Genomic DNA, 57671 nt, shown 5'->3' with positions numbered 1-57671 from the left:
TCGCCAAGTTTGGCGTCGTGCCGGTGAACATTCCCTACGAAGACGCAGAAGTCGCCGTACAGACCGGAGAGCTTGACGGGATGGCGTGGTCTGGCATTACCGAGGATTACACCGTTGGTTGGGCCGATGTGACGGACTATTTCCTGACCAACAACATATCGGGTGCGTGGATCGGCTCTTGGTTTGCAAACCAAGAGCGTTGGGCTGAGCTACCGGATCACCTCAAATCCATCGTGATGGCGGGTATCGAAGCAGGTCACACTTATCGCAATCAATGGTATTGGGGTGGAGAAGCGGCACTGCGCGCAAATGGCGATAAGCTGGAATTGCGATCAGTGCCAGCGTCCGAATGGGCCGAGGTCGAGAACGCAGCCAAAGAGTTCTGGGAAGAAATTGCCCAGGAAGGCGAAGTGCATGAGAAAATCGTTGGAATTTTCCGAGAATACAACAGCGTGATCAACCAAGCCGGTGCGCCGTACAACTTCGAGTGATATGCTTAGAAGTGGCCTCTGTCAGAGGCCACTTCTAATTCATTTTTTCAGTGTTTTGGCAGCCAAATTAAGCCTTAGAGCCTTTTCAAACTAAAAGTGTTGTCAGACAATTTCCAACCAGTGTCACGCAGGCCAGCAGAATGGATTTGAATGCCGCGCCGAGTATCGCCGCTCGTAGAGAGAGGAGTACGCCGCAGCTTTGGAAGATGTTTTCGCAAGATTGGAGGCTCTTGGCGCTCGGGATGAATTGCTCCGACTGTTTGTTGAGATGGCGCAATTGGGTATGGATCAAGGTCTTGAAGACAAGGTTCTCACCGCGATTTCTGCATTGGGCTCCTTGCCGACCTCGGAGCAAGCGCAGCGTCCTGGCAGCGAGCGGATCCGTCTCAGATGTGGGCGGCCCTTAGCTGCCCTTGACCCGGCCACCTGATGCGGCTGTGCGGCCCGTCAAAGGAGACATTCGCCGCGCGTGCTATATCCAATTCAACCCGAACTCTCGGATTGCGGGACTTTTGCCTGTCCTCGTATTGAGAACAGACACGCATTTTGCGACATCTCTAAATGAAACGATGACCTCTGCTGAACCCATATCTCAATCTCCGGATCGCACCCTTGTTGGCGTTGCGTTGATGCTGGGGTTTTGCCTAACCACTCCTTTGCTGGATGTGTCTGCGAAACTCGCGTCGACCAGTGTGCCGGTTGGGCAGATCACGGCTGCTCGGTTTGTGCTGCAATGCGCGCTAATGGCGCCTTTCATCTGGATAATGGGACTGTCGTTGCGCGTGGCGAAAGGTCAGTTGATGGTGCTGGTTTTTCGCTCATTGCTGCTGGTGTTCGCAACATTTTGCTTCATTGCCGCGATCCGGGTGATGCCCCTTGCCGATGCGCTGGCAATCGTGTTCGTTGCCCCTTTCATCGTCTTGTTGGTCGGCAAGTTCTATCTTGGTGAAGCCGTCGGCCCGCGTCGCGTTGGTGCGGCGCTTGTGGGGTTTGTCGGGGTGTTGTTCGTCATCCAGCCCAGTTTCGCGGCTTTCGGCGCAAATGTCCGCAGCGGGAATCCGTCCAAGCTTTGCAAAGGTTCCTATCTGCGCAGTCCTGCCGCTCGTGCGTGGCGCAGCGTTCGGTACTCAGGGCTCGATCCGAACCACCGCTGCGGAGCGGCTGTTGGTCCGATCTGGATTGGCGAACGGCATGTGCCGCCCGCCAACATTGTTCAGATGTCGATTTGTTCGGCGATACTCAGGGCGTCTTCAAGTTCGACGCCAAGGTATCGCACAGTGCTGTCGACATTGGTATGGCCGAGCAGAAGTTGAACCGCTCTGAGATTTCCGGTTTTCCGGTAAATCTCCGCTGCTTTGATACGGCGCAGTGAATGGGTGCCGTATCCATTCGGTTCCAACCCTATCGCGACCACCCAATCCCGCACAAGTCGGCCATATTGGCGGGTCGAGATATGCGGGCGGTCATGAAACCGGCTGGGAAACATGAAACGGCAGCCGAGCATCTCAGGCGACTTGATCCACGCGGCAACGGAATCCCGTGTGTTTTCAGATAGTTCAAACTGGACGGGGCGTTGGGTTTTGCTCTGAATCACGGAGACCCGTTCGCGAACGCGATCATCTCTCACCAGATCGGTGACGGACAGTTTCACCAAATCGCAACCGCGAAGCTTGCTATCAATTGCCACGTTGAACAGCGCAAGATCGCGCAGGCTGCGCGCCAGTTCGAGTCGCGCGCGGATCGCCCAGACCTGTTTCGGCAAGAGCGGCCTGTTCTGGCCTATTATCCGTCCCTTGTTCCAGGCTCTGTGTTTCGGGGTTACGGCGGGAAGTTGAACTCTTGGCATAGTATGCCCTCCAATCCTCCCCCCCAAACCCAGACATCAGCACTGCGCCAACGTCTTATTTTATTGGTTGTTTGAGTAGCCGATATCCTAAGGCACGCACTTTCTAGATCGCCGCAGATGCAGTGGGCCGGTCTGAGCCCATACCTCCAGAATGCTGCGCCACAACCGATGGCCGCTAGGCAGAAATGTCGTTGACTCTGCTGTCTTGGGTGCCTTATCGCTGGCTCCATGGTGAGATCGTTCTTCGCATCGCAGGACTATTATCCTCAGCTTCGATAGCTGCGGGTAATTCATCATTGGTTTTCCGCTGCCCCTGACAGCGGTCTACATACAATCGACCTTGTGCCGGGCGGCAAATTCATAGGTCGAAAAATGAACAACAACAGCAGAAGTCAAAACACGTCGCTAGGCATTGTGGGGTTTGGTGCATTCGGGCAACTTGCAGCCCTTCATCTTGGCCAGCATTTCGAAATAACAGCTTACGATCCGTCTGTGGAGGTTTCCAAGGTCGCAACTCAACTGGGAGTGCGCCTGTCATCCTTACACTCAGTATCGCAGGCCGATGTGATCCTCATTGCGGCACCGGTGTCCTTTTTTGAGCAGGTCGTCAGCGAGATCGCGGTTGCTTGTAAACCCGGCGCGCTAATTGTCGATGTTGGCTCAGTCAAAGTAGTTCCCTCGGAAATCATGCGACGGTTGCTGCCGCAGCATGTTGACATCGTGGCGTCTCACCCCTTGTTTGGTCCTCAGAGCGCCAGAAAGGGCATTGAGAGTCTGAAAATTGCGGTCTGCCCCATTCAGGGACGACGACATGCGAGGGTCGCTGCGTTTTTGCGCAAGACTCTGGGTCTGAGTGTCATCATGACGACCCCCGAAGATCACGACCGCGAAGCAGCAGTTGTCCAGGGGCTCACTCACCTAATAGCCAAAGTACTACAGAGAATGGGACCGCTACCAACGCGCATGACAACAAAGAGCTTTGACTTGCTGTCTGAAGCGATTTCCATGGTTCAGCATGATGCTCCAGAAGTATTTGAAGCGATTGAGAAGGCCAATCCCTACGCAGAGACCGTGCGACGACGGTTTTTTAATCTGGCCGCAAGTTTGAGTATCGAGCTAGAAACAACGTTGAGCACACAGCCAAACAACGAAAGCGGACATTGATGGAGCACCTTCCTAGGGCGGCTTCGTCCGCAATGCGTGAGTTCGACCAATTGGAATTCCGCGGCACCGCATTCTGGGTGCCGCAGAGAATTTTTGATTTAGAACGACCAGCGAAGTCCCGCCCGTAGGAAGGGCCCTTGGGCGTCGCTGCCGATTTCCTGCTCGGCATTCAGTTCTAGCTGAATGTCCTCAACAAGATTTTGCTCGTAGCCAACCGCGACACGAGCGCCGGTGAAGTCGGTAGATGCAAAGATCAGCGACTGAGTCGATGAGAACACGGTCACATCCGCATCTGTTGTCCCCAGATCGCGCCGCAGAACACCGCTGAGCTGACCACTCAGTATGCCGCCATTACCGAACTGCTTTTCAGCCTCTACACCCAGTTGGGCTTCGATGACTTCGGTGGTGACATCACCGACCGTGGCGTTGGCGCTTGAGCGTGTTTCGGTATAGCCATCGTCCTTCTGGTTGGTATAGCGCGCGTTTGCAAATCCGAGCAGCCCAAAATCACCGCTGACGTCGAACCCGCGTTCGACTGCGATATGCGCTGTCAACAGCCTGCTGTCGTAATCGGCATGGGCATCATCGCTGCCATTGATCTGACGGGTGCGGTCTGTTGAGAGCCAGCCATAGCCAAACCCAGCTTCAAGCGTATAGGCACCAATCTTCCGACCCAAAGCGGCATCGAGATAAAAGCCGGTCGTGTCAAAATCTGCGGACTCGTTGTCTCCGTCCGCCGAGAACACGCCCATGCCAACAGCCAACGCAAGGCCGTTGTCCATCTGACCGGTAATCCCGGCGCTGCCGCTGAAAAGCGAAACGTCCAGGTCGCTGCCGGTTTCAGGGTCGAACTCTCGATACTGTGCGTCGATCATCGCAAATGGCCTGAAGCCGGCAAAGGTGAACCCCTGCGCAACCTGCTCTGACGGTGCATAGTTCAGCGCGTTGCCACTGCTGCCTACGACGCTGCCGTAAAAGGCAACGACGTCGCCTGAAACCGCAAAATCATCAGCATCTACAGCGGCATATATCGGTGCTGCTCCACCCTCATCCTGCACGAACCAGGCTGAGCCCTCTTCGGACACGGTGGTCGTGAAAACACCTGCCCCGGGCGTGGCGTCTTCAAAGTTGAGCACAGCGCTGCCGCCCTGCGCGTCGAGATTTACGTTGTGCGCGTCGACCCGTATGACGCCGTCGACATCGTCTTTGGTGTCAGCGTTGAGCGTGCCCGAACCCGTCCCGAGGTATACGGCGTAAACTTCGTCATTGCCCGAAACCCGGATGGTTCCCAGATCATTGATCGTGCCGTCGAAGTTGTCGAATTGAATACCAGCTGCACGCGTCCCGGCAGAGCCAGTCGCATGGACGGTGATCTGACCTGTGTTCGAGAATGATCCCTGCATGTCGTTGGCGTAGACGCCGATTGCAGTTGACTGGTCCGGTGATAGTCCACCGCCATCCAGCCCGCCCTGGGCCGAAACCGTAATATTGCCCGAGTTCGAGATGTCTCCGGTTGCGATTTCGTCGACGTAAACACCGTAGGCTTCGGCCTCGGTATCCCGCGAGATGGCGGTGGCCGTGATATTGCCCGAGTTTGTGATGGTGCCGCTCAGGTTGTCTGTCAGATAAAAGCCTGCGGCAGTTGCAGAGTCTTCGGCAGCTTCGGCGCGCAAGGTCATGGTCCCCGAGTTGGTGACCGTGCCTGATACGTCATCGCCAATATAGATGCCCGAAGCTGTCGCCTCGTCGCCGGTATTAAGAGAAAGCGCAGTTCCGGTGATCGTGCCCGAGTTGATTACGGTGCCTTCAACCAGATCTTCGAGGTAAAAGCCGCCGGCATAGGCTTCATCATCGGTATCGGCGCTTGCGAATGCAGTGATTGTGCCGCTGTTGATGATGGTTGCGCCCTCCAGCATATCATCATCGACGAAGACACCATATGCCGAAGCGTCGGATTCAACCCCCAAGGCAGTTACTTTGATCGTACCGCTGTTTTCAATCCGACCGGACAGATCGCTATCGACGGCAATGCCATAGGCGATCGCCTCGTAGGTCGATGGAGCAGATGCGAAAATGTCCAACGTGCCCGTGTTCGCGATCACACCGGACGCATCGCCATCAACGAATATCCCGAATGCAGATGCAGTGCTGTCACTGGTGGTGATGGCGACCGATTTTATTGTGCCCGAGTTTACAATCTCACCAGTCTCTAGCAGGTCATCCTCGACATAGATGCCCCAAGCATAGGCGTAATCGTCGGCAAAGGATCTGGCGCGAACATCGATTGTGCCCGTGTTTCGGATGGAGCCGCCAACATCGCCATCAACGACGATACCATAGATTGATGCGGTGCTGCCTGCGGAGGTATTGATAAGCCCATCGACCCGTATCGTGCCGGTGTTCAGGATCTCGCCGGTCTCTGTAAGGTCTCCGTTGACATAGATACCCCAGGCTTCGATGTCCCCATCGGTCGATTCCACATCGACCTCTATGGTGCCGTTGTTCACAATCGAACCAGCGACATCGCCATTGACCTGCACTGCATAAATATCTTGAGGATCAGAACCCGTGATATCCAGCGAGATGGTGCCGTTATTCACCAGTTCGCCACCCTCAAGCAGGCCGCCGTCCAGGCGCAGGCCCGTCGCCGTATCCGTGTCGGTAGCAGTGACCGAAATCGACCCGTTATTGGTAAACGTGCTTGAGTAATCCGTAGTGATCGTCAGGGCGGCGGCCGTCGAAGATGTAATCTCAATCGCGCCGCTTGCCGTCACTTCGTGATCCGCATCGGTTGCGAAAACCTGAGGCGTCGTCACCACATTTGAGATCGTATCCGCATGTACGTCCCCGGCAGTCAGTGCAACCATCGATACCTGTGCCAGCAACGCAGCAGGAGCCGCACTGACAATTTGGCCTTTCCACTTGAAAAGACGCCCCCCACGGAGCTTGGGGGCGTTCACCCCCGACCCATTTTTAGACATTTACTATCCCGTCAGATTTTTTTTTGTCTTTTTTCTCGAAGCTCGCCGCGTATTCGCGATCAGCTCCGCTTGGGTACAGTTAAAAAGTCGTTAACATATATGCAATCTACCAATTTTGCATTGCATAAGATGATCTATTGCTGTTGGAAATTCGTAGGAAAACTGCAACACAATGTGGCAATTTGACGGCGCTTGGTATCAAGTTGCTATCAAGCGCCAGCCCGGAGCTACTTGAATGCCAAAAAACCAGACATTGTCCATCGGAGAAGCCTATAACCAAGGTGTTCAGGCATTTGAAACAGGGCAATTGAACAAAGCTGTCAAGGTTCTGAACCAAGTCCTCAAGGCTGCACCAGAATATGCCCCCGCGCATCAACTGCTTGGCGTAATTGCGTTTCAAACCGGTCAGACAGGGCCTGCCGAAAACGCCATGCGTGAAGCGATCCGATTGCAGCCGGACAATGCCGGGTTCTTGTCGAACTTTACCGAGGTATTGCGCACGAATGGAAAACCTGAAGAAGCACTCAAGGTCGGTAAACGCGCGGTTCAGTTGGCTCCGGGGGTTGCAAATGCGCATTCAAACCTCGGGTTGGCCTATTATGATATGGGTGAACTGTCCGAAGCCGAAGCCTGTCAGAAAAGAGCGTTGGCCCTAAACCCCGATCTGATTGCGGCGTTGAATAATCTGGGGTCAATCGCGCGCGACAACGAGGACAAGGAAGGGGCAATTTCGTTCTACCGCCGGGTGCTGGACCTGCGCCCCGGCTATCTTGAGAGTGTCAACAACCTCATTTCCGTATTGATAGAAGCTGAACAGTCGGAAGAGGCCAGAGAGCTGGCAGATGATTACCTTGGCAAGGGACATGTTTCCGCAGAGCTGCATCGCAATCGGGGACGGTTACACGTTTTGCAGTGCGAATGGGACGAAGCCGAACGCAGTTTTCGCAACGCAATTTCACTGGATGAGAAGAAGCCCGAATCCTATGTCGGGCTTGCACAGGTTCTGACCGAGAAAAACCTGCATGAACTTGCCCTTGTCGAGGCTGAAAAAGCGCAGCGCTTAGACCCCAGCCACGCACCTGCGTATCACTATATCGCCGTCTGCAAATCGCACCTTGGCGACCTTGAGGCCGGTTTTGCCAATTACGAAAAGACCCTTGAGCTAAAACCGGATTTCTCAGCCACAATGATCGCATTGGGCCATCTGGAGATGGAGCGCGGCAACTTTGACGCCGCCCGCAGCTGGTTCAACAAGGCGGCTGAAAGGGACAAGGCGCGTCTGAATGCGCAAATCGCGTTGGTCAGGCTGGACAAGGTTACCGAAGACAATCCCGATTTTCAGGCCCTTGTGGCCGCGTTGCCCGGGGTCGACAAGTTGCCGCCCGAACAATCGGTATCGTATCACTACGCGTTGGGCAAATGCTATGAGGACCTCAAACACTACGACAGCGCTTTTGAGCATTTTGCAAAAGGGGCCGCGCTAAAGCGCAGCATTATCGATTTTGATGCGGATCAGATCGAGGAAACCGCTGACGATCTGATCTCGGTGTTTACCCCAGAGCTGGTCCAAAAACTCCGTCAAAATTCTGTGGATAGCAGCCAGCCGATCTTTGTCGTTGGTATGCCCCGATCTGGAACCACGCTGACCGAGTCGATCCTCGCCAGTCATACCGATGTATTCGGGGCCGGAGAGTTGAGCTATATGCACAAGCTGTTTACCGATCAGCTGCGTGGTGGAAACAAGAAAACGGGCAGTCTGATCGCCGCTCTGCCGGGTTACGAGATCTCAAAACGCGCCCAACAATATATCCGGCAACTGGACGCGTACGCGCCTGGTAAACCATTTATTGTCGACAAGATGCCCGCGAATTTTCTGATGGTTGGTCTGATACATGCGATCATGCCCAACGCACGGATCGTGCATGTCGCGCGCAATCCAATGGATACGTGCCTGTCCTGTTTCACACGGGTTTTCCAGCGCAGCCAGTACCACAGCTATGACCAGGTCGAGCTGGGCCGGTACTTCAACGCCTATGTTCGCGTTATGCAACACTGGAATGATATCCTGCCGTCGGGCAGTTTTCACACCGTTCACTATGAGAATCTGGTTGAAAACATCGAGTTTGAAGCGCGTCGCCTGATCGCCTTTTGTGGTCTTGAATGGGATGATCGCTGCCTGGAATTTCACAAAGATGCGCGGCGTGTTCGTACCGCCAGTGTTCAGCAAGTGCGCCAGCCGCTGTACAAATCTTCAAAGGAAAAATGGCTAAACTACAAATCTCATCTAACCCCGCTTATTGAAACTATCGGAGAAGCAAGGATTTCTTTCTGAAAGATTTTGGCTGAAACCTAAAATTGAAGGTTGCCGGTGTGAAGAAGGGCGCTGTTTTCGATCCAAAATCACCAATGCCAGCTGGTTTAGACCGCCCGGAATGTGTTCTTCGCGACCTGCGAAAGGCGCAGAACCTAACCCTGGCAATACGAAGATGAAACGACTTGTTCCCGCCGCGCCATAACGTGATGCATGGCCGATTTCACCACTTCCACATCATCTTGATTAAATGTCCGATAGCGGAGCCGTACCGTTCCCCGGTCGGGCTTGGAACGAGACGGCGTAAGCACCTCAACCCCAATACGAGCGCAGAGCGTGTCGCCCGGGAACACAGGAGCAAGCCACCGGACCTCGTCCATGCCATGGCCGCCCAAGTTGGTGCCAGTGAGCACGCCGGTGTCACGAAATAGTCTGAAGGTGAGGGCTATGGATTGAAACCCACTCGCAATAATCCCGCCGGTTTCAATGGGGTCTCCTACTGACAGATTGTCAAAATATTTGCTGCTGATCATTGGAAAAGCATAGTTAAACGCAAAGTTCTCCGTCAACGGGCAACCTTATTCGCTGTCCTCTCACGATGCGTAGATAACAAGTGTAGCTTACATCTGGTTCGAGCCCGACGCGGTCCTCAAAAGATGTGAATGCCGCCATCAAAAACCGGGTAAGCGGCATCAAGACTGCATTGCTGGGTACATAAGCCGGTGCCGGGCCCCAGATCCCGTGCCCAATTGTGCGAATGGCTGCGAGCACGGACGGCATAGCTCTGGGGCCGTAATATCAAAAGCGAATAATCCGGTTATTCGCTTGCTGAGCCAGAAGCCTGTAACAGAGCGTCTGCATGGGCCTGCAAATCCGATGTGACCCGCAGAAACTCGGAAATATTGTTATAGGCCAGAAATGGGATGACGGCGACTGCCGAGGCCAGAAAGAAAATGCGGCCTTTTCCAAGCACAGAGAAGCCGGCCAGCAAAAACATCGCTGGGACGTAGCTCATGGAATACAGGAATGTCTCATCGCCGTAGACGAAATGTAGCACCCATTCGAATAAAAGGTACAACAGCAAGGCCTGCGCGATTGGCGCATTCCGCCCCGGATTCAAGATAGCCCGGGACAAACCCGCGATGAACACGATGGCCCATAGGATGAGACCAGCAAACCCAACCCAAGCGACTGTCTGAACGGGAGAAAACTGTACGGATAAGCGCATCCACTCGGGGAAGGTTGTATTGTCAAGAAACGGCACTTCGGGGATAGCGATGGAATAAGCAAAGAAAGCCCGGAACTTTTCAAGCGGCCCCCCAGCCAAGTCATGCAAGACATAGGTGAATTCTGTTTTGAGGCGCGGGACAAAGAATTCTGAGCGCGGAAAGGCAACCGTCTGTAGAGCGAAGACGATGGTTGCGATTGCGAATCCGTCAACAAGAATTCGAAAAGCGCGTTTGTAGGAGTTGGAGGCTAGCACAGTCAGAATGCCTGCCATCCAGTTGGTAATCGTCATCGAAAATGCGAACACACTTGAAATTGACTGCAATATCGGCGGTATCGTTCCACGCTGCATCATTGTCCCGAAGGCTAGGGCAATTGTGACCGTCAAACCGGCAAAGGCATGTACCTCTGGTACGGGCATCCAGAAAATAGCTGCACTGGATACTGCACCCAAAGCCGTGAACACAATCGCGTCAAAACGTGGCAGGCCGAGCCCGCGGAACCCGCCGAACAGGGCCGCACTCCAAAGGCCCGCTGTGGCGGAAAGCACCCCGAAGACGGCCAATCGTTCAGAGAGGCCCGCCACGATCAGCGCCTTGGTCGGCGTATACATGATTATGGCCTGCAGCGGGTGAACATTGGTTCGGTAATTGTTGGCGTAACGATCCAGCATTACTGGGTGGACCCGGATCAGATCGGCCTCGAACCAGACCCAGGCATCGCGGGTCGGATCGATCAACGCTTGGGGTATTTGGCTGGCGAGTAACCAGTACCCCGCTCCGACCAGAAGGCTGATCACAAAAGCAAGGCCCAGATCGGCCCTGCTGGCGGTAAGCCAGGCTTTGAAACGTCCAAGGTTTTGAAAAAGCTTCAGGCGCGTATCGGGAAGGTCATTGACAATTTCGCCCAGAATTCGCCGCAGCATTTGTAACCTCAAACCCGAAAATAACGCAAAACAGTTTTAGTTAGTCACCAATTAATCCGAAATCCTACCTCTTATGCGGTCATCAGCAAATGACGCGCGCTTATGTTTCGCGCGCGAAACACTTTCCGATTGGGCCGGTGTCATGGGCAATTCCATGCAGCTACATCCTCGACAGATATTGGGTATCTTGTCGCCTCCATCACCTCGGGCACCTGATTTGCATCATACCGGTCCATGACCCATTCCCAGACTGGTTCGCCCGTACTGGTCACTTCCAGCGCTCGTCCGGCGCGGGATTCAGTTAGCAGAAGATTGCCATTGGGCAGCTTTTGCCATTTCCCGGACCACTTGGTGTAGAACGGTTGGTCGGGCTGTTTGGGAAAGAGAATGGCGCGTTCTTGCGTATGGGGTTGCACTGCGACGACGCGCGATCCTCCCTGCAGGTTTCCGCCCTCGGTTCGGTCGTAGTTGTTGTCGAAGATGCCGATCCACCCGTTACCGATGAAATCCGGGTCGTGCTGAAACAGAGTGTCTGAATAGGTATGCCATTTCACCTTTAGCGTATCCGGGTCCAGCACCATGACCATATGTAGATCCCGCAGGGAAACAACGATGTCACCCGCATCGAACAACGGATATTCAGCGGCAATATCCGGTGACAGTTCTTCTATGTCGTTGAGGTGAAAGATATCGCCGTGATAATTCCTGCCTGTCCTCAGGTACACGTCGCTCAGGCCGTTTTTCTCAAACACTTCGATCGAGCTGATGGATTTCAGGATCTCTCCATCGGGACTGACTTTCATGAATACGTCTTCGTAGACGGGGAAGGACACGATATCGAAAAGCGCCTCATCCCGCCCGTCACGAGAGCGCAGTTCCTGATTGCCGGACACCCAGAAAGAGCCGTCATCATTCGCTGAGATGGAGTGATGCGCACTCGGTTCTGACAGGGCCCACAACACTTCGCCACAGGCCGACATACGCGCGATCCCGATGAATTCGAAGTTGAACAGAATGTCGCCATTGGGAAAAAGATGCGAGCCGTGAATATAGGGATAGTTATGCCGCCCGCCGAAAATCTCACCCGGATCGGGCGCCCAGGAATGCAGGACCTCACCGGATTCATCTATCAGCCGGACGCCTGCATGCCAGTCGAATTCGGGAAAATACGATGTGATAAGCGTTGTGCCGGGTGCAATGGCGTCGGCGTCGTGAATGCGAACCCCTTCAAAATCATATCGCACCGGCATCAGCCGGTCAGGTTCCTTCATGAAGGCTTTGACCTCATTCCATGCCTGAACGGCGATCCTGTAAGGGGCCAGATGCAGATAGGCAGACGCAAGACCCGCCAGAAAAGTGATTGCCAACAAACAAGCCAGCGACAGCAATGCAAGCAGGCGATCAGACATCGTTTCAAAGTCCTTAGCTACAATCTGTCCGGTAACGTTGGGATTTTGTCTGGTGGCGATCAAGCTTTAATCAGGTCACGCTTGCCGTTTTGTGGACTGCCTGTTTGATTTTACGGCTTTTTCGGGTGTTTGAGGGCATGGTGTCGCCTTGGAGCGTCTGAATTCACGGGTATCTGATTTGGCAACAATGCGACCGATCTTGCAACATAGTCACTAATTCTTTGCAACATAGACGCATGATGTTCCATTTTTTTTGCAAAAGAGGTTAGTCTTAGAGCGTGCTGCAGGAGTGTTACAGGGTATTAAGTCTAGTGTTATAAGGTGCAAGCGAACAGAATGGAGCGTTTCTTCGAAAAATTGCCCGAGAGGTTGTTCTGGGTTTGCCTTCTGCTTGCCATCATTTGCTTGTCCGTATTCTACGGAATACTCGCGCAGTTAAAAAAATGGCCTCCGGCACCTCAGCTTCGGCTCGCGTACGAGGTGTTGTTTATTGAGCGGTCTCTGACCAGAGCGGTTTATCGCGAGCACCTGCAGCCCTCACGCGGTCAAGGCGATGGTGTCATGATCAATGAACAACCGGATCGTCAGGACTCCATCTTGTTGATGGGTTTTTTTGACGGAGAGAATCAGGCCCGGCTTGTGAAACGCGACGGCAGTGTCCTTCGCAAATGGTCGCTGGACTATTTTGAACATTACCCAGATCCACAAGCGCGCCCCTGTGCATTTCTGGAGGATACACTCGCGGCAGATGTACACGGCGCGTTGCTGACTCCGAAGGGTGAACTGGTATTCAGCTATGAATATTGCGGAACGGTTAAGCTGGATCAGTGTTCCAATTTACTCTGGGCGCTTGATGAACCGTCGCATCATTCGATGGTAGCGTCTGAACGGGGCGGGTATCTTACACTTGGCCGCAACGAGTGGCCCGCTGCCGAGGTTGCCGATCGTTTCCCATCCTATTTTTCAGCGGCTCCAGATGAATGGATTTTGGAGGACGTGGTTATAAGGCTTAATAAGCAGGGCCAGGTTATCGAACGAGTATCGATCCCTGAATTGATCATGGAGAACGGACTGACTGCGTTGTTGACGACCAATAGTCAGGATTTCAAAGTGAAGGAGATAACCAGAAACGAAGTGCTTCACGCTAACAAGATTGATGAGCTGTCGACGGAAATGGCTGATAAGTTTCCACTTTTCAATGCGGGGGATTGGGTCATTTCGATACGGGGACTCAATCTTGTTATGGTTGTGGACCCTGCCACTCGAACGGTGAAGTGGCACCAGACTGGGCCCTGGATTCGACAGCACGATCCAGAGTTTCGCCCGGATGGTAAGATTTCGATTTTCAACAACAATACGTATGTGGCGGCGTATACATGGCATGACAAAACACGACTGGATGCGCCCTGGGATACGAACATCATGGTCATTGACCCGGTTACCCGCGAGACCGAGATTGTTTTTGGCAGCAAGCCCGGTCAAGAGATGCTGTCGGTCATTCGGGGACAACATGAGCTTTTGGACGACGATGGGGTTCTGATCACCGAATTCGACGCGGGGCGGGTGCTGGAAATAGATGGCACTGGCAATGTGATCTGGGAATATGTCAATAAATACGATGATGAATTTGTGGGTGAGGTCACCAATGCAAAACTCTACCCATTGAGTTATTTTGAAACTGATTGGAAGGAATGCGCGTAATGAAATGGTTTGCGAAAATTCGGGCCGGCGGAAGTTTTATACCGCTGTGGATTGTCGGAGCTGTGTTTTTAGTGATGCAAGCAAGCCAGGCTCACGCCTATATCGGCCCCGGCGCCGGGTTGGGCGCGATTGCGGTCACGATTGCCGTGGTGCTGGGCGGCCTCTTTCTTATTGTTGGGCTGGTCTGGTTTCCGTTGAAGAGATTGCTCCGCGGCAAGAAGGCCTCGGCCGAAGCAGGTAAAGAGACCGACGCGGCGCAATGATACAGGCTGTTGCCGTTTCGCTTTTGGCGGTGGCGGGGTTCATTCTTGCTTTGTGGTGGACGAATATCGCGGATATTGCCCGCGGGATTGTTGGTGCAAGCATGGCGGGTGTGGCCGCGCTGTTTGACAACCAGTTGTCTGACGATGCCAAAGAAGTTGCAGCGCGGCGGGCAGGGGGCCAGTTAATTTTAGGCGGCTTGAACCTGGCAGGGCGCATTGTTGTGGCGCTGGCTGCGGCGGGTCTTCCCATCTTGCTGGCGGATTTTGCGGGCCTGGTGCCCGGCAGCGTGGTTCTGGATGTCATGCTGCGGTTGGATTACATCGTCATCGTGTCCATCCTGGCCTTTGCAACGGTGAAGATCGTCAACCGTCTGCGTCGAACCGATGCGGCGGCAGAGAATGGCGGCCCTCAATATTCGCCTGTGGATCAGTTCGTTCACAACCTGGCCTTTTCCGGACCCGGGGTTCAGAAAATGGCCGCACGGGCCGAGGCGCGCCTGATACCGCGCCCTCCGATGTCCGACGTTGCGCAACCCATTTTTGTGACGTCTCTGGCGCGTGGTGGCACCACAGCGGTTCTCAACGCCCTGCATGATGCACCCGAAGTGGCGACGCACACGTATCGGGATATGCCTTTTGTGACGGCACCTGTGCTGTGGAACAAGCTGGCCGGCGGTCAGAGGCGCGGGGTGCGCAGACGGCAGCGCGCCCACGGCGACGGAATGGAGATTGACCTTGAAAGCGCAGAAGCGTTTGAGGAAGTGATATGGAAAATGTTCTGGCCAGAGAGGTACAAAGAAGCCTCGATCCCCCTGTGGCAGGCCGGGGATACAAATGAACAGGCCGACCGGTTTCTACGAAATCACATGAGCAGCATTATCCGGGCGCGCAATCTTCAGACCGGACCGCAGAGCGTTGAGAAGACGCGCTATTGTTCCAAGAACAATGCCAACATTGCCCGGATTCCCTATCTGCTCAAATCCTATCCTGATTGCAGAATCGTGGTTCCCGTACGACGTCCTGAAAGCCATGCCGAGTCCCTGCTGCGGCAGCACAACAACTTTAGCAAGCTGCAAACCCAGGACAGTTTCGTATCCCGCTATATGGCTGATATCGGCCACTTCGAGTTCGGAAATCTGCATAAGCCCTTTCGGTTTTCCGGGTTCGAGCCGACGCAAATGGATACACACACGCCTGATTACTGGCTGCAATACTGGACCTGCGCCTTTCGGGACCTTCTGGAGTACAAGGATAGGTGTATCTTTCTTCTGCAGGATGATTTGCGCGCCTCACCTCAGGCTACGATGGAAGGGCTGTATGACGCCCTTGGTCTGTCGCCCGGTGAGCAGGGTTTCGGGCGGTATTTTCATTCGAAGCCTGACGTGGCCGCAGCAGAGAATTTCGATCCCGATCACTTGCAAGAAGCGCTTGACGTCTATTTTGCGCTGAAAAAACACAGGGTGTGTCACAAGCTTTAGGTCGACGTTGTCAAACAAGCATTTTGGCGGGCTGTTGAAAAATTCCCGCCTTCGTATCAAGGTGGTAACTCTTAATCTAGGCAGTAATTTTTTGAATAGTTTAATGTACCAGTTCGCTACAGGGTAATGCAGATGAAGTTCACTCGTTTCTTTACGGAATATTTTCCTTTGGTTTTGTTCTGCCTTTCCGTTTTGAGTGCGGCATATGCTTATGGGGTCGTTAGCTATAAGTTTGAGTGGTTTCCTGTTCCAGTTCTGCAAAAAGCCAAAGCAGGATTTGACGCTTGGCGACAACTTGAAGCCAAAGAAACGATATATGGCAAGGTGGCAGACGTTTCTGAGCCGAAAGACGATCTGACAACTTGGCTTGTCGAACCCAAAAGCTTTGACGACTTGTTGCTGATTACAGGCGGTTTTGATGAACAGCCTGAACTTTGCCCCGAGCATGGTTGTATTGCTTGGATAATGGACCGCGAAGGGAACGTATACCATACTTGGAGTGTGTCGAGGGCGGATCTTTTTGAGGGACAAGACTTTGAAGGGTTTAGCGGCAAGCCAAATCGTAACAATGTGAACGTAACGGGCGTCGATTTAGACACCAATGGCGACCTCGTTGTGACGTTTCAGGGCCGAAACATTTTTCCCTATCATGTCGGCTCAATGCGGATTGATAGGGACAGTAATATTCTCTGGTCCTATTTGAACAACGGTCATCACTGGCCGCATGTTGCGAAAAACGGCGATGCCCTTTTGCCGTGGTCCCAAATCGAGCAGCCTCCAGAAAACAACATTGGGCCAACTCGGATTGATACCCGCTGTTCAGGACTTCCCGGAGCCGTTTACGAAGAAGGGTTTCAGATCATTGATCCATCTGGTCAAAGAATACGCGCAGTACGTTTTGAAGATCTATTTGTAAAAAACGGATTGATGGGATTGGCATATTCAGTGCGCGACGGGTGTGATCCATATCATATCAATGGGCTTGTGGAGCTAAACGAAGAAACCGCCTCGAAGATTGAAGGTGCAGAGGCGGGTGATATTGCCATGTCACTGCGATCCTCCAGTTCACTGGTTATTGTGGACCGATATGACGACATTGTTCATCGCGTAATAATGGGGCCGATGGCTGCGCAGCATTCACCAAATGTAACCAACCGTGGGACGTTCGTTTTGTTCGACAATCTTGGTGGTCTCGCTTCGCAAGGTGGCACTCGTATTATTGAAATTGATCCAATAACGGGTCTGGGCATATCGCTTTTCCCATTGGCGGATGATACCGAGTCCGTTCTATTTTCCGAGGAACAAGGTCTCGTGCGGTTAAGCGAAGATAACGAACGTGCTTTGGTATCGGTTTCGGAAACCGGACAGATTCTGGAGGTCGATTTGCGGAATGGAAAACCGATTTGGGAGTACCTTAATCAAACCAGTCTCTCTGGGTTTTATAGCCGCATTGGAGAGTCGCCTGATGTCGACTTTGTCATAATGGAAACACGAGGTGCAGATTTTGTTTCTCGGGATTTGGTCGAAACGGTGTTGGGTGTAACAGCGCCAATTGGATCGGTGCCGCCAAAAGCCAATTGAACGGTCAATCTGTGTTGGTATTGATATAAGGAGTTCCGCGCACGTTATTCATACGCGAAACTCTGTTCTGTGCCACCACTTCAACAATCGCACCGGCCAGCTTTTGATGACCCGTTTCCGACAGATGCCCATCCGGGAAAAGATAGTCCTCAGCCTCTAGTATGTCCGGCGTATGAAGGATTGTTACGTCAGATACCTTTGAACGCAAAAGATCGAGGCCCGGCGAGGTCGCAAGGACTTCGGTGAAACGCCCCCCCCGACCGCTTGTGTTCACATCAAATACAATCAGGTGCGGGGGGGTGGGCCCCCAATCCCAATCGGCCAAAACCTCGATCAACACATCGGGGCCACTCAGGTCTGCCATTTGCAGATCGTACTGCTCATCCTCGCCATCCTCGCCGCCAATGAAACGCCAGCGAAGCTCATTAAGGAAGGCGGGCAAGTAATGCCCAAACCCTCCGCCTGTCCCTTCGTTTCCGGCGACGAGTTTGGCATAGGTATCTTGTGACATGGCCGACAGCTTGCCGTCGTGAAGATAGCGTCGGTTTTCGTAGCCATCATTGTCGCTGTATTGGACAATAACTGTCTTCAGGTTGCTGCGGTCAAGCCGGTCCAGCGTCATAAGCTCTCGGACTGTGCCATAGGATGACACGCCGGTGTTAAGCGTTTTGCGCCCGGTCTCGGCCTCGATAACGTCGGCAAAGGTCATTCCTTGCCCGACACCCCAACCCATTGCCTGGCTATCGCCAAGAACCACGATTTCGGGCGCATCAAGAGACGCCTCATCATCGCGATAGCCTGCCGAATTCACGACAAGTTCGGTTGAAAAGCCAGTGTTTTCGAAAGTACAATTGCCGGGCTGCAACGTATAGGTCAGCTCAGAATCGTACCGCGCACAATCCGGGAGGTACTGTACATACGAAACATTCGCCCAGTATATTTTTCGCGCAAGCCGGTCCACTGCACGGATGCCCGTCGGAGAGTCACGCGCGACAAGCCAAGCAAGCATGGCTTCCAGACAAACAAGAAGAACTGCAAGGATCAGGGCATTGATAGCAATGACGCGCCACATCCGGTTTCAGTCCAACCCACAGCTGATTTTGTTGTCTATTGCCTTCGACTGGCCCTGACCTTTAATCCGCAACACGCCAAACCCTTTAACAAAGTAACATTTCGCTCATAGCACAAAATGCCGCGTCAAGGGAACGGTGTTGTCTGCCACTCAGAATGCTGGCCGCGTTGGTCTGTGGCATTTTTTGTCCCTTTGGCCCCGTTCCTCGTGCCTTTCATCTCTTGGCCTGAGAATGAGACAATGATGCTTGATTGGAAACAACGTCAGGATTCCATTGACTTGCTCAAAAATGCTATGAAACTGACAAATGGTGCCCATGTACACGGCCCGATCTGTGCTGAAACTTTTTGGTTTCAGTATCTGATGTTTTCCGGTGTCGGCACGCGGGAAAGGGTGAAAAGTATTCGGTTTTGAGTTTTAGTCCAGAGTGAAATGTTCATAGATCTTCTGTCTTGGGAATTCCTGTTGTTTTCGGCGTTTGCCATCATCTTGGTTTCGTCTTCGATAGGACTTGTGCGGACGGTCGGATTTCTTGGTGCCAATATCGCCTTCATTTTTGCGCTTCTCGGTCCTATCGGTTTGGCCTCAACCTTGTTCTTTTCAGGTTTGGGGTGGGGGCTGACCCGGGTGCATCTGACGGCGTTTAGATGGGCGGCAATTCTGTCGGCAACCCTGCTGATCCTCGTTTTTATCTACATGCTGGACTATGAATTTCTGGGATTGTTCCTGCCGGACGCTGCGCGCCTTTCATTCCTGCAAACAGTTGGTTTGAGTTTTCTGTTGTTCCGTATCCTGCATGTCATGATTGATGCCCGGTCGGATGTCATCGACCGTATCGACCCCGCTGTTTACCCCAACTACCTACTGGCGTTTACCACGTTCATGATGGGCCCGATCCAACGGTATCAGGATTTTCGCGACCAATGGGCAGATCGTACCCAAGCCATCGAGATGACATACGAAGCCCATCTTGATGCCGGGCTGAGAATTCTCTGGGGGCTTGTCAAAGTATACGTCATCGGAACATTCATCTTCCGTTTTGCGCTACAGCCCAATACCGATGTCCTTGCGCTGAGTTTGGGTGAATTCTGGCTTCAATTGGTGGCCTTCTATTTTTTTCTCTATATGAACTTTTCCGGCTACTGCGACGTCGTGATCGGTATCGGCAGTCTGATGGGCATTCGCCCACCCGAAAATTTCAACAACCCGTATTTCGCGCAGAACATTGCGGATTTCTGGCTCCGCCAGCACAGATCTCTTACGTTGTGGTTAACGGACTATGTGTTCAACCCGGTGTATAAAAAGGCCCTCAGTTCCGGTTCTTTTGCCAGTCTGCCACTCGCCGCCGGGATCATTGCGGCCATGCTGACCATGCTTGTTTCTGGCCTTTGGCACGGCACCACAATCGGTTTTTTGATCTTTGGTCTCGTGCATGGGACGTGGCTCGCGATTTATCGGATATGGGATCACGTTTTGGTGGCGCGTCTTGGGAAAAAACGACTGCGAAAAGTCCGGGCAAGCTGGCCCGGACGGGTTGTCGGAATGGCGATTACCTTGCACGCGGCTGCCTTTGCGTTCCTGTTCTTCCAGTTGGACACACCAAGCGTCGTTGCGCTTTTGAAAGGGCTTTTGTGATGTGGTCGACCCTTTTTCCCAATCGGTCTATTCGGATGACCATGAAGATTCTCGTCGCAGCCGGGCTTGTTGGTGTTCTTTTTGTCTTCTCCGCAACGGAGGTCGATTTTGTCTACACGGGTTTCTAGGAAACTGCGCCTTTCGCTTGCGGCCCTTGGGACAATTGGGGCCGTCGTTGTGTTGGTCTTTTCGGCGCTGACATGGTTGGCCATCAGCGCCGAGCGCAGCTTTTTCATGTTCCCGTATAAACAGGAAAGCTGGTACCGCTTTCTGCTGCCGTCGCAATTTGTGGTCCAGGACAAACCCGTCATCATGCTGGCTGGCCCCTCTACAGTGCGCGAGAACCTGCGATGGGAGCAGGTGCAGGAGGCGTTTCCCGATTACCACATCTACCAGGGGGGGATCAGTCTGGGCACGATTGAAGACGTGATAATCTCGCTGAAACTGATCGAGGCAGCCTATGGTGAAGACGCATTGCCGGACTATGTTATTCTTGGTCTCGGGCCTCGTTTCATTGCCAACCTGCCGCCCGAACGGCCCTTTAAAACAATTGTTGATACCTACAGCCCCTGGTCGGTGACAACTGGCCCAAACGGGGTTGAGCTGCACAAAAAATCGCTTTTTGGCGCTGCGCGGGCCAAAATCCGCTTTATTGGAAAGCAACCCGAGCGTTTCAGGTCTGCACTGCGTGCCTGGGCGGCCTATTGGGGTCGCTCGATCGAAGAATGGCCCTTTGGCGAGTCTGTCTTGCGCCAAACCGGGTTGCTGAATGTGTGGCAATCGCAAGTCGAAAGGCAGGGAAGGCTTGTTTCACCTTACAAATTTGCCAGAAACGCCGGCCTGAGCGAAGCTGATCTTGCTAATTTTATGTCAGGCGGCTGGTGGGAGTCTGTTTTCGACTGGGATGCGCGCAAGAATAGCGGTCCCGCAGCTGAACGTTTGCGCCAGCTTATGGAGTTCCTTGATGTGCATGGCATAGGCGTCGCGGTCGTAAACATGCCCGAGCGGTCCTATTCCCGCGACCGATTTACTTTCGAGTATGACGACTATCTCGGAGCGATCCAAGACGGCATTGGTCAAGCACCGTTCCTCGATCTGAGTGTTTTCGCGCATGATAGCGAATTTTTCGATGCCGAACATACCATACCAGAAGGGTCACAGCGTTTGACGGCCCACGTAACAGCTTGGATTCAGTCATTATTGAATTAATGTGAGGGGGTAAGAGAATAAATTATCGATGTGATTGAGTATAGTGTTACTAGTTAAGCAATTACCCTAAATTTTGGGGGAGGTTAAATGGTTTCAGGTGTAAAGACAGGGAGTGTTTCCCCTGACACAGATATGCCAGACGAAAAAGCGCGGGCCCAGATTCTGAGTGCTCTGCGAGCGACCGAGTCCATTCAGGACTATCTCTCGTTGTGCCGCAAATGGCGTAAGATCGACCGGACCGTCAGCGATGATGGGTGCACCAAACTGCGGGTCGCGCTTCTGAGCGGCGCGACGACGGATTTCCTTGAGCTTCCTCTGCGCGCCGAGCTTGACAGCTTTGGTCTTCGCGCCCTTATTCACCGCCCGGATTTCAACACTCACGTCGCCGAGCTTATGGACCCTGCAAGTGCGACGGCTGAGTTCTCTCCGCAGATTGCAGTTATTCTGCTCGGGGCATCGGATATCACTGAATGGCCAGCCGTAGGCGATACTGAGGCGGACGTGGCAAAGCTGGCCGACCGATTTGTTGATCTGTGGCTGAACAACATCTGCGCAACGTTCAATCGGGAAACCGGCGCTGAAATCATCCTTGGCAACCTGCATCTGCCGCCGACTTCATCAACCGGTCACCTTAGCCGTCGCCTGCCTTGGGATCGAACCAATTTCGTGCGTCGGATCAATCAACTTTTGGCGGAACGGGCGCCGAAATTTGTTCATACACTGGACCTAGAGCTTCTCTCGGCCCAATACGGGGTCCAGCAATGGTTCGATCCCCGCTTTTGGTATCACGCCAAACAACCTGTTTCATTCGATTGCATGATCCCGCTTGTGCGCGACATGGCGGGGATTATCGCGGCCATCTATGGCAAGACTTCGAAATGTATCGTGCTGGATCTGGACCATACCCTGTGGGGCGGAATTGTCGGTGACGATGGGGTGAATGGCATCAAGATTGGCCAGGGCAGCGCTGAAGGCGAGGCCTTCCTGGCCTTTCAAAACTATCTGCTTGAGCTGAAGGCGCGTGGCGTTTTGCTTGCTGTGGCCTCAAAAAACGAAGACGCCAACGCGCGCGCGCCATTCGATACGCTGGATGACATGGCGTTGAAACACGCCGACTTCGTGTCTTTCAAGGCAAACTGGGGACCCAAGCCCGATAGTATCGCCGCCATCGCGCAGGAACTGAACATCGGGCTCGACGCGATCATCTTTGTCGATGACAACCCGGCGGAGCGTGCTTTGGTACGGCAAAGCTTACCGGAAGTGCGTGTTCTGGAAGTGGGCGACGATCCTTCGGAATACCCATATCTTCTAAGCCGGTCCGGTTGGCTTGAAACAATCGAGATTACCAGTGAGGACCGCAAGAAATCCGATCAATACGCTGCTAATCGATCGCGTACCGAGCTTGCGGAAAGCGCAGTAGACTATGACAGCTATCTGCGCTCGTTGAATCAGAAAGCGGTGATCCGCCCGTTCGAGCCAGAGCATTTCGACCGGATTACGCAGCTTATCAATAAAACCAATCAGTTTAACCTGACCACCCAACGGATGACGCAATCCGAGGTAGAGGCGCTGGCAGCCAGTGACAGCACGCTTACGGCGTATATGAGGTTGAAGGACAGCTTTGGTGACAACGGCCTCATCAGCGTAGCTGCAGGATCTGTTGTGGGTGACACGCTGATACTTGATCTTTGGCTCATGAGCTGCCGCGTCTTCAAAAGGGGTGCCGAGTTCGCCATGGCGAATTACCTTTTGCAGGAAGCCGCGCGCCGGGGCATTTCCAATGTCAGGGGGCTCTACCGGCCAACGGCAAAGAACGGCCTGGTCGAAAACCTCTATGCCGACCTTAACTTTGAAAAGGACGGTCCTGCGGAAGATAATGGTACAAATTGGAGCCGAACACTTGCGGAGTTCGAACCGTTTCCAGTCAGCATTGAAATAGTGGAGGATTTTGCGTGACCGAAAGTGAGGTATGGCAGCGTTTAACATCGGTCTTTCAGGACGTCTTCGAGGATGACGAGATCTCCTTGAGCCCTGAGACCACGGCCGAAGCGATCGAGGATTGGGACTCCTTGACGAATATCCAGTTGCTGATCGCCATCGAGAAGGCTTTTCCTGGGCTTCAGTTCAGCACCGGAGAGGTTGCAAACCTCGAAAATGTGGGCGATTTGGTTTCGGCGATCATAAAGCGCGTTGCAACTTGACGCCTCAAGCAACAGGATTTGAGGCCATCGGCGACGGATTTTACTCGGCACGTTGCCGATGCGCGGTGATCGATCCACCTGTTTGATCAAAGTGTGGGCTGACTTTTGGGTGCAACACGATCTGCTCTATTCGCGCGCCCATTCATGACAGCCCTGTATTCAATTGCTAATAATATGTTGTGTTAACACGGGTTTTGAGTGCATGCAGATTGAAGATACTGCCTTATCTGGCGTCCTTATCCTGACGCCCAAGCGGTTCGGGGATGAGCGCGGTTTTTTCTCTGAATCCTGGAACCGAAAAACCTTGGGCGCACATGGGATCGTCCTTGATTTTGTGCAGGACAACCATTCGGTTTCTGCTGGTGTTGGCACCCTTCGTGGGTTTCATTTTCAATCGCCACCTTATGCGCAGGACAAGCTTGTACGTTGCGGGCAGGGGGCTTTGTTCGATGTGGTCGTCGATATCCGCAAAGGTTCTCCCACATACGGACGGTGGCTGGGTGTTGATCTGACGGCAGAGAACGGAAAACAGCTTTTGGTGCCCAGGGGGTTCTTGCATGGCTTTGTCACACGGGCCCCGGATACCGAAATTTGCTACAAATGCACCGACTATTACGCACCCGAGTGCGAGGCAGCAGTGCGCTGGGACAGTTGCGGTGTAGATTGGGGCCTGATCGGCGACCCGGTGCTGTCTGACAAGGACGCAGTGGCCCCCATATTTGCCGAGTTCAACAGCCCATTTGTCTGGGAGGGCAGGCCATGAAGCTGCTGGTGACAGGAGGTGCGGGGTTTATCGGGTCCGCCGTCGTGCGGCGGGCGGTTCGGGATGGGCATCAAGTGGTCAATCTGGATGCGCTGACCTATGCAGCCTGCCTCGACAACGTGGCCGAGGTGGCGGATGATCCTAACTACACCTTCATTGAGGCTGATATTCGGGATCGCACAGCCATGGACCGGGCGCTGGCGGAATATGCTCCGGACGTGATCATGCACCTGGCAGCTGAAAGCCATGTGGATCGCTCGATCGACGGGCCCGGTGCTTTTATCGAAACCAACGTGACCGGCACCTATACCCTACTTGAAGCCGCCCGAGCACATTGGGAAGAGCAGGGGAGGCCGGACAGCTTTCGGTTCCACCATATCTCTACCGATGAGGTCTATGGCTCGCTGGGTCCAACCGGTCAGTTCACCGAAGAGACGCCTTATGATCCGCGTTCACCCTATTCGGCCAGCAAGGCCGCCAGTGATCATCTGGTGCGGGCTTGGTTCGAAACCTATGGTTTGCCTGTGGTGTTGACAAATAGCTCGAACAATTACGGGCCGTATCATTTCCCCGAAAAGCTGATCCCTGTCACAATCCTGAACGCTTTGGCGGGTAATCCGCTACCGGTTTATGGCGACGGGTCCAATGTCAGAGACTGGTTATACGTCGAAGACCACGCCGAGGCGCTGCTGCTGGTAGTTCAAAAAGGTCAGATCGGACGCAACTACAACATCGGCGGTGAAAACGAGTGCACCAACCTGCAACTGGTGCAGATGCTGTGTGGTATTCTGGATCGTCTGCGCCCTGTGGCCACGCCTTATGCCGACCTGATTACCTTTGTCGCTGACCGTCCGGGTCACGATGCCCGCTATGCCATCGACCCAACCCGCATCCGGCGGGAGCTGGGCTGGCGCCCCTCGGTCAGCATCCAAGAGGGGCTGGAGCGCACCGTTCAGTGGTATCTGGACAATGAAAGCTGGTGGTGCGCGCTGCAAAACCGGGACGGCGTTGGTAAGCGATTGGGTATGAAATCATGACCATCCTTGTCTTTGGCCGAACCGGGCAGGTGGCGCGGGAACTGGCGACGTATGCGGGGGTGACATGCCTCGACCGTTCCGAGGTTGATCTGGAACAGCCCGCCTCCTGTGCGGCGGCAATCCGCGCGGCGGCTCCACAGGCAGTGATCAATGCGGCGGCCTTTACTGCCGTTGACCGGGCTGAGGAAGAAGAGGCGCTCGCAACCGTCATCAACGCAGATGCGCCCGCTGCGATGGCGCAGGAATGCGCTGCATTGGGCATCCCTTTCGTCTCTATTTCGACGGATTATGTGTTTGATGGATCAGGGGATGCCCCGTGGAGCCCTTCTGACTCGACCAAACCACTGGGGGCGTATGGGCGCTCGAAACTGATGGGGGAACAGGGGATTACTGCAGCGGGGGGCGCCTATGGCATCCTGCGCACCTCCTGGGTGGTGTCGGCCCACGGCAACAACTTCGTCAAGACGATGTGGCGGCTTGGGGCCGAGCGAGGCCAGCTGTCGATTGTGGCCGATCAGATTGGCGGCCCGACGCTCGCACGGGACATCGCGGCGGCTTGTCTATCAATGGCGCAGCAGCTGATCACGGATGCGGGCAAAACGGGTATCTACCACTTTGCGGGCACACCAGACACCAGTTGGGCCGGGTTTGCCCGGGCAATTTTTGCCGAATTAGAGATTGATTGTGATGTAACGAACATTCCGTCCGACGAATACCCCACCCCCGCCAGACGCCCATTGAATTCCCGCCTTGATTGTTCCTCACTGGAAACAACTTTTGGCATTACACGTCCTGATTGGCGGCAGGGGTTAAGGGATATTCTGCAAGATTTGGAAAACACGTCATGAGTACACGGAAAGGCATCATACTTGCGGGGGGATCGGGTACACGCCTCTATCCGATCACGATGGCTGTCTCGAAACAGCTGTTGCCACTTTATGACAAGCCGATGATCTATTACCCGCTGTCGGTGCTGATGCTGGCCGGTATTCGCGACATTTGTGTGATCACCACTCCGCAGGATCAGGACCAGTTCAAGCTCACGCTGGGGGATGGTAGCCAGTGGGGGGTTAGCCTGACCTATGTGGTGCAGCCCAGCCCTGACGGTCTTGCGCAGGCCTATATTCTGGCCGAAAAATATCTGGCCGGCGCGCCTTCGGCGTTGGTTCTGGGGGACAACATCTTTTTTGGCCACGGCTTGCCCAAATTGCTGGCCGCGGCGGATGGGCATGCCGAGGGTGGGACTGTGTTCGGCTATCACGTGGCCGACCCTCAGCGCTATGGCGTGGTTGCTTTTGACTCGGATGGACGTGCGCGCGAGATTATCGAGAAGCCTTCGGTCCCTCCGTCGAATTATGCTGTTACCGGCCTTTACTTCCTGGATGGCTCGGCACCACAGCGCGCCCGACAGGTCAAACCCTCGCAGCGGGGTGAGTTGGAGATCACCGACTTGCTGCAGATGTATCTGGAAAAAGGTCAACTTAGGGTCGAAACCATGGGGCGGGGCTATGCCTGGCTGGATACGGGCACCCATGCCAGCCTGTTGGATGCAGGCAATTTTGTGCGCACTCTTGAAGAACGTCAGGGGTTGCAAACGGGATGCCCCGAAGAGATCGCCTGGCAACTGGGTTGGATCAGTGACGAGCAATTGCGCCAGCGGGCCGAGATGTTCGCGAAGAATGAGTATGGGACCTATCTGGACGGTTTGTTGGAATAACAGACCGGCTGAGAGAAGCGATCATTGGGCAGGGGTTCGCAAGCCTTTCTGAATAAAGGCAAAAAATGCACGCTAGGATTTGGGTGAAATGAATTAGAAGTGGTGAAAATTTTCTGGGTTAAATAGTTTGTTTGAACGATGTGTCGAAAAGACCGGACATTGATGGGCTTCGCGCGGTCGCCGTAGTTCCTGTTGTCCTGCACCATGCTGGTTTTACCGCGGTTCCGCGCGGGTTCGTCGGTGTGGAAATATTTTTCGTCATCTCTGGCTTTTTGAACACCAGAATTCTCACGCGGGAAAACCGGGACGGGCAATTTTCGCTGCTATCTTTTTACGAACGCAGGGCCAGGCGCATCCTGCCCGCACTTTTTATGGTGCTTGTCGCATGCCTGGCCGTCGGGTGGTTTCTTTTGTTGCCCAGCCAGTATGACGCGCTTGCCAGGTCTACGGCTGCAACGCTGCTTTTTGTGTCTAACGCCTGGTTTTGGGATACGGCTGGTGACTATTTCGGCAGGGGGGTCGAATTGGCGCCGCTGCTTCATACCTGGTCTTTGGCGGTCGAAGAACAGTACTATCTTGGATTTCCAATATTATTGTTGGTAATGGCGAAACAATCGCGCCACTTTTGTGTTGGTCTGATTGCGCTGATTTCGCTCATCTCTCTGAGGCTTTCGATACGGGCGACGACCGCTGCGCCGATTGCCAACTTCTATCTTACCCCTATGCGGGTTTGGGGACTGGGGCTGGGTGCGTTGTTGGCGATCGGTGCGTTTCCGGCACTCCGTCGCCCGCTGGCGGCTGAGGTAATCGGGCTGATTGGATTGGCCATGATCCTAGGCAGCATCGTTCTGATCTCGGACAACACGCCGTTCCCCGGGATGATGGCAGTGCCGCCCTGTGCAGGTGCTGCATTTTTGATCTGGGCGGGAATGAATAACACAACGTCTGTCGGCCGGTTGTTGGCCTCGCGCCCGATAGTATGGATTGGGCTCATTTCCTATTCGCTATACCTGTGGCATTGGCCGGTATTGGTCGCGGCCAGAGTGCAAAACGGCAGTGCGGATCTGCCCGCTTTGACGGCGATGATCTGTGTGTTTCTGCCTGTTCTGCTTGCGACGGCAAGCTTGTACCTGATCGAGCGGCCCTTTCGCATTCCGGCCAGCAAAGGGGGCTTTTCGCGAGCCAGTATTTTTACGGGTGCAGGCACGAGTGCCACGCTTATATTGGGGCTCGCCGTCATACTTGTTGTGAAAGAGGGCGTTCCAAGCAGGGTTCCGGCCGAGTTGGCAGCCAAAATGAACAAGTTCAAGGGATCCCATTGTCTGATGGATGTGTGCAGACGGTGGGAAGACGGTAAAGAACCCTGCAAAATAGGCGCATCCAATCAGGCCGACGCAGAACCCCGTGTCGTCGTTTTGGGGGGATTCCCATGCAGGGTCTTTGTTGCCCGGCATAGATTCCTGGCTGAAAGATAACAAAATACCGGGCGAAGCCTTTGTAAAGTTTGGCTGCCCTGCGCTGTTGGGGGTCCGCCGCGCCGACATGGCACCTGTTCATGGGTGCGACACTCATAACGATATGGTGGTGCGCCATATCGAACAACTGCCCGAATTGGACGCGGTTGTCGTGGCGTCGCGTTGGGCTTTGGCGACAGAAGGTGTTCGGGTTTCGGGCGAAGAGGGGAGAACAGCCGTTCTGGCGGCGACCGATGAGCGTCCCACAGGGGTTGAGGATAATCCAAAACACGTGGAATAGGGTCTGAAACGGCTGCTTCAACGGCTGGAAAGTCGGGGCATCGAGGTTCTTATCGTAGGGTCGATACCAGAGATCGGGTTCAACGTCCCCGATGCCATCGCAGGCAGCGCTGCGTTCGGGACTCAGCTGCGCGTGCCCCCGTCACGGGAAGAGTTTGATTTACGTAATTCCCGCTCTTACGCAATTCCGGCGGATGCTGGCCGGGAATTCGACGCGGCGCTTGCCGTCCGGCTGATATTTTATGCGATGAGTTCTGCCGTATTCATCTGGACGGTCGCCCCCCTTTACCGGGATGACGATCATCTAAGCGAGTTTGGAGCAAATTGGGTTATGCCGGCCTTGCTGGATCAGCATTTCCTGCGAAAATAGTGCATTCCGTCTGCACACTGGGGCATATCCGCAAGGCCGGGTTGCTCAACCCTTCAACAAACCGGGCTATGTTGTGAAAATGTCTGCAATCAAGAGACAGTCCATATCAAAATACACCAGCGACGGTACATTCGTTTCGACGCGTGGCATGGAAAGGGGGATAATCGGACAAGTTTCAGCGGGCGGCTGTGTCTGGCCCGTGCAAGGTCAGGATTGGTTTGGTGCCCGGAGATGCGCGCGTGATCGGAGAAGCTGACAAGAAGCCGCCATCCCCCGCGATTGGCCGCAGTGATTTGGCAATTCTTCTGTTCATTCTGCTGCTCGCTGCCGTTTTGAGAATTGTAGGGCTGAACTCACCGCTTTGGTATGATGAAATCTGGACTGTCGACACGCATGTTCGTCTGCCCTGGGGCGGCATGATGCGCGAATATTCCATGAACCATCATTATTTCTTCAGCATGAAGGCAAAGCTGTTTTCTCAGATATTCGGAGAGGAAGCCTGGGTCTACCGTTTCCCAGCCGTAGTGTTTGGCGTTGGCATCGTCGCCGCGATCTGGTGGCTGGCCAAAGAGGTCGCAAACACTTGGATCGGGCATGTCTCTGCTTTGCTCGTGGCCTTGTCCTACCATCAGGTCTGGTTTTCACAGAATGCGCGCGGATATACCGAGCTTGCTTTCTGGAGCGTGCTTGGCCTCATTCTGTTTTTGCGGGGCGTGCGCCGACCGTCGATGAAAACCTGGATCGCCTTTGGGCTGACCGCCGCCGCCGCTGTTTTTACGCACCTGACCGGTGCATTTTTCTTTGTTGCCCTGGGGTTCGTCTGGCTGATCTCACTGGTGACCGGGTTCGGTCGTGAGGCCCCCCTGACCCGTGAATGGGTGTTGCAGCCGCTGATCGGCGTCGCCCTTGCGCTGGTTCTGACCTTTTTGGCCTATTTGCCGATTTTACCCAGTGTTCTGAATACCATGGGTGAGATATCGGCGACGTCCTCTGTCGACAAGATGCAGGTCTATCAAAACCCGATCTGGACCATGTTCGAAGGTTTGCGAACTGCAATTGGTAATACCGGGCCATTGACAGTGATCGTGGCCGTGGCAGGGCTGGTGACCATAGCTTTTGGCGCATTGGGGACGCATACGAAACAGCCTCTGTTTTTTGTCGCCATTGCTATGCATATCGTCGTGACGCTGGTTATTCTCATGTCGCTGGATATGCGGATCTGGCCGAGGTTTTTCTTTGTCGATATCGGTCCGGTCATCGTTCTTGTCGTTGTCGGTTGCGGCTATGGTGCTGGTCTGGTGGCGCGGCTGTTCAGACGGCCTCAGATTTTGCGGCCGTTGTTTATCGCAGGTGTTCTGGTGATGGTTGCCGTGTCCCTGTTTCTGGTAAAGCGCAACTATGATGCTCCCAAACAGAATCTGGCCGGGGCTTTTGCCTTTGTCGAAGAAACGCGCGGCCCTTCAGAACGGGTTTATGCCATCAATCCCGGAGGTCCTGTTTTTGAAAGTCACTTTGATGCTGACTGGACAACAATTGGCGATGCCGAGGGCTATGCCGAGGCGATGGAACAGCCCGGGCCTGTGGCGCTGGTGGTTTTGTTTCCGAACCGGATGCTGCGCGTCATTCCAGGGCTGGGGACGGATATCGATAAGGAACTGGAGCTTGAACGCGCCTTTGCAGGTACGCTTGGGGACGGGCACGTTCTTATCTATCGGCGCAAGTGAAGTCGTCCTAGAAACAACTGATTGAGGGCGCAGGACCCTATCGGCGCGTTGGGTAACTATTGACGAGCGTGGACCCAGCATTAAGGCGGTCGACCTCGCTGCCCGGACGAACCCCGTACTCATGAAACCCATTGGCGGCACCGGTCGCATAATAGATGAACTCTCGGTCGTAATAGCCGGGGCTCGAAGGGGACTGATCCTGAACAATGACGTTGTTGAGTACGGCCCAATCCCTTTGGTTCTGATACCCGTTGATCCCGCTGACGACGTTTTGCTCGATTACGACAGAAGTCGAATATGAGATATTTATGCGCGGGATCGATACCTTGCCGCCTTTCGGTTGGCGGACCCGGATGATCGAGTTTTTGCGAATCGAAAGATTGTCGGCCCCATGAACCGAAATGCCGTGCATATGCGCGTTGTAGATCACGTTGTTTTCAATCAGCACGTTCTTGTGACGCAAAAGAGGGTCACTTGTATTCTTGCCGCTTTTGCCCATGAAAATCGTTTGGGTATAATCTCCGGCTCCGATGTCAAAGACGTTGTCCCGGATCACGATATTCGAACTGCCTCGGTTCGTTGTCCGCATCAGTTGGATCATGTCCCGGTGATCGCGGCTGTTGCCGCCGCGGAAAGTGTGAAACCTGTTGAGTTCGATCGTCAGGTTGTCAATTCCGCTTAGGGCCATTCCATCGGCCCGAATGTCATAGAACTGATTTCGGCTCAGCGTCAGATGTGTGGTTTTGAACGCAGTCAGCGCTTTCCACCATTTGCGAAACAGGCTGTTCGAGATGGTTATTTTAGAACTGCCCGTGATCTGCAAGCCAAGGCCGTGCCCTATGCCGGTGTTGTAATCCCCGTCGAATACGGAATTGGTGATGGTGATGTTGTGACCGTTAGCAATGCCGAAATGGTTGGTACGGTGCTTATCGCCCCGCTGAAAGGAATAGTCGAACATCAATCCATCCAGCATGAGATTGCCAGCATTTTTAAGGCGTAAACCTGTGAAACATGCCGGTGAACTGGGATCTGCAGACCGGATCGTGACAGGGGATTTGAAAGCCCTTTTGATGATCAAAGCGTCGTAATATCCCCCGGCCAACAGCAAGGTTTCCCCGCCGCTGGCACGATCGAGGGCTTGATTGAGGCCCTGGACGTTTTGGATAATCTGGCCGTCTTGCGGTTGTGATCCGCCCTTAAACCCAGAGCAAGCCAAATCCGCAAGCAATGGCGTTGCCAGAGATGCGAACACAAGAATGGACCAAAACAGGATGCCAACAGAGATATTTATACGTCTCATAGGAGTAACTCTTTATAATATTGGCAGTACAAGAAATAGTAGGCACATACGAAAGCCTTGTCTATCGCAGCCCTTTCACCAGTCAGAGCGCGTGTTAGAGCCGATAAAACGATCTGCCGGCGACAAAACCATCAAGCCCAACAGAGCGCGCAAATTTGTAAAGGTCGCTCGTCTTGTTGATAAAGCCCGAGCGTTTGAAGTTTAGCGACGTGTTGCACAAGACGCCGACGCCGCTGGTTGCCTTGAACTCGGTTAGCAGGTCATACAGCATCGCGTTCTGGTCTTTAGTCACGGTCTGCACCCGTGCCGACCCGTCCACATGGCTTACCGCCCTAAGGTTTGGGTTGGTCACTTGCTGAAAATGAAGCATGTGCGGCGAGGGTCCAGACCAGTCGAAATGGTTCGATACATCATCTTCTAGGCAAACGGGTGAAACTGGCGCAAGGCCCGCGCGACCTTTGATTCTGTTCACCCGGTCGCGTGTTTCGGCGGAAAAAGGCGCCGCCAGGATTGATCGGTTTCCAAGCGCCCGTGGACCAATTTCGCAATTTCCCATGACCCAGCCGATGACCATTCCGTCATGCAGCGCTTGTGCGACCTCTCTAAGATTCAATTCGCGGCTGGTGACGCCATGCATATCTACCCGGTCGTCATTGAAAGGCTGGCCTGCATACACCGTCCAGTCCAGTTTGGCCCGCCCAGTAAAATGACGCATGGCGTCAACTGCCGTACCGATTGCACTGCCCGAGTCATTGGTACATGGCGGGATGAAGACATCGCGGAACAGGCCGCTGTCCCGCCAACGCGTGTTCCATCGATAGTTCAGACCGCATTCTCCGGTAATCAGCAGCGGATAGTGCTTGGTCAGATTGACCTGTGCGAAATCGTGAAAGCGGGAAAACACCGCATCGGAATATCTCGCCGCAAGGTTGTGGAACCTGGGCGAGGTGACGCCGATGTTGTGGTAGGGCGAGTTTTTAAACGCTTCCTTGTTCAGGAAACCGGAATCCGCGCCGTTTTGTAAAAGTGCGTCAATCAAACCCTGTGCGTCGCCATCAATGACGTTTGCGTCGCCATGTGCGCTGGCTGATTGCAGTCTGCTGGAAAAATCCTTTCCCGGAGTAGTCCCCATTCCCGAAAAACTGGGATCAGCAAGCGCATAGAGAAAGGAAAATCGGCGCCCGGGCGCGGCCAGAACCCGCCCCATGTGATGTATCTTCAGATTGCGATCGATTTCATAGAAATCACCCAGCGCATCATCCCAGACCAGGACATAACAAGGCTCGCCCTGTTCGAAGGGTGACAGCCCATAAGCCGCCCAGATAAGCGAGCGTTCGTGCGAGGAAGAATAATAATCCAGCCTCTTCCCGAAAAAGTTCTTTGTTCCGACAATGGCCGTGCTTTCGTCGATGCCAAAGCTGCCGGCACCGGATATGGCGGTATGACTTTCCCCCGGCGTCGACCAACCGCTAAGCGCCAGAACGTCAGGAAGCTCGTTGAACCACAGCCCGGCGTCGAGGAGGGTATTCGGGTCAATTGGTGAGTTTCGGGGAAGGCTGTCTTTCTCGGCTTCATAGGAAAACATCAGATGCTGTTTTGGCGCGTCGACCCCTGCGACCGCCCCATCATGCCCGGATTTGAAGGAAAGAATTTTCATACCAGCACTCTAATCCAACCAGCCTTTCGTTGTCAGGTGATCAAGGACGGCCTGGGCGGCAACCTGATGTCCCTCTGGGGTCCAATGCGCATCGTCCAGAAAATAGACCAATGTTCCGTCAGCGGCGGCCTCCTGCAAGGCAGGCGTCAAATCCATATAGTCCATGCCGTTTTCACCGGCCCATGTCTTAAGGTCAGCGGCCAGTTCCAAGGACACCCAGTCCTGCGCGACGCTGTCATCGGGAAAGGCCAGAAAATCGCGATAGACATCTATTTTGATCGGAATATGCGCGATCAGTAACTTCCCGCCATTTCCCCGAACAAGGGCGTCCCCCTGCAACAACAGCTCTTTGAGATAGGGCAAGCGTGCCTCGACCCTGTCGGGAGGGGGATAGCCGAAATACATCGCCTTTGCCTCAGACCAGGCTGCATCAGGGAAATGACCAGACCGCGTGCGCGCATAATTTTCTCCTTGCAACGTACGCGTCGCCAGCGAACTCCACGAGGCCAGACTGGAAGACAGGCTGCTGAAAAATGACCTTTGGCTGAATCTGGCAGGCTCGGCCAAATGAGCCTTGCTTTTAACAAACTCTTCATGACTGATCGGAAAGTACGGCAGGTCGTTGCCTTCAAAAAGAAACCAGACCACGACCTTGGGCGAATAGTCAGCCAGATGATGCAGCATCGCGCTTAGCCCGTGATAAAGTGAGTAGTCGCTTTGAGCGATACTTATGACCGTATAGTTGGAACCTTGCATGATCTGTTCGGTGACGGTCACATCCTGACCAACTTTGTACCCTTCGATGAAGCTGTCACCGACAAGCAGCAGATCGGGGTTTTCAATTGGCGCGCTGTTGCGAAAGCCGTTCTGGTCATAGCTGTAGTCTGCCTCGTACAAGCGACCCGTGCGCGCGCCAAACATTAACACGGCGTCCCCCGGTCGTAACTCTGTGTATTGGTCGTTTTCGGGGCGGTGATAAAACCCGCCCGGTTCATAAACCCGATTATGAGGTCCTAAAAGGCTAACCCCTTTGGGGATAAAAACCTGCCGATAATCTATGAGGCCGGTTAGGGCGGGCAGTTCAATCAACAGGGCAACAAACCCAAAAGTCGCCACACTCAAGGCAACGTTCTGGATAATATCCCGGCGCCGGTCATTTTGGGTTGCCAACATGTATCCCAGCAGCGCCGCGATGCTGAGCAGGAGGTTGATGTAAAATCTCAGTTGGGGATACACAAAGAAGAAATTCTCGAAATGCTCGGCCGGTTGGCGCGTCGCCGCCCAGATATAAAGAACAAAACCAAGCAGGACGCACCCGAGCCAGAAACGGTTTTGCTGTAGATTCAAAAAGACCAGCCCCAACAGCGCAAGTACAAGCTGAACTCCAACTATTGCGTAGGTGAATAAATCGGATTCAATCTGCCCGTCCGATGTGGACAACGCTTGTACCGACCATTTGTTGAACGCCACACTTGCGACCATCAGGAAAATCCCGAGCAATTTCCGATAGTCGATTTTGGATCGTGCGAGCGTCATTTTGGTCTCATACATCGAATTCCAATTGGCACTATATTGATCGCGCCGCGAACAACGCGACGAGGGATATCTGCGCTAGTCCAGCTCAAACGCTTCTTTGTAATCCTGTTTCAGCGTCTGATCCTGATCAGGTTTACGCAGAATACAGCGGCCGATGACCAGCATGTCCAGCTCGGTGCCCATGAAGCAGCGGAACGCGTCCTCGGGTGTGCAGACGATCGGTTCCCCCCGGACATTGAAGGATGTGTTGACCACAACCGGGCAACCGGTGCGCTGTTTAAATTCCGTGATCAGCGCATGGTACAGGGGGTTGGTTTCGGCATGTACGGTCTGAACGCGGGCAGAATAGTCAACATGGGTCACCGCCGGAATTTCCGAACGCACAACGTTGAGCTTGTCGATACCGAAAAGCTGCGTTTCCTCTGTGCTCATCGTGCGGCGCAGTTTTTCCTGCACATCCGCAACCAGCAGCATGTATGGGCTGTCATAATCCAGCTCGAACCAGTCGCTGACATCTTCGCGCAGGACTGACGGGGCGAAGGGGCGAAAGCTCTCCCGGTATTTCACCTTGAGGTTCAGCGTCTTTTGCATCGAAGGGGATCGGGGGTCGCCAATTATGGAGCGTCCCCCAAGCGCGCGAGGCCCAAATTCCATCCGGCCCTGGAACCAGCCAAGCGCCTTGCCGTCGACCAAGGCTGTTGCTGCCTCGGCGATCATGTCTTCGGTTTCGAATGTCTCGAATTTTGCGCCAATGGCGGTCAGGCGCTGTTCGATGTCATCCTGTGCAAAGGCTGGGCCCAGATAGGAGCCTTGCATCCTGTCGGACGGGCTGCTGCTTGGACGATCGTTTTTTAGTTCTGTGTGCCAGGCGGCCAAAGCGGCCCCAACTGCGCCCCCGGCATCCCCAGCGGCAGGCTGCACCCAGATATCCTTGAACGCGCCGTCCCGCAGGATGTGACCGTTGGCGACGCAATTCAGCGCCACCCCTCCGGCCATGCACAGATTGTCGATGCCATATTCCTGCGCGGCAGAACGGGTCAGCCGCAGAACGATTTCTTCGGTGACGGCCTGTACCGAGGCCGCGATGTCCATGTGGAACTGGGTCAGCGGATCTTTTTCCGGTTGGCGCACCGGCTCACCAAACAGGTCCGCAAAACGCTGGTTCGTCATCGTCAGGCCAACGGCATAGTTGAAATACTGCATGTCCAGCCTGAAGGACCCGTCCTCCTTCAGGTCGACCAGATTCTCTAGAATGACATCCTTGAAGCGCGGGGTGCCATAGGGGGCCAGCCCCATGACCTTGTATTCACCACTGTTGACCTTGAAGCCCGTGTAATACGTGAACGCGGAATAAAGCAGGCCAATCGAATGCGGAAAATGGATTTCCTTTTCAATCTTCAGGTCCTTGCCGCGCCCGATTGCCAACGTCGTCGTTGCCCATTCGCCGACACCATCCAGCGTCAATACCACCGCCTCGTCAAAAGGAGAGGGAAAGAATGCACTGGCGGCGTGGCTGAAGTGGTGTTCACTGAACATCAGCTTGTCACCAGGCCGAAACTCGGGATCGTGTCCGCGCAGTTCCCGGCTCAGCAAGTCTTTTTGAAACAGCTTCTCGCGCAACCACACTGGCATGGCCATCCGAAAGGAGTTCAGCCCGCGCGGAGCATAAGAGACATAAGTTTCCAGTAGGCGTTCGAATTTTAGGAATGGCTTGTCATAAAAGGCGATGTGATCGACGTCACCAATGCCAAGGCCAGCTTCACCCAGAACATATTCGATCGCATGAAACGGATATCCCGCATCGTGCTTTTTGCGCGTAAAGCGCTCTTCCTGCGCTGCGGCGACCAAAGAGCCGTCAACGACAATGGCCGCAGCGCTGTCGTGATAAAACGCAGAGATTCCTAGAATTGCAGTCACGACCCGGTCCTAGAACAGCGTGTAAATGAACGGGGCGATGGCCGAACCCTGACTTAGAACGATCAACCCGCCAAAAAGAACCATCATGACAAGGATCGGAAGAAGCCAGAATTTCTTTCGAAACCTGAGAAATTGCCACATCTCCATCAGAAACGACATCCGATACTCCTAAAATTGATTTTTCATCGAACCCACGTTTTCCGTGCGCTCAATCCAATATGTGTTTGCGTCCTTGTTTAGTTTTTGTCTTAAAAGGTCCTTTCCTAAGGCACTCATGATCAGTCCGGTTGGTGTCACGGTCAGAAAATAGACCAACGCCATAACGATAGGCGCAACAATCGCGCCCAGCAGTAGGCCGAACTTAGTCCACAGCCGGTTTGCGCCCGACAACAACGAGGGGCGCAGCAAAGTGACCAGCACAAACGCGACCGCAATCGCCAGCGCCCAATACCGCAAGCCTCCGCTGTGGATCAGCGGCCATAGACTAATGATGGTGAATACGGCTGCAAAAACGAAACCAAAATTACGGTTGCTGCCACCCTGGACTTCGTGACGTGCCTCAATATCGATCATAACAAGATCATCTCATCGGATAACTTTAAGAACTCATACGCCGCCCTGCACAACCAGTCAGGGAAACCAACTTTGTTAATTTATACACTCAGGCTGTGCTGTTGTCGCAAATTTTTTTGGCAATTGGGCGCTATTCCCAAAATTCTGGGCGCGAGGACCGGTTTTGAGGTCGGTTTGCACGCGGAAATCGCGCGCAGTGTCGTAAATGCGGAAACAAACAGGATGAGATTCAAGGATTGGCCCGGTGCCGCCAGTAATGAGCATCTGGTTTGGCTGTGCGGCCAGACGGGCTCACCCGGCCGAGGTGCGAAACTCTCTATCTGTCTGCATCTGACGTCCAGCAGATCAACAATTGCGCTCAGCGGTGTCGCCTCGTCCTCTCATTGCCACTTTTCAGTATCGAAATGAAACTAAACGAGCGCGGGCAGGGAAACTCGCCGAGGGGTTGACGTTAGGGAACCCAGCAAGTGATCGCCGATGACTGGCACAGATACGCGAGGTCACGCCTGAATTACGGCATTTTGTTGACCATTGTTGCGACCCCGGAATCAATTCGTCAAACCCTAAGATGACCGCTAAGGGATGGGGAACAATTCCCGGTATCGAGTATCGAGTTCACTCGGAAATGAAGGCAATGAGGCAAAACTGTCTCAATACAGGCAACAGTTTCCAAACATAGCCATATTCTGGCCAACCTGTCGCCCTTGTGCGGCTGTTCCTTTTGTCCTGGGTGTGCGGGTTCTCGTGCGCTGCCACTCACAGCGCCTATGAAACAGAAGGTGAAACATGTCGACCACAATCACGGTAACCTCTGCGGCCGAGCTGAATCAGGCTTTGTCTCAGGCGAAAGGTGGGGAAACGATACTGCTTGCAGCAGGTGACTATGGAGCGCTGAACTTAAGCGCGAACTATGCATCGACTGTAACAATCAAGTCCGCGGATGCGAATGCACCCGCCACGATCACGAAGATGAACTTAAACAACGCGTCGAACATTACGTTCGAAGATCTGAATTTCGACTATAGCTTTAATGGGGAAGCAAAAAGCTATCGGCCGTTTTCGATCCAGAACAGTTCGAACATCACGATCGACAACTCCACGTTCTCGGGGGATGTGGCCACCGGAGTATCTGCGACAGCTGATGGGTACGGATGGGGTCAGGGCCTGTTTGTTTTTCGTAGCGACAACATCAACGTTACTAACAACGAGTTCCACGACTGGCTAAAAGGGATGTATGTGGGGATCAGCACGGATGTGACTGTCTCGGGTAACAACTTACATTCGATCAGTGAGGATGGGATGTTTTATGAAAACATCCAAGGCGCTGTGATCGAAGGCAACTATATTCACGACTTTGAACGTAATCCGAATTCTGGAGGTCATGGGGATTTCATCCAGTTTTCGAGGCTGACTGGTGTCAGTACCGACATCATCATTCGCGACAACGTCCTAGACATGGGTTCCGGGGATTGGGCGCAATCAATTTTCATGGGGAACGGAAAAGTAGTCCAACCCTACCAGAATGTTCTGATCGAAAATAACACGATCTACAACGGACACACACACGGAATTTCCGTGAGCGGAACAGACGGTTTGACGATTTCGAACAACACGGTTCTGGCGGTGCCTGGCGCGTTGTCTGGCGGGGTGTCAATTCCGAAGATTTCCGTAGCTGGAGGTTCGACCAATGTCACGATTGATCAGAACGTTGTTTCCCAGATCAGCGGCTACTCAGGCCAATCGGACTGGAATGTAACGGACAACGCTTTGGTCAAGACCCACCAATATGACAACGTGTTCACGTATCATGCGACTGGCGCGCAAAATGGGTACAACCAGTATGGCGTCATACCGGGTAGCATCGTTGACAACTTGAACGCGGGTTCGGATTTGGCTCAGCAGTATCCTTTCTCTTATGATACTTGGGTTGGAACCGCTACTACCGGCGGGACCACTCAGCCCGGTGGAGGAACAACCCAACCCGGCGGTGGAACAACGCAGCCTGGCGGTGGTACAACCCAGCCTGACAGCGGGACGACCCAACCTGACAGTGGTACAACCCAGCCCGGTAGTGGTACAACCCAGCCTGGCGGCGGGACCACCCAGCCTGACAGCGGAACAACCCAGCCTGATAGCGGGACGACCCAACCTGACAGTGGAACAACCCAGCCTGACAGTGGGACAACCCTGCCAGACAGCGGGACAACTCAGCCTGACAGCGGGAAGACCCAGCCGGATAGCGGGACGACTCAGCCTGACAGCGGGACGACTCGCCCTGACGGCGGTACAACTCAACCTGATAGCGGGACGACCCAGCCTGACAGTGGGACAACCCTGCCAGACAGCGGGACAACTCAGCCCGACAGCGGAGTCACGCAACCAGATTCAAGCCAATCGTCTCAGATGATGTTCGATGACTTTGTTCTCGATATTGGAGGTTTGCTGAATCAAGACGACATCGGACTGAAGGGTGACACGACCGTCGTGAATACTGGATCCGGGCCGGTTGTAGAATTCGATGGAAATGACGACTACATAAACTTGGGTCGACTCGAAGAATTCAGTGGTTCCAGTGAGCTTGGGTTTACGGTCGAATTCGCCCGGGACGAGGCCGATGGAAGCGCGCAACGCCTTGTTTGGAATCACCAAAAAATTGGCTTGATTCTCAAAGACGATGGGCTGGTCGTGAAAGTCGCCAATAATGACGCCAAATTCCACAAGGGCTTCAAAGCGAAAGACATTGGCCTGAACGATCTCGATAAGCATGAGATCACCGTTCTGGTGGATGAAGACGAGGACCGTTTGCAGGTTCTTGTTGATGATCAGGTGGTCATTGATGAAACCGGCGTGGACTTCGACTTTAGCGATGTAAACAACCGGAATTGGACGATTGGATCGCAATGGCGGGCCGATATCGATGGTGAGGTCAGCGCCTTTGCCATCGATGATGAGGTTGAGTTTGTCGATACCACTGTTTTCGACAACGCGCTGATTGCCTGACGCCGCTATATGTAGCCAGCAGGCAAAGTGAAACATCTTGGGCGGGGCGCAATATTGCGCCCCGTCGCTGTTTGCTACACCTGAATTTTCGCAGGACCTTTTCACATAACGCTATGTAAGTTCTGTATTCTGTTTATGATCGTGATTTATGATTTTGTCTGATCGCTATCGCTTCATTTTTATTCATGTTCCCAAATGCGCGGGAACATCGGTGCGAAACGCTGTCTTACCATTTCATGACGCCGACAGCCGGTTTCTGAAAGCTGTAGAGAACCATCCGAAACTGGGTGAGGTCGATTTCCGCCACTTGCCTTTGTCCTTGTTGCGAGACCTGGACCCCGAAGCGTTCAGCAAGCTTGGGACCTATGAAAGCTACGCGCTTTTGCGCGATCCGTTGCAACGGTTCCGGTCCGCCATGGCCCAACGTGCAAAGATGTATCTGGGCAAAGAATTCGCGCAGCTTGAGGATCGAGATATACACGACGAGATCGGCAAGGTTATTACCTATCTACAATCAGAACCTGCTGTGATTGCGCCGGAATATATCCATTTCACCCGGCAGTCGGGCTTCATTGAGGTCGACGGCAAACGGCTGGTCAGGAACCTATACCCTGTCGAAAGGATGGATTGTTTCGTTTCTGACCTGGCTCGCCATATCGGGACTGACGCACTGGAAATTGGCCATATCAACCAGACTACGGTGTTTCGTTACCAGGGGTTGAGCCACGTCATGTATGCGGGCAGCGCAGTTGCCAAGCGAGTATTGCCCGACCCGATACACGAGAAGCTGCGCGTTTCAGCCCGAAAAATACTAATGAAGCCAAGTGGTTCAGTCTTGCCTTCTGTTTTTGAGGAACCCGAAATACGTAATTTCGTGAAAGACTACTATGCGGCAGATTTTGCTTTGCACCAAAAAGCGCTCGAGGATGTTGCAGCATGACTAAACCCAACGCTGCTATGATTTAAACCGGGTGAAAGCCATTGCCTTTGTGATATTCATCAAAAAATTGATTTTTTTCTGCGATCTGTAGTGGGGATAACAGACAGGTTAGAGATGTTTCTGGTATCATAGGCGCAAAGTGGTGGTGAGTTTCATTGGTAGCATCGACAGGTACACGAGAGGCATTGCAGGCGACGGGTGACAATACCGGGCGCTCGTCCGGGTCGTTTGTCGTCCCATTGCTGTTTCTAAGCTTCATTTTACCGGTGTATTTTCAGCTCGCAGGGTTGCAACTCAGCGGTTATCGCATGGTTTTGTTGATTTTCTTTGTACCGGCAATGATCCGTTGGTTTGATGGGTCCGGAGGGTACTATGCGCCGGACTACCTGATTTTAGGATTTGCATTCTGGACAGTGTTGGCGATCGTGTTCCACCACGGGTTTTCGAGGTGGGAATATAACGGCATCGCATTTGTCGAGGCGACGGGTCCGTATTTCATAGCGCGCTGGTTGATACGAGATGAGTATGCATTCCGTGCCTTTGTGCGCTGGATGCTCATTGCGGTACTGCTCATGCTGCCGTTTAGCCTCAATCAGTTCATTTCGAACAACTCTGTGCTTCTCGATTTGTTCAGCAAGGTGGGTACCGTATATCCCATAATTCCACTCGAACCACGCCTGGGCTTTTTCCGGGCACAGGGCCCAATGCCGCACCCGATCCTTTATGGTGTGTTCTGTAGCGTGGCCTTTTCTTTGGTTTGGTATGTATTGGGAAATGACAGGGGTTTCACATACAAAGTTTCCAGGTCAGGAGGCGTTGTTCTTGCCACGTTTGTGTCTTTGTCAGCAGGGGCATGGCTGGCGATCGTGGTGCAGCTTGGTTTGATGACCTGGAAGAACGTATTCGCGTTTTTACAGAAAAAGTGGAACACGTTGCTGTATATGCTTGGCGGGCTGTACTTGTTCCTTGAAATTGCCGCGGACAGGCCTCCTGCCCAGCTGTTTGCAGCCTATCTGACGTTTAAGAAGTCAACGGCTTTCAACCGGATTAACATTTTTGTCTATGCGTCAGATGACGTCATTAGAAATCCAATATTCGGGCTTGGGTTCAATCCTTGGACACGCCCGCGATGGATGCTTGGAAGTGTTGATAATTTTTGGCTGGTCATCGCTTTGCGCTATGGGTTGCCTGCACTCATATTTTTGGTGGCTGCCATAATTGTGATCTATGTGATTTTAGGTCGAGCCCAATTGCCCAGCAGGTTGGAAAATTACCGACTGGGGTACCTTTTTTCTCTGACAGGGTTTTGCATTGCAGCCGTTACTGTGCATGTCTGGGATGCAACATTGTGTCTGTTGATGTTTTTGCTGGGCGCAGGTCTTTGGATGGTCAATGCCAAAGAAGAAAGCGATCAGCCACAATCTGAGGTGAAACAAAGCGGCAGGCGGCGAATAAGATATACGCGATTTGGGTCGGAAGACACGTGAATGGGCCAAAGTTGGCGGTGGCACGGGCGCGTGTTCGGTGAACGATGCAAGAGGGTTTAGACAAGTGTCAGTTCAGCAAAGTAAAATTACGACGGATGCCGGAATTGGCCGAAAGCCAAAGCGGTCGACACTGCAAAAGAAACTGACACAGGTTCCCATCTCGTTTCGCAAAAACTATGGGCTTTTGAAAAACCCTGAATTTTGGCGAATTCTGCCACTTTTAATGTCCAACAGGTGGCGCGCGCGCGCTGGCGAAAAAGATCAGCCCAAAATTTTTGTCGCGACGCACCACAAGGCCATGACCACCTATTTCAAAGCTGTTCTAAAGCTACTGGCTTTTGGGTTGGATGCGCGATTTGAGGAGCTTTCGAAACTGGCGCCTCAACCGGACACCAGGGTCTTTCTATCGGCCCATAGCCGGACGCCCTGGTCCGAAGTTGGTCCCTATCGGGGGATACATATCATGCGCGATCCGCGCGACATAATCGTATCCTCTTATCATTATCATCTGTGGACCAATGAGCTTTGGGCCCATATCCCGGACGAAAACGGGCAGACGTATCAGGAAAAGCTGCAGGCCGTGGACAAAACCGAAGGCCTGTTCATGACAATCCGTCATTTCATCTTTTTTAGCCGCGAAATTCTTGAGACCTGGGATTTGGATGATCCGAATATTCTTGAGGTGTCATATGACGATCTGATGGGGGATCAGCGTGATGCAGTCTATTCTGAGATGTTCAATTTCTTGGGGTTGCAGGGGCAAGAGCATGAATTGGGCGTCCGCTTGATGCGTCTGTTTGAGGCCGGAAAACGCAGCAAGGTCTCTGCCACGAAAACCAATGAGGGCGCGCATATCCGCAGCAGCCGCAGCGGGCAATGGAAAGACGAGTTAGAGCCCGAGCATGTGGCATATATTGAGCAGGAACTGGGACAGGTTCTGGAAAAATTCGGATATGCTCGAACCCCCGTTACAGGTTCGACGGGCGCTGTCTAAGGGTTTTCTATCGCAGGGGTAAAAGCTGTTTTCTGACCATGCTGACCGTGCGACGCATTCGTCTGCTGACAGGCATCCGACCTGCAAGGATCGCGTCAATCTCTGCCGGTGTCATATCCCCGCGCAGGGACGTGCGCGGGCGCAGAAAGGCGGTGTCGCTCATATATCCCGCATCGCTGGAAAATGCGGTTTTGTAGCCTGTGCGGCGCAGGGCACGCAGGACGCGGGCGTTGTATCTGCCAAAGGGTATTCCCGCCTTGGTCACCACCGCACCGCTCAGTTCTTGCAGCACTTCGCGTGAGCTGGTCAGCTCCTGCTCAAGCGCGGCTGTTCCTAACATATTCCACGCGACATGCGCGATCCCGTGGCTGCCAACACCCATTCTGGCAAACATCAGTGCTTTGACGTGATCGCGGGTCAGGGAGCCGGGCTTATCCAATCGTCCCGTCAAAACAAAGAACGTCGCGGTCAGCCCCCGCTGCTTTAGGGCGGGCAGGGCGATCTTATAATCCGAGAGGTTGCCGTCATCAAAAGTCAGGCAGTAAGTCGACGGGGTGGGGCTGTCTGCAACCCGGTCCAGTACGTCAAAAAACTGTCCCTCAGACAGCCAGTAGGGTGCCTCACCTTCTTCAAGGTCGCGGGCTGGGGTGCCTATGCCGTGGAAGTTGAGGCCAATCAAACGGGCCATGTCAGGATTTCAGCTTTCTGTGCAGAGTTTCAGCAAGATTGATTAGACCTGCGCCAAACCCATTTGGTTGAGCTTCAAAAGGACCAGCCGCAATGGAGTCCATGCCGCCAGTGCGGAGTTTGAAGCGGGTGACACTTGGATTGGCGTCCTGATCAATGCCGCCCAGATCAAACCATTTGAGTCCTTGGTTCCGGCAAAAAAGCATGGCCTGCCACATCAGATAATGCCCTGCATTAAGCCGCCGCCCTGCATCCGAAGTCGCCCCGAACAGATAAGTGGCGTTGTGGCGGGTATATCCGATCGTCATCGCGCCGAAATCCACGTTGTCTTTGCGTGCAATCAGTACGTCATGTTTGAAATCCGACCCCGACAGAGCGTAATAGAAATCCGGAGGGATGTCCGGCTGAAACCCTTTGGCGGCCTGCACTTGTTCGTAGAGCTTGGAAAAGCGCCCGAACAGGTTCTTTATCGGACCGGTTTCAAGTTCCATCCCCGCCTTGAGCGCATTGCGCAGAGGATTGCGCCATTTGCCGTGCAAAGCGCGCATCAAGGTGTCTTCATCCTGCTCACAATCGACGATCACCGTCCTGTAGTGAGACGCCCGATCGGTTGGCACAAAGCCAGCCCCAACAGCAACCTGATCCACCGACGGGACGTTGCGCGCCGATAACGCAGATAGTCGGAACCGCAGGATATGCCCGTTTTGCGCAGCATAAGCGCGCAGGGCGGCAAACACGGCTTCTAGTGCCTGTGGCGTGGTCTCGGGTTGCACCAGTGGACCAGCTGCGATCCAGACGATGCCACGCCCCAGACCCGGGACCAATTTCAGGCGCAGGCAGGCCGCAGCAACGGGCTGGCCTGACTGATCCGATATGGTAACAAACTGCGCCTCGGCCCCGATCCGCCGTGCCGCCGCTTGCGCATAGGTTAGGGTTTGCTCATAGGTCAGGTCGCGAAAGTCGGCACTGATCCGGGGCCAGTCTTCGGCAGCAACGGTTTGCAGTGTCAGAGACCCGGTCATAGTCGTGTCCGTATCCAGTTGGCCCAGAGCTTGCTGGGTTTCAGCCCCAACCGGGGCCGAATTTTCAGAAACCAGGCGCGGTAGTAAAACAGGTGCAGCGCATCCGCCCACCACAGCAAAACCCGCGCCCTCAGCCGCGCCGCAGGACGGTTCGCGGCCAGCACGATGTTATGGATCGGCACCAGCGTACCGCCGTAACTCAGTTTGTATTCGTATTCCCCGGCCCCGGCCTCGACCAGCCGGATACCATCCTCAATCAGCCTCTCAACCCGTTCGACCAGCCCCACACGCCCCAGCCCGACCTTTGCAAATTCAGGGTCTGTTTCACGGGCATTCAGCCACCAATAGGCCTTGTCGCCCAGGGTATAGCGCAGTTGGCTCGACAGCAGCCTGTCGCCTTGCCATTGCTCATCAATCATGGCCTGACCTTTGGGGGCCAGCCGGTGCAGCAGGTTGCGATAGAACCCGGCGGCTACGGACCAGTCCGAGAAATGCCCGCCTTTCCCAGCGGCCTGCCATTGCTTTGTGTGCAGTGCGATGAACCGGTCCATCATCGGATCGATCTTATCTGGGGTTAAGCTGGTGTTGTTTAAAGGCGCAATTTCAGTCAAGCGCTTGATATCCCGTCGAACCTCGCGCCGCCGACTTTTTGATAGCGTCTTCATGAACCCATCAAAGCTGTCGGGCAGGACCATCAAGGTGTGTCCGCGCGGGCTGTCGTCGCGCAAAAGCGACACGTCTTGCACATCCATGGAGCGGAGGATTTTCAGCGGTACCGACCGCTCTGACATCGGGGAAAGACTGATGGTGACGCAGTTCAGGTGCTGTGTCAGATGCGTGAAGGCGGCGCGCAGGGCGGCCTCTTCGTGACCGGCGACAATAGGCAAGGCCATGACCGCGAAATTGGGATCGACCCCGGCCAGCCGGGCGATGCGTACGGGAACCGGCCCGGCACAGATTGTTTCGATGCAAAAGGGCAAGGCGCCGATCAACTCTGTCCCGTCCCGCAGCATGAAACAAACCGGGCGGCGGCTGGTGGCAAAACTTTTGCCATAATGATCCCACCACGCGGCTTGCCAGTCGCTCAGGAAATAGATATCGGCGCCGGTTGCCGTGACCAGATCATCCCATTCCGCCCTTGCGGCAAGGGCTTGGGCCGGTGCCTGAAGGCATTCGAGCGCCTCATGGGATCTGGTGGAAACCGCATCCATCACGTGGCCGGTTCCTGCCCAAACAGATGATACCGGATCGCGGCCCCCGACAGCCGCAACCGGGCCGAGCGGTCGGGCGTGGCACGCACCAGACCCAGCAGGCCAAAGGCGGTGCCCCGCAGCAGCGCGCTGGTGACGAAGATACCGCGCGTTATCAGCTCTCCGCCCCGGCCATAGTGTTTTCGGGCGTAGATCGTCTTGCTCTTTTGCTTTTGCACATACATGCGGGATTTGATCTGAGCGGTGCTTTTTGATCCGCCCTCAAGATGCAGAATCCGGGCCTCAGGGGCGAAGACACAGCGCCAGCCGGCATCGCGAATGCGTCGGCACCAGTCGGCCTCTTCCGAATAGATGAAAAAGGCGTTGTCCAACAGCCCGACTTTTTCGAACACCGGGCGCGGCACCATCATGAACATGCCCGAAACCACATCCACGTCGCGCTGTGTGGTCCGGTCCCAACCGCCGTATTCGGGCCAGGGGAGCAGCCGTTTCAACCCAAACTCGATCACCGCCACGCTTAGCGGCCCGGGATCGGCAAAGCAGGTCAGCTGGATGGTTTCGGGGTCTTCGAACACCTGGCATCCAACGCACCCAACATCCGGATGCGCGTCGAGCCATCCGCTCATGACATCTATCGCATGGTCCAGGATGATCGTATCGGGATTGAGCAGCAAAAGCCTGTCGCCTTTGGCAATCTCCAACCCCTGATTGTTGGCCGCAGCAAAGCCGAGATTGCTGGTGTTGGCGATCAGTTTCACGTTGGGAAAATTTTCACTGACCATATCGGCCGAGCCATCGCCCGAGGCGTTATCCACCACAATGACTTCATGGGACAGGCGTGTCTGGTTTTCTATGGATTCAATACAATCACGCAAAATATCGCGCGTATTCCAGTTTACGATAACAATCGAAACAGCGCATCCCGTGCTTTCTGATTCAGTTAAAACACTCATGTAACTCTCGATTCCGAGGAAACACACATCGCAACAGGCGCTTAATTCCCCAATACACAGGCCAATGATCCGCATTTCTGCGCGCGAAACCACCGAGGCGGTGAATTATTTTTACATTTCGTGGCATATACCTTCTATATTTTTGAAAAGGATGGCGATTTTAACAGGTTTTGTATTTTTGGCTGACGGTTTGTAGTCGCGCCAGGAAAGTGAGTGGTTAATGGATATCGAATGTTACGATGACCTGACCGGTGAACAAATACATGAATGGCGTGAATTTGTGGCCAGCTGCCAGCATCAGCACCCCAGACAGGACCCTCGGTTTGCCGATGTCGAGCGTGCAATCGGCGGAACCGTGGTTTTCGCGATCGCGCGTCGACAGGGGGAAATTTGCGCCGTGGGCCTGTTCTCGCTGTACCGCAGCCGGATTCTGGTGGGCAGATATTCTGTTGCCTTAGCGCTGAGCGGGCCGATCTGCGACAATCCCGAGACGCTGACTGAATTTGTGGTCGCCGTGTCAGGTCACCCGCGTTTTGCAAAGGTCGATGCCATCAAGGTCACCCCCTATTGGCTGGATGATGACGCCGATCAGCTGCGTCAGAAATTTACGCAAGCCGGGTTGGAGATAACCGATCCAGCGCCCCATCGCGATACCGGGCTGATTGACCTCGACCGTTCTTTGGATGAGTTGCGCAGCTCGTTTTCAAGAAGTGCGCGCCGAAATCTGCGAAATATCGAGGCAACGGATGTCGAAATCCGTCACATCACGTCACCTGATCAGATCGCGATTTTTTTTGATTGCTTAAACGCGCTGGTGATCAAGCCCAACAGCCTGACCCCGGTCACACGCCCCGAATACGAAGCCGGGTTTCAAAATGTATATAACGACCCCGAGGCCGGAGTTCTGTTCACCGCTTATCACCAGGACACTTTCCTGGGTGGTTTTTTGTTGTACCGCAGTCGGAATACGGCCTTTGCCCGGCGTTTCGTTGCGGACCCAGCAGCGGCCAGCCTGATTGGTAATCTGCGCATTGCCCCGTTGCTTTGGCTCAGAGGAATGAAATGGGCGATGGAGCAGGGATGCACAAACTTGGATGTCGAAGGGTATCTGCCCGATATCGACCGCAGCCATCCCGATTTCAGCGTTCTGGAATACAAAACCTATTTCAAGCCACGCCCTGTCAGGCGTGTGGCAGAACACACATTGGTCACTCATCGTTTGTTCCACCAGGCGAATGTGGTTCCGTCACAGTTGAAACAGGTCGCACGGCGCGGTGTCAAGGCGGCGCAGGCCCTGACCAAATCGGGGTAGGGGCCACGGCACTGCAGGAGGTGTGACGCGTGTTTGGATTAGGGCAGAGAAAAAAGCTGATCCTTCTGCGCAGTGCGGCCAATCGCGGCGCTGGGGCTTTTCTGCATCAAGCTTGGGCAACCGTTGCAGATATCGGATTGCGCCGAAGAAACCTGGTGTTTCAGCTTGATGGGGATGACTTTCTGAAAAACCCGCCTGCGGATGATCCACCGCTTGAAGTTCGCAAGGTTTCAGGCTGGCAGGACCTGCCCGAGACCCTACGGCGGCGACTGGAATCCGGCGAGGAAAATCTGGAATGGGGCGACAAGAGCTGGTTCGACAAAGATCGCTGGCTATGGGCGGCCACCCTCGACGGAGAGGTCTGTTGCCTTGCCTGGATTTTGGGTCCTGATGAAGATGAACACTTTTTCTGCGCGGTGCCGTCAGATGCAGAGATACTTTTTCAGATCGTTGTCCTACCTGAATTCAGAGGGCGTAGCTTGCAGGTCAGGGTACATCGGACCATGATGGCCGAAAGGTTGCAGGCAGGTACGCGGCGCTTTTTTATTGCTTGTCACGAGTACAATTACACGTCACGGAGAAACATAGAAAAACTTGGCTTTAGGTTGATCGGATTTCACAATGAGTCGCGCTTTACGTCTCGCCAAAGCTGGCAACCGCTGACAAGATGACGCGGAACAGAATTGCCGACGCCGTTGCGAACATGCCCATAAGGGCAGGCAGTTTTTTGAAGCGGGATGCGCAGGGCGGTATTCCCGCACTGTTTGCGAACCGGCGGGTCTATTATGCATTTCAGACACGCGTCGCGATCCGCGCTGCGTGTGATGTGCTGGGGCTGCGGGACGGGGACGAAGTTCTGGCGCCGGCTTATAACTGCGGATCAGAAGTTGACCCGCTTGTGCAGGCCGGGCTGAAGGTGCGGCTTTATCCGGTCGGCAAAGACCTGCGCGCTGATCCAAGGCGGATCGAGCCGCTGATTACGGACCGGACGCGGGCAATATATGTCACGCATTATTTTGGAATTCTTCAGCCTGAACTGACCGCCCTGCGCGCGCTCTGCAACAGTTATGGGCTGCGGATGATTGAAGATTGTGCGCTGAGCCTTCTGAGCGGAGAAAGCCCGGCCGAAGGGCGCACCGGCGACATCTCGGTTTTTTGCTTTCACAAATTCGTACCGGTGCCGGAAGGGGGGGCGATGGTCGTGAATGCCCCGGATCTGACTGCAGCTTCGCCGTTTCCACGCCCGGCACCGGGAAAGAGAGTCGCGAAGATACTGGCGCGGTCTGCCTTGGTAAATGTGCTGGGAACTGCCCGGGCCCGAAACCTGAAACGCGCTCTGTCCAGCGGGTCTGGGAGGACTGAACCTGATCATGCAACAACCCACCAGTTGGACGACATTCCCGGGCATTATTATTTTGATTCAGACTTGCAGAGACGCCGTATCAGCGCCGTTGCATCCCGACAGCTTCGTTCTGTTTCGGTGTCTGATGCCATTTCCGCCCGACGAGCCAACTGGCACCGGTACCATAGATGTCTCGATAATTTACAGGGCGTGGAGCTATTGACGCCAGAGCTTGCGCCTGGAACCTGCCCGTTGGTCATGCCGCTTGTGGTGAACGGACGCGACCGGGTAGCGCGCGAATTGCAGGCGCGCGGCATCGGTGCCACGCCCTGGTGGGCTGGCTTCCATCGAAATTTGGACTGGACCGGTCAGGATGAGGCGATGGCGTTAAAGAACAATGTTCTGTCTTTGCCGTTGCACCAATATCTTTCAGAGGATCATATCGATCACATTGTATCTGCTCTGGAAGACGTACTTTCGAACTGAGGCGCGGGACACGTCGAATGTAAGGCGCAGTCCTTTGCAGGGCCTTAGTGCGCAGTGACGAGTCTGGATCTTATTTTGGCCACCAACTCCAATGTCATGCTTTCAACGCCTTTGGGTTTTCCGATTAGTTTCCAAAGCAGGAAATGCGTACCGATGTAGGTCAAGACCCCGACCAAAACCTTGATCGCAAATCGAAAGCGCAACAGTGGCAGGTCTTCCTCTGTTTCATAGGCCCAACCCACCGCGTCGCCGCTGCCAAAGGCGCTGCTGACGAACAGAACAACAAAAACCATCGCCAGAGTGGACACAAATGACCGCCAGGCAACAGTTACTGGTCCAAAAAACGTGCGGGTTCCATAACGTTTCGCAATCATCAGGGTTGTTAAGATTGTGACCAGGCTGGCAGTGCCTGCGGCGATCAGCGCGCCTGAGAAACCGAATTCCACCCCTTCGCGCATCAGCAGGCAGACGAACACCAAAAGAAACGTGTTCCGGATAAACAGTATCCTGGTAGAGCCTTCAATATAGGCGGCGGACCGCACGTTTTCGTGCAGCGTTTCAAGCGCCTTAAGCGGGGCCAGAATCCATATGACCTGTACGATGCCCAACCACTGCCAGCCGATCACGACAACGACGATATGATTGGCCACCAATGCCATCCCAAGGGAAACCGGCAACACGATCGCAAGAAGCAATTCGTTCAGCCGGTTAAACGCCTCATCCTGGCGGTCGGTGTTGCGCGAAATATCTGCAAGCCCGGGATAAAGCACACGTTGCAACGGGGCGAACAGCTGTGTTGTAACAAGTGTGCTTAGCCTATTCCCCAGCCGGAAAACACCTGCATCGGCCAGTCCCAGAGTCGCGCCGATGATAAGTTGTGGCATATTGTTCGAGAAGAACAACGAGACCTGAGCGCCCGTGGTCCAGACCGAAAAGGACAAACAGTCACGCCAGCGTGCCAATGACAATCGTATGGTCATGGGGGCCATGCTGAAGGTCCAGATACTGCGCGTTACTAACGCACAGACACTGGCGACGATAATTGACCAGAAATCACCCCAAAGCCACGCCAGACTGATTGCAATGATCGAATACACGATCCGGCTTATCGTTTCCTCGGCGGCGGCGAAGCTGAACCGCAGTTTCCGTTCAAAAAGGACGAAGCGGGGGCTTTTCAGAGCTATAATCAGGGAAAGGGCGCAAAGAATGGGTGCCAGTTGGATCAGTTCGGGTATTTCGAGCAGGGCAAGCAGAGGCTGGGTAACGTAGAAAAACAGTGCAGCAACTATGCCAAGGACTATCTGAAAGGTGAAAACGGTTTTGAGATGTTCCAGAGTGACATCGTCCAGTCGGATCAGAACTGTTGCGATCTGCCGCTGCATCATTTCCAAAAAGGCCGTCGCGACCAGGAAATAGGCGGCGATACCGAAATCTTTGGGTGCAAGCAGCCGGGCGGTTACGATCAGTGTGATCAATCCAAGCGCTTGCCGAAACAGGCTGGAGGCAAGCAATGTGGTTGCCCCCACCGCAAGAGCGGACGTGCGGGCAGACGTGCTTTTATCCACAAAAGGATCGGACGGCTGCTTCAAACTGTTAACTTCCCAAACTCATAACAAACGGCGCATATCTGCGTTAATGTTTCCATATTCGCGACCCATTGTGAGGTCCTGAGACGTGTGAGATCGCGATTCTGGTGTTCTGCCCAGACGACTGATAAGTGTCAGCATAGTGCTATTTTGTATGTGCCTCGCAACGGTTTTGTCTTATTTGCCAGATGATACTCGTATCTCGTACCCGTACGTTGAATTCTGTTTCAAAGTATATTCTCAATTGGTGTCATGAATTGGACACCAAATGCAGAAAGAAGCCAAGCACGACGGTTTGCATGTCATTTGTCGCGGCAGGATAGATAATTGGGTGCTGAGTTTTAGAGCGGTATTGCGGTATGAAAATTGCAATTTTCGGGCTGGGATATGTGGGTTTCACGGCGGCGTGCTGTTTGACCCGCGAAGGGCACGCGGTGATCGGCATCGACGTGAACGCCGATAAGGTTGCTGAAATCAACGCTGGTCAGCCCCCGATCAAAGAACCCAAAGTGGCCGAACTGCTGACCGAAGCGCTTAGCAAGAACCTGATACGTGCGGTGGTGGAAACACCGGATCTGTCTGATGTAGATCTGGCCATTGTCTGTGTCGGCACCCCCAGCGCGACCGATGGGTCGCATAACATGGATTTTGTGGCCGAGGTGACGCGCCAGATTGCCGAGACCGTGTCGCCCGATCGGGCGCGGCCGCTGACGGTGACGTATCGTTCCACCTTTCGGCCCGGCACAGTGCGCCAATTGATCGAGCCGATCTTTCGGAACTCTCTTGGGGAGCAGACGGGACAGGCCGTTGAAATCATCTACAACCCGGAATTCCTGCGCGAAGTGTCGGCGGTAGATGATTACTTCAACCCGCCCAAGATCGTCGTCGGCACAGCGGACGGAAACCGTTCCGACGTGATGGACGCCCTGCACGAAAATCTGGACGCCCCTGTGTTCTACACCGCCTTTGAAGAGGCCGAGATCACCAAGTTTGTCGACAATACCTGGCACGCGACCAAGGTGGCGTTCGCCAATGAGATCGGCCGCATCTGTCACCGGATGGGCGTGTCGGCGAAAACCATGCACGAGATTTTCGTCTCGGACACCAAACTCAATATCTCGCCTTATTACACCCGTCCCGGGGGTGCGTTCGGGGGGTCTTGCCTACCCAAAGATGTCCGCGCGTTGCAACACATCGCAGGTGAGGTGGGTGCGCATACGCATCTGATCGACAGCCTGTTGCAGACCAATCAGGCGCACAAGACCTATCAGGCGCAGGACATCATGGCCCGGTTGCCCGAAGGGGGCAGGGTGCTGATGGCGGGGCTGGCCTTCAAGGCCGGAACCGATGATTTGCGCGAAAGTCCCAATGTCGATATCGCCCGGCGGCTGCTGGACGCAGGCTATCAACTGTCGATCTATGATCCGGCCATCGAACCTGCTGATCTGCGGGGACAGAACCTGGGCTATGCCTTCACCCATTTGCCCAATGTGGGCAGCCTGCTGGTGAACCGAGCCACGGCCGAGGCCGGGCCCTGGGATCTGGTGATTGGATCGAACCGGATTATCAATGATCTGAACCTTGGCGACACAGAGGTGGTGCGGACCTATGAATATGACTAGCCCGCCGCCTGCCGTTCAACCGATCTCGTTTGAGGAACTGCGCCAGACCCAACCCCTGAAGGGGTTGAAAGTTCTGATCGTGGTCGAAAACCTGCCCGTGCCTTTCGACCGCCGGGTCTGGATGGAGGCGCGCACGCTGGCTGCCGCCGGCGCGCTGGTGTCGGTCATCTGCCCCACCGGCAAAGGCCATGAGGAACGCGTTTGGGAAGACGGGGGGATCAAGGTCTATCGCCACCCTCTGCCTTTGGATGCCAGCGGGGCGTTGGGATATCTGCTGGAATACGGCGCGGCGCTGTTCTGGGAAAGCTGGCTGGCGCTGAAGATCAAGTTCACCCGCGGTTTTCACGTCATCCATGGCTGCAACCCGCCTGACTTGATCTTTCTGGTGGCGTTGCCGTTCAAGTTGTTTGGTGTGCGCTATCTGTTCGATCACCACGACATCAACCCCGAGCTCTATGAGGCCAAATTCAACAAGCGTGGCTTCTTGTGGAAGCTGATGAAGACGTTCGAGCGTCTGACTTTCGCCTCGGCGCGGGTGTCGATTGCGACCAATGAAAGCTATCGCAAGATCGCCATCGAACGCGGCGGCATGGCGCCTGAAAATGTCTTTGTCGTCCGCTCAGGCCCGGACCTAAGCCGCCTGCAGCACCTGCCCCCGAACCCCGACTGGCGCAATGGGCGGAAATTTATGGTGGGCTATGTTGGCGTCATGGGTGATCAGGAAGGCATCGACCTGCTGCTGGAGTCGGTGGCGCATCTGTTGCAGGTCCAGAGGCGCGACGATATCCAGTTCTGTTTGGTTGGCGGCGGCCCCAGCCTGGATAAGCTACGACAGCAATGCACCGATATGGGGCTGTCGGACTATGTTACCTTCACCGGCCGTGCGCCGGATCATGATCTGTTCGAGGTGCTGTCGAGCGCGGATGTCTGCGTGAACCCGGACCGGGTGAACGAGATGAATGACAAATCCACCATGAACAAGATCCTCGAATACATGGCGTTCGAGAAACCCATCGTTCAGTTCGATGTGACGGAGGGGCGCTTTTCCGCGCAGGAGGCGTCTTTATACGCGAAAGCCAACGATCCAGTGGATATGGCGGACAAGATCACGGAATTGCTGGCGGATGATGAACGCCGCGCCACCATGGGCCGGTTTGGCCGTGCGCGGGTTGAGGCGGAAATGGCCTGGCCACATCAGGTACCCTCTCTGATCGCGGCGTATCAGCGGATTTGGAAAGGGTAGGGGCCGCCCTGACCGTTTAGCGAATTTCAGGAAACAGTTCTGGAAAGAGAAGGCATGCAAACAAGTGAATCCAGGCACTTTGCTTGACGTATTTCCAATTCATGTCATAGTTTTTCTCCCTTTTCGGCAAATGGAATGTTGTATTGCTATATTCTATTCAAGCGCTCAGGGCGATTGCCGCTTCTGCCGTTGCATTGCGACACAGTATGTATTTTGTTGATGCTTCAAGTACCGCCGCTTTTCCGGTAAGCAACTACATTTCAGGTTTGGGCTCTGCCGGTGTTCATATCTTTTTTGTCGTCAGCGGCTTCATCATGATGTGGACCAATCAAGACGGCAGTAGCAATTGGCGGTCATTTCTAAGAAAACGCTTTTCGCGCATCTACCCATCATACTGGTTAATTGCGGCGCTGAGTATTCCAGCAGCCCTCTATCTGGGTGCGCAACTGCCTGATACTGCAGAAAAATGGTTTGGGGCCTTTTTCTTGCTGCCAGAAGGTGCGAGCTCATTGATCTTTGTGGGTTGGACACTGGCATATGAGGTTTACTTTTACCTGCTGTTTGCTTTGGCACTGGCACTGGGTCTGCCCGCGTTTTACCGGGTTCTGTGGCTGACCGTGTTTTTTGTAGCCAGCATCTTTGTGGGCGTTTTCTTGCTCCCTCCCAGCTTGGGTTTCATGGGGCTTCCCAAATTGGCCACCAGTGTTCTGCTTCTTGAATTCGCGGCCGGGGCCTGGATCGGGTGGATGGCAACGCGTGGGTTCAAAGTGACCACCGGCGGAGCCAGTGCCATGATCCTGATAGCGGTGGCTGGGTTCGGCCTAAGCCTTTGGCTGGGTTACAAACAATATCCGTCGGTCATTTTGTGGGGTATCCCAAGTATTTTGCTGGTCATTGGATGCGTTTCGTTGGAGGCGCGTGGCGTTGGTCAGCGATTTTTTAAATGGCTCAGCCCGCTCGGGGATTCCTCTTACGCGCTGTACCTCATACACGCGATTCTCATCCCGCTGCTTCTTGCGTTTATCCCGCAACTGGATCACTTGGGACTCTTCGCATTTCTTACACTCTCGTTTGTGATTTTTTTGATTAATATATTAATTTCACATCTTTATTTCCTCTATGTAGAGCGACGACTGGTGCGGATGTCTAATCAGCTGCTCGCCGAAAAAACGAGAGCAAGGCGCAGGTCTCAATAGCAAAATAGATAGGTACTATTTCCGCGTCAGAAGATCTTTTGGGCTGCTATGCGTTGATATAGCGTCCATGGCTCAGCAGCGGCCAATATCCTGAACCCATCGACCTGTTGCTGACTTGAATTCATCGCACAGATCACGACAGTATCAGCCTTTGCTTGGGACAATACGGTCAAAGCTGAAGTCACCGTGTGATCGGCATCTTTGCTGATCTGCCGGGTTGCAGTCTGTAGATCGCTCAAGGGCCCGGCCAGCCGAAGGGGTGTTGTGTGGGATCGGCAAATGACGGAACAGCGGTTTCGTTGAACATCATAAGAAAGGACAACGGGATGCAACTGGGCCGGAAGACATAGGGATTGCTGGTATCTTCCAAATAAGCACCTGCCCCCAGGCTGAGCTTGTCGAGAAACGCCGCGTAGTTCTTGCCATCCTGATACCATCCGATGGTCAGCGCCAGATATCGAGCCAGCAACAACCCGGCGAGCGTTCCGATTGCGGTTTGCCGGTTCATTGCGGGCGCCGCCTCGGTCTACATATATTCAAAGGTGGTGCGAAACTTCCGACATACCCGTCACGGGGCAGCGGTTTGACCGCCTTCCAACCCGAAGCGCTGCATCACTCTTCGCCATGCACAATCAGATGCGATCAGAAGTGACAGCCGCAGAGAATCGAGCCCAGATTGAAACAATGGGCTGATTGGTAAGTGTTCGAGTTGAATGCGGATCAGGGTTTAAGAGTAAACCGCCGCCCA

48 protein-coding genes and 1 pseudogene (2 of these 49 cut by a window edge) are annotated in these 57671 nt (G+C 54.1%); 30 read left to right on the top strand and 19 right to left on the bottom strand.

Translation table 11 applies throughout. The features are described from left to right. Both AB1A64_RS00875 and AB1A64_RS00870 read left to right on the top strand, forming a co-directional pair. Positions 1 to 491 carry the 3' end of a TRAP transporter substrate-binding protein gene (locus tag AB1A64_RS00875; RefSeq protein WP_170350253.1) on the top strand. 547 nt of this gene lie to the left of the window's left edge, so only the last 491 of its 1038 coding nucleotides appear in the window; its start codon lies off the left edge, out of view; the stop codon is at positions 489 to 491. 569 nt (positions 492 to 1060) lie between these two features. Next, positions 1061 to 1804: a DMT family transporter gene (locus AB1A64_RS00870; RefSeq protein ID WP_366549660.1), complete on the top strand. Its 744-nt coding sequence runs from the start codon at positions 1061 to 1063 to the stop codon at positions 1802 to 1804. Here the strand turns inward: AB1A64_RS00870 and AB1A64_RS00865 are convergent. Then, positions 1705 to 2337: a tyrosine-type recombinase/integrase gene (locus AB1A64_RS00865; protein WP_366549659.1), complete on the bottom strand. Its 633-nt coding sequence runs from the start codon at positions 2335 to 2337 to the stop codon at positions 1705 to 1707. The genes AB1A64_RS00870 and AB1A64_RS00865 overlap by 100 nt on opposite strands. 372 nt (positions 2338 to 2709) lie before the next feature. Between AB1A64_RS00865 and AB1A64_RS00860 the strand changes: the two genes are divergently transcribed. Then, positions 2710 to 3501 carry a prephenate dehydrogenase gene (locus AB1A64_RS00860; protein ID WP_366549658.1) on the top strand — a complete coding sequence of 264 codons (792 nt, stop codon included), beginning with the start codon at positions 2710 to 2712 and terminating at the stop codon, positions 3499 to 3501. A gap of 98 nt (positions 3502 to 3599) precedes the next feature. Here the strand turns inward: AB1A64_RS00860 and AB1A64_RS00855 are convergent, their stop codons facing one another. Beyond that, complete coding sequence (locus AB1A64_RS00855; RefSeq protein ID WP_366549657.1) at positions 3600 to 6482, bottom strand: autotransporter domain-containing protein; 2883 nt, start codon at positions 6480 to 6482, stop codon at positions 3600 to 3602. A gap of 235 nt (positions 6483 to 6717) precedes the next feature. Here AB1A64_RS00855 and AB1A64_RS00850 point away from each other — a divergent pair, with 235 nt between their 5' ends. Further along, positions 6718 to 8814 carry a sulfotransferase gene (locus AB1A64_RS00850; protein WP_366549656.1) on the top strand — a complete coding sequence of 699 codons (2097 nt, stop codon included), beginning with the start codon at positions 6718 to 6720 and terminating at the stop codon, positions 8812 to 8814. A gap of 134 nt (positions 8815 to 8948) precedes the next feature. Here AB1A64_RS00850 and AB1A64_RS00845 read toward each other — a convergent pair whose 3' ends face one another. The 3 genes from AB1A64_RS00845 to AB1A64_RS00835 all read right to left on the bottom strand — a co-directional run bounded on the left by AB1A64_RS00845 (position 8949) and on the right by AB1A64_RS00835 (position 12354). Beyond that, entirely contained in the window at positions 8949 to 9362 is a 414-nt protein-coding gene (locus tag AB1A64_RS00845; RefSeq protein WP_366549655.1) for a MaoC/PaaZ C-terminal domain-containing protein, read from the bottom strand. A gap of 248 nt (positions 9363 to 9610) precedes the next feature. Then, positions 9611 to 10945 carry a hypothetical protein gene (locus AB1A64_RS00840; RefSeq protein WP_366549654.1) on the bottom strand — a complete coding sequence of 445 codons (1335 nt, stop codon included), beginning with the start codon at positions 10943 to 10945 and terminating at the stop codon, positions 9611 to 9613. Between the two features lie 140 nt (positions 10946 to 11085). Further along, positions 11086 to 12354: an arylsulfotransferase family protein gene (locus AB1A64_RS00835; RefSeq protein ID WP_366549653.1), complete on the bottom strand. Its 1269-nt coding sequence runs from the start codon at positions 12352 to 12354 to the stop codon at positions 11086 to 11088. A gap of 336 nt (positions 12355 to 12690) precedes the next feature. Here AB1A64_RS00835 and AB1A64_RS00830 point away from each other — a divergent pair, with 336 nt between their 5' ends. The 4 genes from AB1A64_RS00830 (at position 12691) to AB1A64_RS00815 (ending at position 17377) form a co-directional block, all read left to right on the top strand. Beyond that, positions 12691 to 14055, top strand: a complete 1365-nt coding sequence (locus tag AB1A64_RS00830; RefSeq protein ID WP_366549652.1) for an arylsulfotransferase family protein — start codon at positions 12691 to 12693, stop codon at positions 14053 to 14055. After that, complete coding sequence (locus AB1A64_RS00825) at positions 14055 to 14318, top strand: hypothetical protein (RefSeq protein ID WP_366549651.1); 264 nt, start codon at positions 14055 to 14057, stop codon at positions 14316 to 14318. The genes AB1A64_RS00830 and AB1A64_RS00825 overlap by 1 nt, the downstream gene beginning before the upstream one ends. Further along, the gene (locus AB1A64_RS00820; RefSeq protein WP_366549650.1) at positions 14315 to 15796 is read left to right on the top strand and encodes a sulfotransferase; all 1482 of its coding nucleotides are present in this window, start codon (positions 14315 to 14317) and stop codon (positions 15794 to 15796) included. The genes AB1A64_RS00825 and AB1A64_RS00820 overlap by 4 nt, the downstream gene beginning before the upstream one ends. 132 nt (positions 15797 to 15928) lie before the next feature. Further along, complete coding sequence (locus tag AB1A64_RS00815) at positions 15929 to 17377, top strand: arylsulfotransferase family protein (protein ID WP_366549649.1); 1449 nt, start codon at positions 15929 to 15931, stop codon at positions 17375 to 17377. A 4-nt stretch (positions 17378 to 17381) separates the two neighbouring features. On the opposite strand, the gene AB1A64_RS00810 is transcribed toward AB1A64_RS00815, so the two are convergent. Further along, entirely contained in the window at positions 17382 to 18449 is a 1068-nt protein-coding gene (locus AB1A64_RS00810) for a hypothetical protein (protein ID WP_366549648.1), read from the bottom strand. A 243-nt stretch (positions 18450 to 18692) separates the two neighbouring features. On the opposite strand from AB1A64_RS00810, the gene AB1A64_RS00805 reads away from it, so the two are divergent. From AB1A64_RS00805 to AB1A64_RS00750, 12 genes and pseudogenes are all read left to right on the top strand, one after another. Then, positions 18693 to 18863 (top strand): hypothetical protein, encoded by a 171-nt coding sequence (locus AB1A64_RS00805; protein WP_366549647.1) that lies wholly within the window; start codon positions 18693 to 18695, stop codon positions 18861 to 18863. An 18-nt stretch (positions 18864 to 18881) separates the two neighbouring features. Next, the gene (locus AB1A64_RS00800) at positions 18882 to 20084 is read left to right on the top strand and encodes an MBOAT family O-acyltransferase (protein ID WP_366549646.1); all 1203 of its coding nucleotides are present in this window, start codon (positions 18882 to 18884) and stop codon (positions 20082 to 20084) included. Between the two features lie 204 nt (positions 20085 to 20288). Beyond that, positions 20289 to 21293, top strand: a complete 1005-nt coding sequence (locus AB1A64_RS00795; RefSeq protein WP_366549645.1) for a hypothetical protein — start codon at positions 20289 to 20291, stop codon at positions 21291 to 21293. Between the two features lie 132 nt (positions 21294 to 21425). Beyond that, complete coding sequence (locus AB1A64_RS00790) at positions 21426 to 23249, top strand: HAD-IIIC family phosphatase (protein WP_366549644.1); 1824 nt, start codon at positions 21426 to 21428, stop codon at positions 23247 to 23249. Continuing rightward, positions 23246 to 23494, top strand: coding sequence for an acyl carrier protein (locus AB1A64_RS00785; protein ID WP_366549643.1), 249 nt, complete (start codon positions 23246 to 23248; stop codon positions 23492 to 23494). Before AB1A64_RS00790 ends, AB1A64_RS00785 begins: the two co-directional genes overlap by 4 nt. A 202-nt stretch (positions 23495 to 23696) precedes the next feature. Beyond that, a complete protein-coding gene (gene rfbC, locus AB1A64_RS00780) occupies positions 23697 to 24257 on the top strand; it encodes a dTDP-4-dehydrorhamnose 3,5-epimerase (RefSeq protein WP_366549642.1) in 561 nt (186 codons plus the stop codon). Next, the gene (gene rfbB / locus AB1A64_RS00775; protein ID WP_366549641.1) at positions 24254 to 25294 is read left to right on the top strand and encodes a dTDP-glucose 4,6-dehydratase; all 1041 of its coding nucleotides are present in this window, start codon (positions 24254 to 24256) and stop codon (positions 25292 to 25294) included. Before rfbC ends, rfbB begins: the two co-directional genes overlap by 4 nt. After that, positions 25291 to 26142: a dTDP-4-dehydrorhamnose reductase gene (gene rfbD / locus AB1A64_RS00770; RefSeq protein WP_366549640.1), complete on the top strand. Its 852-nt coding sequence runs from the start codon at positions 25291 to 25293 to the stop codon at positions 26140 to 26142. Before rfbB ends, rfbD begins: the two co-directional genes overlap by 4 nt. Further along, positions 26139 to 27011, top strand: a complete 873-nt coding sequence (gene rfbA / locus AB1A64_RS00765; RefSeq protein WP_366549639.1) for a glucose-1-phosphate thymidylyltransferase RfbA — start codon at positions 26139 to 26141, stop codon at positions 27009 to 27011. Before rfbD ends, rfbA begins: the two co-directional genes overlap by 4 nt. Before the next feature lie 140 nt (positions 27012 to 27151). Then, complete coding sequence (locus AB1A64_RS00760; protein WP_366549638.1) at positions 27152 to 28486, top strand: acyltransferase; 1335 nt, start codon at positions 27152 to 27154, stop codon at positions 28484 to 28486. Beyond that, a pseudogene (locus AB1A64_RS00755) lies at positions 28416 to 29135 on the top strand (SGNH hydrolase domain-containing protein). The gene AB1A64_RS00760 and the pseudogene AB1A64_RS00755 overlap by 71 nt, the downstream one beginning before the upstream one ends. A 221-nt stretch (positions 29136 to 29356) precedes the next feature. Continuing rightward, complete coding sequence (locus AB1A64_RS00750; RefSeq protein WP_366549637.1) at positions 29357 to 30859, top strand: glycosyltransferase family 39 protein; 1503 nt, start codon at positions 29357 to 29359, stop codon at positions 30857 to 30859. A gap of 37 nt (positions 30860 to 30896) precedes the next feature. On the opposite strand, the gene AB1A64_RS00745 is transcribed toward AB1A64_RS00750, so the two are convergent. The 6 genes from AB1A64_RS00745 to AB1A64_RS00720 form a co-directional block, all read right to left on the bottom strand. Beyond that, entirely contained in the window at positions 30897 to 32159 is a 1263-nt protein-coding gene (locus AB1A64_RS00745) for a right-handed parallel beta-helix repeat-containing protein (RefSeq protein ID WP_366549636.1), read from the bottom strand. 94 nt (positions 32160 to 32253) lie between these two features. Next, positions 32254 to 33816, bottom strand: a complete 1563-nt coding sequence (locus AB1A64_RS00740; protein WP_366549635.1) for a carbamoyltransferase C-terminal domain-containing protein — start codon at positions 33814 to 33816, stop codon at positions 32254 to 32256. A gap of 9 nt (positions 33817 to 33825) precedes the next feature. Further along, entirely contained in the window at positions 33826 to 35352 is a 1527-nt protein-coding gene (locus AB1A64_RS00735) for a hypothetical protein (RefSeq protein WP_366549634.1), read from the bottom strand. A 75-nt stretch (positions 35353 to 35427) separates the two neighbouring features. Continuing rightward, entirely contained in the window at positions 35428 to 37269 is a 1842-nt protein-coding gene (locus tag AB1A64_RS00730) for a carbamoyltransferase (RefSeq protein WP_366549633.1), read from the bottom strand. A gap of 9 nt (positions 37270 to 37278) precedes the next feature. Next, entirely contained in the window at positions 37279 to 37428 is a 150-nt protein-coding gene (locus tag AB1A64_RS00725) for a DUF5989 family protein (RefSeq protein ID WP_170349858.1), read from the bottom strand. A 9-nt stretch (positions 37429 to 37437) separates the two neighbouring features. Then, positions 37438 to 37842 carry an SxtJ family membrane protein gene (locus tag AB1A64_RS00720; RefSeq protein ID WP_366549632.1) on the bottom strand — a complete coding sequence of 135 codons (405 nt, stop codon included), beginning with the start codon at positions 37840 to 37842 and terminating at the stop codon, positions 37438 to 37440. A 786-nt stretch (positions 37843 to 38628) separates the two neighbouring features. Here AB1A64_RS00720 and AB1A64_RS00715 point away from each other — a divergent pair. The 4 genes from AB1A64_RS00715 to AB1A64_RS00700 all read left to right on the top strand — a co-directional run bounded on the left by AB1A64_RS00715 (position 38629) and on the right by AB1A64_RS00700 (position 44263). Continuing rightward, positions 38629 to 40842, top strand: a complete 2214-nt coding sequence (locus AB1A64_RS00715) for a right-handed parallel beta-helix repeat-containing protein (RefSeq protein ID WP_366549631.1) — start codon at positions 38629 to 38631, stop codon at positions 40840 to 40842. Between the two features lie 148 nt (positions 40843 to 40990). Further along, positions 40991 to 41782 carry a sulfotransferase family 2 domain-containing protein gene (locus tag AB1A64_RS00710; protein WP_366549630.1) on the top strand — a complete coding sequence of 264 codons (792 nt, stop codon included), beginning with the start codon at positions 40991 to 40993 and terminating at the stop codon, positions 41780 to 41782. 155 nt (positions 41783 to 41937) lie between these two features. Beyond that, positions 41938 to 43269 (top strand): hypothetical protein, encoded by a 1332-nt coding sequence (locus AB1A64_RS00705; RefSeq protein ID WP_366549629.1) that lies wholly within the window; start codon positions 41938 to 41940, stop codon positions 43267 to 43269. 223 nt (positions 43270 to 43492) lie between these two features. Further along, entirely contained in the window at positions 43493 to 44263 is a 771-nt protein-coding gene (locus tag AB1A64_RS00700) for a sulfotransferase domain-containing protein (RefSeq protein ID WP_366549628.1), read from the top strand. A 7-nt stretch (positions 44264 to 44270) separates the two neighbouring features. On the opposite strand, the gene AB1A64_RS00695 is transcribed toward AB1A64_RS00700, so the two are convergent. Genes AB1A64_RS00695 through AB1A64_RS00680 form a run of 4 tightly spaced genes read right to left on the bottom strand, consistent with a single transcriptional unit; the run spans position 44271 to position 48136 of the window. Next, a complete protein-coding gene (locus tag AB1A64_RS00695; RefSeq protein ID WP_366549627.1) occupies positions 44271 to 44951 on the bottom strand; it encodes a polysaccharide deacetylase family protein in 681 nt (226 codons plus the stop codon). Position 44952: 1 nt separating this feature from the next. Beyond that, positions 44953 to 45972, bottom strand: coding sequence for a peptidoglycan bridge formation glycyltransferase FemA/FemB family protein (locus AB1A64_RS00690; RefSeq protein ID WP_366549626.1), 1020 nt, complete (start codon positions 45970 to 45972; stop codon positions 44953 to 44955). Continuing rightward, positions 45969 to 47183 (bottom strand): GNAT family N-acetyltransferase, encoded by a 1215-nt coding sequence (locus AB1A64_RS00685; RefSeq protein ID WP_366550239.1) that lies wholly within the window; start codon positions 47181 to 47183, stop codon positions 45969 to 45971. Before AB1A64_RS00685 ends, AB1A64_RS00690 begins: the two co-directional genes overlap by 4 nt. After that, positions 47183 to 48136: a glycosyltransferase family 2 protein gene (locus tag AB1A64_RS00680; protein ID WP_366549625.1), complete on the bottom strand. Its 954-nt coding sequence runs from the start codon at positions 48134 to 48136 to the stop codon at positions 47183 to 47185. The genes AB1A64_RS00685 and AB1A64_RS00680 overlap by 1 nt, the downstream gene beginning before the upstream one ends. Positions 48137 to 48356: 220 nt before the next feature. Between AB1A64_RS00680 and AB1A64_RS00675 the strand changes: the two genes are divergently transcribed. From AB1A64_RS00675 to AB1A64_RS00665, 3 genes are read left to right on the top strand one after another with little or no spacing between them, the layout of a single operon-like run. Next, positions 48357 to 49448, top strand: coding sequence for a GNAT family N-acetyltransferase (locus AB1A64_RS00675; protein ID WP_366549624.1), 1092 nt, complete (start codon positions 48357 to 48359; stop codon positions 49446 to 49448). Between the two features lie 29 nt (positions 49449 to 49477). Continuing rightward, the gene (locus AB1A64_RS00670; RefSeq protein ID WP_366549623.1) at positions 49478 to 50119 is read left to right on the top strand and encodes a GNAT family N-acetyltransferase; all 642 of its coding nucleotides are present in this window, start codon (positions 49478 to 49480) and stop codon (positions 50117 to 50119) included. After that, positions 50116 to 51276, top strand: coding sequence for a DegT/DnrJ/EryC1/StrS family aminotransferase (locus tag AB1A64_RS00665; protein ID WP_366549622.1), 1161 nt, complete (start codon positions 50116 to 50118; stop codon positions 51274 to 51276). Before AB1A64_RS00670 ends, AB1A64_RS00665 begins: the two co-directional genes overlap by 4 nt. 44 nt (positions 51277 to 51320) lie before the next feature. On the opposite strand, the gene AB1A64_RS00660 is transcribed toward AB1A64_RS00665, so the two are convergent. Beyond that, positions 51321 to 52865: an oligosaccharide flippase family protein gene (locus tag AB1A64_RS00660; RefSeq protein ID WP_366549621.1), complete on the bottom strand. Its 1545-nt coding sequence runs from the start codon at positions 52863 to 52865 to the stop codon at positions 51321 to 51323. A gap of 356 nt (positions 52866 to 53221) precedes the next feature. Between AB1A64_RS00660 and AB1A64_RS00655 the strand changes: the two genes are divergently transcribed. From AB1A64_RS00655 to AB1A64_RS00645, 3 genes are all read left to right on the top strand, one after another. Then, positions 53222 to 54484: a nucleotide sugar dehydrogenase gene (locus tag AB1A64_RS00655; protein ID WP_366549620.1), complete on the top strand. Its 1263-nt coding sequence runs from the start codon at positions 53222 to 53224 to the stop codon at positions 54482 to 54484. Then, a complete protein-coding gene (locus AB1A64_RS00650; RefSeq protein ID WP_366549619.1) occupies positions 54477 to 55727 on the top strand; it encodes a glycosyltransferase family 4 protein in 1251 nt (416 codons plus the stop codon). The genes AB1A64_RS00655 and AB1A64_RS00650 overlap by 8 nt, the downstream gene beginning before the upstream one ends. A gap of 143 nt (positions 55728 to 55870) precedes the next feature. After that, on the top strand, positions 55871 to 56923 hold the full coding sequence (locus tag AB1A64_RS00645; RefSeq protein WP_366549618.1) for an acyltransferase: 1053 nt from the start codon (positions 55871 to 55873) through the stop codon (positions 56921 to 56923). A 235-nt stretch (positions 56924 to 57158) separates the two neighbouring features. Here the strand turns inward: AB1A64_RS00645 and AB1A64_RS00640 are convergent, their stop codons facing one another. Continuing rightward, positions 57159 to 57431, bottom strand: a complete 273-nt coding sequence (locus AB1A64_RS00640; protein ID WP_366549617.1) for a hypothetical protein — start codon at positions 57429 to 57431, stop codon at positions 57159 to 57161. A 212-nt stretch (positions 57432 to 57643) separates the two neighbouring features. Then, positions 57644 to 57671: the end of a hypothetical protein gene (locus AB1A64_RS00635; protein ID WP_366549616.1), read on the bottom strand. 1007 nt of this gene lie beyond the right edge of the window; 28 of the gene's 1035 nt are visible here — the last part of the coding sequence; its start codon lies off the right edge, out of view; its stop codon occupies positions 57644 to 57646.

The sequence above is a fragment of the Ruegeria sp. ANG10 genome (assembly GCF_040705255.1).
In the GTDB taxonomy this organism is placed as follows: domain Bacteria; phylum Pseudomonadota; class Alphaproteobacteria; order Rhodobacterales; family Rhodobacteraceae; genus Ruegeria.
The sequence above is the reverse complement of the archived record's forward strand: the minus strand, read 5'-3'. Positions and strand labels throughout refer to the sequence as shown.

Bases quoted from the DNA above. Each gene is read 5' to 3' on its own strand.
- AB1A64_RS00790 (WP_366549644.1), top strand. From the start codon at position 21,426: ATGCCAGACGAAAAAGCGCGGGCCCAGATTCTGAGTGCTCTGCGAGCG.
- AB1A64_RS00700 (WP_366549628.1), top strand. From the start codon at position 43,493: ATGTCCAACAGGTGGCGCGCGCGCGCTGGCGAAAAAGATCAGCCCAAA.
- AB1A64_RS00710 (WP_366549630.1), top strand. From the start codon at position 40,991: ATGATTTTGTCTGATCGCTATCGCTTCATTTTTATTCATGTTCCCAAA.
- AB1A64_RS00835 (WP_366549653.1), bottom strand. From the start codon at position 12,354: ATGTCTGATCGCCTGCTTGCATTGCTGTCGCTGGCTTGTTTGTTGGCA.
- AB1A64_RS00850 (WP_366549656.1), top strand. From the start codon at position 6,718: ATGCCAAAAAACCAGACATTGTCCATCGGAGAAGCCTATAACCAAGGT.
- AB1A64_RS00820 (WP_366549650.1), top strand. From the start codon at position 14,315: ATGATACAGGCTGTTGCCGTTTCGCTTTTGGCGGTGGCGGGGTTCATT.
- AB1A64_RS00715 (WP_366549631.1), top strand. From the start codon at position 38,629: ATGTCGACCACAATCACGGTAACCTCTGCGGCCGAGCTGAATCAGGCT.
- rfbB (WP_366549641.1), top strand. From the start codon at position 24,254: ATGAAGCTGCTGGTGACAGGAGGTGCGGGGTTTATCGGGTCCGCCGTC.
- AB1A64_RS00690 (WP_366549626.1), bottom strand. From the start codon at position 45,972: ATGACCGGGTCTCTGACACTGCAAACCGTTGCTGCCGAAGACTGGCCC.
- AB1A64_RS00825 (WP_366549651.1), top strand. From the start codon at position 14,055: ATGAAATGGTTTGCGAAAATTCGGGCCGGCGGAAGTTTTATACCGCTG.
- AB1A64_RS00740 (WP_366549635.1), bottom strand. From the start codon at position 33,816: ATGAAAATTCTTTCCTTCAAATCCGGGCATGATGGGGCGGTCGCAGGG.
- AB1A64_RS00650 (WP_366549619.1), top strand. From the start codon at position 54,477: ATGACTAGCCCGCCGCCTGCCGTTCAACCGATCTCGTTTGAGGAACTG.
- AB1A64_RS00855 (WP_366549657.1), bottom strand. From the start codon at position 6,482: ATGTCTAAAAATGGGTCGGGGGTGAACGCCCCCAAGCTCCGTGGGGGG.
- AB1A64_RS00810 (WP_366549648.1), bottom strand. From the start codon at position 18,449: ATGTGGCGCGTCATTGCTATCAATGCCCTGATCCTTGCAGTTCTTCTT.
- AB1A64_RS00735 (WP_366549634.1), bottom strand. From the start codon at position 35,352: ATGACGCTCGCACGATCCAAAATCGACTATCGGAAATTGCTCGGGATT.
- AB1A64_RS00865 (WP_366549659.1), bottom strand. From the start codon at position 2,337: ATGCCAAGAGTTCAACTTCCCGCCGTAACCCCGAAACACAGAGCCTGG.
- AB1A64_RS00830 (WP_366549652.1), top strand. From the start codon at position 12,691: ATGGAGCGTTTCTTCGAAAAATTGCCCGAGAGGTTGTTCTGGGTTTGC.
- AB1A64_RS00655 (WP_366549620.1), top strand. From the start codon at position 53,222: ATGAAAATTGCAATTTTCGGGCTGGGATATGTGGGTTTCACGGCGGCG.
- AB1A64_RS00805 (WP_366549647.1), top strand. From the start codon at position 18,693: ATGCTTGATTGGAAACAACGTCAGGATTCCATTGACTTGCTCAAAAAT.
- rfbD (WP_366549640.1), top strand. From the start codon at position 25,291: ATGACCATCCTTGTCTTTGGCCGAACCGGGCAGGTGGCGCGGGAACTG.
- AB1A64_RS00745 (WP_366549636.1), bottom strand. From the start codon at position 32,159: ATGAGACGTATAAATATCTCTGTTGGCATCCTGTTTTGGTCCATTCTT.
- AB1A64_RS00815 (WP_366549649.1), top strand. From the start codon at position 15,929: ATGAAGTTCACTCGTTTCTTTACGGAATATTTTCCTTTGGTTTTGTTC.
- AB1A64_RS00870 (WP_366549660.1), top strand. From the start codon at position 1,061: ATGACCTCTGCTGAACCCATATCTCAATCTCCGGATCGCACCCTTGTT.
- AB1A64_RS00860 (WP_366549658.1), top strand. From the start codon at position 2,710: ATGAACAACAACAGCAGAAGTCAAAACACGTCGCTAGGCATTGTGGGG.
- rfbA (WP_366549639.1), top strand. From the start codon at position 26,139: ATGAGTACACGGAAAGGCATCATACTTGCGGGGGGATCGGGTACACGC.
- AB1A64_RS00680 (WP_366549625.1), bottom strand. From the start codon at position 48,136: ATGAGTGTTTTAACTGAATCAGAAAGCACGGGATGCGCTGTTTCGATT.
- AB1A64_RS00665 (WP_366549622.1), top strand. From the start codon at position 50,116: ATGACGCGGAACAGAATTGCCGACGCCGTTGCGAACATGCCCATAAGG.
- AB1A64_RS00685 (WP_366550239.1), bottom strand. From the start codon at position 47,183: ATGGATGCGGTTTCCACCAGATCCCATGAGGCGCTCGAATGCCTTCAG.
- AB1A64_RS00840 (WP_366549654.1), bottom strand. From the start codon at position 10,945: ATGCTGCGGCGAATTCTGGGCGAAATTGTCAATGACCTTCCCGATACG.
- AB1A64_RS00640 (WP_366549617.1), bottom strand. From the start codon at position 57,431: ATGAACCGGCAAACCGCAATCGGAACGCTCGCCGGGTTGTTGCTGGCT.
- AB1A64_RS00675 (WP_366549624.1), top strand. From the start codon at position 48,357: ATGGATATCGAATGTTACGATGACCTGACCGGTGAACAAATACATGAA.
- AB1A64_RS00725 (WP_170349858.1), bottom strand. From the start codon at position 37,428: ATGTCGTTTCTGATGGAGATGTGGCAATTTCTCAGGTTTCGAAAGAAA.
- AB1A64_RS00720 (WP_366549632.1), bottom strand. From the start codon at position 37,842: ATGATCGATATTGAGGCACGTCACGAAGTCCAGGGTGGCAGCAACCGT.
- AB1A64_RS00695 (WP_366549627.1), bottom strand. From the start codon at position 44,951: ATGGCCCGTTTGATTGGCCTCAACTTCCACGGCATAGGCACCCCAGCC.
- AB1A64_RS00800 (WP_366549646.1), top strand. From the start codon at position 18,882: ATGTTCATAGATCTTCTGTCTTGGGAATTCCTGTTGTTTTCGGCGTTT.
- rfbC (WP_366549642.1), top strand. From the start codon at position 23,697: ATGCAGATTGAAGATACTGCCTTATCTGGCGTCCTTATCCTGACGCCC.